Origin of the sequence: Burkholderia sp. DN3021 (assembly GCF_049805555.1) — a bacterium.
GTDB lineage: Bacteria > Pseudomonadota > Gammaproteobacteria > Burkholderiales > Burkholderiaceae > Burkholderia > Burkholderia pyrrocinia_C.
In genome coordinates, this window is record NZ_JBNCAB010000030.1 from 1 (window position 1) to 57,671 (window position 57,671).

47 protein-coding genes and 2 pseudogenes (1 of these 49 running past the window's edge) are annotated in these 57,671 nt (G+C 68.4%); 28 read left to right on the forward strand and 21 right to left on the reverse strand.

Annotated elements, in window-relative coordinates; translation table 11 throughout:
* The 3 genes from ACPUER_RS16710 to ACPUER_RS16720 form a co-directional block, all read right to left on the reverse strand.
* Window positions 1-636, reverse strand: a 636-nt coding sequence (locus ACPUER_RS16710) for a PhaM family polyhydroxyalkanoate granule multifunctional regulatory protein (protein ID WP_425131615.1), incomplete at its 3' end; no start/stop codon positions are given.
* 79 nt (window positions 637-715) lie between these two features.
* The gene (locus tag ACPUER_RS16715) at window positions 716-1,543 is read right to left on the reverse strand and encodes an enoyl-CoA hydratase/isomerase family protein (protein ID WP_425131616.1); all 828 of its coding nucleotides are present in this window, start codon (window positions 1,541-1,543) and stop codon (window positions 716-718) included.
* 124 nt (window positions 1,544-1,667) lie between these two features.
* Window positions 1,668-2,660: a fumarylacetoacetate hydrolase family protein gene (locus tag ACPUER_RS16720; RefSeq protein ID WP_425131617.1), complete on the reverse strand. Its 993-nt coding sequence runs from the start codon at window positions 2,658-2,660 to the stop codon at window positions 1,668-1,670.
* A 129-nt stretch (window positions 2,661-2,789) separates the two neighbouring features.
* Between ACPUER_RS16720 and ACPUER_RS16725 the strand changes: the two genes are divergently transcribed.
* The 5 genes from ACPUER_RS16725 (at window position 2,790) to metH (ending at window position 9,598) form a co-directional block, all read left to right on the forward strand.
* On the forward strand, window positions 2,790-3,656 hold the full coding sequence (locus ACPUER_RS16725) for an IclR family transcriptional regulator (protein ID WP_175963800.1): 867 nt from the start codon (window positions 2,790-2,792) through the stop codon (window positions 3,654-3,656).
* Between the two features lie 129 nt (window positions 3,657-3,785).
* Window positions 3,786-5,072, forward strand: a complete 1,287-nt coding sequence (locus tag ACPUER_RS16730; RefSeq protein ID WP_425131618.1) for a DUF3108 domain-containing protein — start codon at window positions 3,786-3,788, stop codon at window positions 5,070-5,072.
* A gap of 241 nt (window positions 5,073-5,313) precedes the next feature.
* Entirely contained in the window at window positions 5,314-5,571 is a 258-nt protein-coding gene (locus ACPUER_RS16735; RefSeq protein ID WP_006477667.1) for a BTH_I0359 family protein, read from the forward strand.
* Window positions 5,572-5,770: 199 nt separating this feature from the next.
* The gene (locus tag ACPUER_RS16740; RefSeq protein WP_425131619.1) at window positions 5,771-6,838 is read left to right on the forward strand and encodes a homocysteine S-methyltransferase family protein; all 1,068 of its coding nucleotides are present in this window, start codon (window positions 5,771-5,773) and stop codon (window positions 6,836-6,838) included.
* Between the two features lie 42 nt (window positions 6,839-6,880).
* On the forward strand, window positions 6,881-9,598 hold the full coding sequence (gene metH / locus ACPUER_RS16745) for a methionine synthase (protein ID WP_425131620.1): 2,718 nt from the start codon (window positions 6,881-6,883) through the stop codon (window positions 9,596-9,598).
* 112 nt (window positions 9,599-9,710) lie between these two features.
* On the opposite strand, the gene ACPUER_RS16750 is transcribed toward metH, so the two are convergent.
* Window positions 9,711-10,034 (reverse strand): DUF1840 domain-containing protein, encoded by a 324-nt coding sequence (locus ACPUER_RS16750; protein ID WP_034179168.1) that lies wholly within the window; start codon window positions 10,032-10,034, stop codon window positions 9,711-9,713.
* A 200-nt stretch (window positions 10,035-10,234) separates the two neighbouring features.
* Between ACPUER_RS16750 and argS the strand changes: the two genes are divergently transcribed.
* The 6 genes from argS to ACPUER_RS16780 all read left to right on the forward strand — a co-directional run bounded on the left by argS (window position 10,235) and on the right by ACPUER_RS16780 (window position 18,486).
* Entirely contained in the window at window positions 10,235-12,016 is a 1,782-nt protein-coding gene (argS, locus tag ACPUER_RS16755) for an arginine--tRNA ligase (protein ID WP_425131621.1), read from the forward strand.
* Window positions 12,017-12,150: 134 nt separating this feature from the next.
* Window positions 12,151-13,044: an SPOR domain-containing protein gene (locus ACPUER_RS16760; protein ID WP_347068385.1), complete on the forward strand. Its 894-nt coding sequence runs from the start codon at window positions 12,151-12,153 to the stop codon at window positions 13,042-13,044.
* A gap of 69 nt (window positions 13,045-13,113) precedes the next feature.
* Window positions 13,114-13,752 carry a thiol:disulfide interchange protein DsbA/DsbL gene (locus ACPUER_RS16765; protein WP_175963795.1) on the forward strand — a complete coding sequence of 213 codons (639 nt, stop codon included), beginning with the start codon at window positions 13,114-13,116 and terminating at the stop codon, window positions 13,750-13,752.
* 19 nt (window positions 13,753-13,771) lie between these two features.
* The gene (locus ACPUER_RS16770) at window positions 13,772-14,545 is read left to right on the forward strand and encodes an SDR family oxidoreductase (RefSeq protein WP_072437339.1); all 774 of its coding nucleotides are present in this window, start codon (window positions 13,772-13,774) and stop codon (window positions 14,543-14,545) included.
* Between the two features lie 503 nt (window positions 14,546-15,048).
* Window positions 15,049-16,644: an ABC transporter substrate-binding protein gene (locus ACPUER_RS16775; RefSeq protein ID WP_175963794.1), complete on the forward strand. Its 1,596-nt coding sequence runs from the start codon at window positions 15,049-15,051 to the stop codon at window positions 16,642-16,644.
* Window positions 16,645-16,833: 189 nt separating this feature from the next.
* Window positions 16,834-18,486 carry an ABC-F family ATP-binding cassette domain-containing protein gene (locus ACPUER_RS16780; RefSeq protein WP_310135403.1) on the forward strand — a complete coding sequence of 551 codons (1,653 nt, stop codon included), beginning with the start codon at window positions 16,834-16,836 and terminating at the stop codon, window positions 18,484-18,486.
* 12 nt (window positions 18,487-18,498) lie between these two features.
* Here the strand turns inward: ACPUER_RS16780 and ACPUER_RS16785 are convergent, their stop codons facing one another.
* The 3 genes from ACPUER_RS16785 to ACPUER_RS16795 form a co-directional block, all read right to left on the reverse strand.
* Window positions 18,499-18,744: a DUF6429 family protein gene (locus ACPUER_RS16785; RefSeq protein WP_175963792.1), complete on the reverse strand. Its 246-nt coding sequence runs from the start codon at window positions 18,742-18,744 to the stop codon at window positions 18,499-18,501.
* 32 nt (window positions 18,745-18,776) lie between these two features.
* On the reverse strand, window positions 18,777-20,570 hold the full coding sequence (locus tag ACPUER_RS16790; protein ID WP_425131622.1) for an SWIM zinc finger family protein: 1,794 nt from the start codon (window positions 20,568-20,570) through the stop codon (window positions 18,777-18,779).
* A gap of 75 nt (window positions 20,571-20,645) precedes the next feature.
* Entirely contained in the window at window positions 20,646-21,722 is a 1,077-nt protein-coding gene (locus tag ACPUER_RS16795; RefSeq protein ID WP_425131623.1) for an MBL fold metallo-hydrolase, read from the reverse strand.
* A gap of 303 nt (window positions 21,723-22,025) precedes the next feature.
* Here ACPUER_RS16795 and aceK point away from each other — a divergent pair, with 303 nt between their 5' ends.
* The 9 genes from aceK (at window position 22,026) to bioB (ending at window position 32,233) form a co-directional block, all read left to right on the forward strand.
* The gene (gene aceK / locus ACPUER_RS16800) at window positions 22,026-23,843 is read left to right on the forward strand and encodes a bifunctional isocitrate dehydrogenase kinase/phosphatase (protein WP_425131624.1); all 1,818 of its coding nucleotides are present in this window, start codon (window positions 22,026-22,028) and stop codon (window positions 23,841-23,843) included.
* A gap of 56 nt (window positions 23,844-23,899) precedes the next feature.
* Window positions 23,900-24,667 carry a carbonate dehydratase gene (gene can, locus ACPUER_RS16805; protein WP_175963788.1) on the forward strand — a complete coding sequence of 256 codons (768 nt, stop codon included), beginning with the start codon at window positions 23,900-23,902 and terminating at the stop codon, window positions 24,665-24,667.
* Between the two features lie 90 nt (window positions 24,668-24,757).
* Entirely contained in the window at window positions 24,758-25,435 is a 678-nt protein-coding gene (locus ACPUER_RS16810; protein WP_175963787.1) for an SDR family oxidoreductase, read from the forward strand.
* A 39-nt stretch (window positions 25,436-25,474) separates the two neighbouring features.
* Complete coding sequence (locus tag ACPUER_RS16815; protein ID WP_175963786.1) at window positions 25,475-25,912, forward strand: YchJ family protein; 438 nt, start codon at window positions 25,475-25,477, stop codon at window positions 25,910-25,912.
* 107 nt (window positions 25,913-26,019) lie between these two features.
* Window positions 26,020-27,294 carry a dienelactone hydrolase family protein gene (locus ACPUER_RS16820; RefSeq protein WP_175963785.1) on the forward strand — a complete coding sequence of 425 codons (1,275 nt, stop codon included), beginning with the start codon at window positions 26,020-26,022 and terminating at the stop codon, window positions 27,292-27,294.
* A gap of 475 nt (window positions 27,295-27,769) precedes the next feature.
* The gene (gene bioA, locus ACPUER_RS16825; protein ID WP_425131625.1) at window positions 27,770-29,113 is read left to right on the forward strand and encodes an adenosylmethionine--8-amino-7-oxononanoate transaminase; all 1,344 of its coding nucleotides are present in this window, start codon (window positions 27,770-27,772) and stop codon (window positions 29,111-29,113) included.
* 158 nt (window positions 29,114-29,271) lie between these two features.
* Window positions 29,272-30,456, forward strand: a complete 1,185-nt coding sequence (gene bioF / locus ACPUER_RS16830) for an 8-amino-7-oxononanoate synthase (RefSeq protein ID WP_425131626.1) — start codon at window positions 29,272-29,274, stop codon at window positions 30,454-30,456.
* Window positions 30,453-31,172 carry a dethiobiotin synthase gene (gene bioD / locus ACPUER_RS16835; protein ID WP_310135420.1) on the forward strand — a complete coding sequence of 240 codons (720 nt, stop codon included), beginning with the start codon at window positions 30,453-30,455 and terminating at the stop codon, window positions 31,170-31,172. The genes bioF and bioD overlap by 4 nt, the downstream gene beginning before the upstream one ends.
* Window positions 31,173-31,213: 41 nt before the next feature.
* Window positions 31,214-32,233, forward strand: a complete 1,020-nt coding sequence (gene bioB / locus ACPUER_RS16840) for a biotin synthase BioB (RefSeq protein ID WP_425131627.1) — start codon at window positions 31,214-31,216, stop codon at window positions 32,231-32,233.
* Between the two features lie 210 nt (window positions 32,234-32,443).
* Here bioB and ACPUER_RS16845 read toward each other — a convergent pair whose 3' ends face one another.
* The 4 genes from ACPUER_RS16845 to ACPUER_RS16860 form a co-directional block, all read right to left on the reverse strand.
* Window positions 32,444-33,169 carry a copper homeostasis protein CutC gene (locus tag ACPUER_RS16845; RefSeq protein ID WP_175963781.1) on the reverse strand — a complete coding sequence of 242 codons (726 nt, stop codon included), beginning with the start codon at window positions 33,167-33,169 and terminating at the stop codon, window positions 32,444-32,446.
* Between the two features lie 83 nt (window positions 33,170-33,252).
* Window positions 33,253-33,657, reverse strand: a complete 405-nt coding sequence (locus ACPUER_RS16850; RefSeq protein WP_175963780.1) for a hypothetical protein — start codon at window positions 33,655-33,657, stop codon at window positions 33,253-33,255.
* Window positions 33,654-34,040, reverse strand: coding sequence for a hypothetical protein (locus tag ACPUER_RS16855; protein WP_425131628.1), 387 nt, complete (start codon window positions 34,038-34,040; stop codon window positions 33,654-33,656). The genes ACPUER_RS16850 and ACPUER_RS16855 overlap by 4 nt, the downstream gene beginning before the upstream one ends.
* 167 nt (window positions 34,041-34,207) lie before the next feature.
* Complete coding sequence (locus ACPUER_RS16860) at window positions 34,208-35,494, reverse strand: sensor domain-containing phosphodiesterase (RefSeq protein WP_175963778.1); 1,287 nt, start codon at window positions 35,492-35,494, stop codon at window positions 34,208-34,210.
* 296 nt (window positions 35,495-35,790) lie between these two features.
* On the opposite strand from ACPUER_RS16860, the gene ACPUER_RS16865 reads away from it, so the two are divergent.
* Window positions 35,791-37,458 carry a Na+/H+ antiporter gene (locus ACPUER_RS16865; RefSeq protein ID WP_175963777.1) on the forward strand — a complete coding sequence of 556 codons (1,668 nt, stop codon included), beginning with the start codon at window positions 35,791-35,793 and terminating at the stop codon, window positions 37,456-37,458.
* A gap of 85 nt (window positions 37,459-37,543) precedes the next feature.
* On the opposite strand, the gene ACPUER_RS16870 is transcribed toward ACPUER_RS16865, so the two are convergent.
* Both ACPUER_RS16870 and ACPUER_RS16875 read right to left on the reverse strand, forming a co-directional pair.
* Window positions 37,544-41,116 (reverse strand): indolepyruvate ferredoxin oxidoreductase family protein, encoded by a 3,573-nt coding sequence (locus tag ACPUER_RS16870; protein ID WP_425131629.1) that lies wholly within the window; start codon window positions 41,114-41,116, stop codon window positions 37,544-37,546.
* A gap of 1,832 nt (window positions 41,117-42,948) precedes the next feature.
* The gene (locus ACPUER_RS16875; RefSeq protein WP_425131630.1) at window positions 42,949-43,506 is read right to left on the reverse strand and encodes a sugar O-acetyltransferase; all 558 of its coding nucleotides are present in this window, start codon (window positions 43,504-43,506) and stop codon (window positions 42,949-42,951) included.
* A gap of 401 nt (window positions 43,507-43,907) precedes the next feature.
* On the opposite strand from ACPUER_RS16875, the gene ACPUER_RS16880 reads away from it, so the two are divergent.
* Window positions 43,908-44,522: a glutathione S-transferase family protein gene (locus tag ACPUER_RS16880; protein ID WP_425131631.1), complete on the forward strand. Its 615-nt coding sequence runs from the start codon at window positions 43,908-43,910 to the stop codon at window positions 44,520-44,522.
* Between the two features lie 37 nt (window positions 44,523-44,559).
* Here the strand turns inward: ACPUER_RS16880 and ACPUER_RS16885 are convergent, their stop codons facing one another.
* Both ACPUER_RS16885 and ACPUER_RS16890 read right to left on the reverse strand, forming a co-directional pair.
* Entirely contained in the window at window positions 44,560-45,522 is a 963-nt protein-coding gene (locus ACPUER_RS16885; protein ID WP_425131632.1) for an ion channel, read from the reverse strand.
* Between the two features lie 193 nt (window positions 45,523-45,715).
* Window positions 45,716-46,735, reverse strand: a complete 1,020-nt coding sequence (locus ACPUER_RS16890) for a sulfate ABC transporter substrate-binding protein (RefSeq protein WP_310135433.1) — start codon at window positions 46,733-46,735, stop codon at window positions 45,716-45,718.
* 452 nt (window positions 46,736-47,187) lie between these two features.
* On the opposite strand from ACPUER_RS16890, the gene dapA reads away from it, so the two are divergent.
* Complete coding sequence (gene dapA, locus ACPUER_RS16895) at window positions 47,188-48,081, forward strand: 4-hydroxy-tetrahydrodipicolinate synthase (protein WP_425131633.1); 894 nt, start codon at window positions 47,188-47,190, stop codon at window positions 48,079-48,081.
* Between the two features lie 56 nt (window positions 48,082-48,137).
* On the opposite strand, the pseudogene ACPUER_RS16900 reads toward dapA, so the two are convergent.
* From ACPUER_RS16900 to ACPUER_RS16910, 3 genes and pseudogenes are all read right to left on the reverse strand, one after another.
* A pseudogene (locus ACPUER_RS16900) lies at window positions 48,138-48,519 on the reverse strand (type II toxin-antitoxin system VapC family toxin).
* A complete protein-coding gene (locus tag ACPUER_RS16905; protein WP_425131634.1) occupies window positions 48,519-48,728 on the reverse strand; it encodes a hypothetical protein in 210 nt (69 codons plus the stop codon). Before ACPUER_RS16905 ends, ACPUER_RS16900 begins: the two are co-directional and overlap by 1 nt.
* A 115-nt stretch (window positions 48,729-48,843) precedes the next feature.
* Window positions 48,844-49,920, reverse strand: a complete 1,077-nt coding sequence (locus tag ACPUER_RS16910; RefSeq protein ID WP_425131635.1) for a LysR substrate-binding domain-containing protein — start codon at window positions 49,918-49,920, stop codon at window positions 48,844-48,846.
* A 106-nt stretch (window positions 49,921-50,026) separates the two neighbouring features.
* Between ACPUER_RS16910 and ACPUER_RS16915 the strand changes: the two genes are divergently transcribed.
* A complete protein-coding gene (locus ACPUER_RS16915; protein WP_425131636.1) occupies window positions 50,027-51,295 on the forward strand; it encodes an MFS transporter in 1,269 nt (422 codons plus the stop codon).
* Between the two features lie 17 nt (window positions 51,296-51,312).
* Here ACPUER_RS16915 and ACPUER_RS16920 read toward each other — a convergent pair whose 3' ends face one another.
* Window positions 51,313-53,514: a TonB-dependent receptor gene (locus ACPUER_RS16920; protein ID WP_425131637.1), complete on the reverse strand. Its 2,202-nt coding sequence runs from the start codon at window positions 53,512-53,514 to the stop codon at window positions 51,313-51,315.
* Between the two features lie 141 nt (window positions 53,515-53,655).
* On the reverse strand, window positions 53,656-54,294 hold the full coding sequence (locus ACPUER_RS16925) for a glutathione S-transferase family protein (RefSeq protein WP_425131638.1): 639 nt from the start codon (window positions 54,292-54,294) through the stop codon (window positions 53,656-53,658).
* Window positions 54,295-54,406: 112 nt separating this feature from the next.
* Between ACPUER_RS16925 and ACPUER_RS16930 the strand changes: the two genes are divergently transcribed.
* The 3 genes and pseudogenes from ACPUER_RS16930 to ACPUER_RS16940 form a co-directional block, all read left to right on the forward strand.
* Complete coding sequence (locus tag ACPUER_RS16930; protein ID WP_425131639.1) at window positions 54,407-55,327, forward strand: LysR substrate-binding domain-containing protein; 921 nt, start codon at window positions 54,407-54,409, stop codon at window positions 55,325-55,327.
* Between the two features lie 167 nt (window positions 55,328-55,494).
* Complete coding sequence (locus tag ACPUER_RS16935; RefSeq protein ID WP_175963765.1) at window positions 55,495-55,779, forward strand: hypothetical protein; 285 nt, start codon at window positions 55,495-55,497, stop codon at window positions 55,777-55,779.
* Window positions 55,780-55,801: 22 nt separating this feature from the next.
* Window positions 55,802-56,114 (forward strand): annotated as a pseudogene (locus tag ACPUER_RS16940) (phospholipase domain-containing protein); the annotation flags it as partial.
* Window positions 56,115-56,165: 51 nt separating this feature from the next.
* Here ACPUER_RS16940 and ACPUER_RS16945 read toward each other — a convergent pair.
* A complete protein-coding gene (locus tag ACPUER_RS16945) occupies window positions 56,166-56,789 on the reverse strand; it encodes an RBBP9/YdeN family alpha/beta hydrolase (protein WP_425131640.1) in 624 nt (207 codons plus the stop codon).
* A 294-nt stretch (window positions 56,790-57,083) separates the two neighbouring features.
* On the opposite strand from ACPUER_RS16945, the gene ACPUER_RS16950 reads away from it, so the two are divergent.
* Window positions 57,084-57,671, forward strand: the 5' portion of a protein-coding gene (locus ACPUER_RS16950; protein WP_425131641.1) for a 2-hydroxyacid dehydrogenase. Its footprint extends 354 nt past the window's final position; only the first 588 of its 942 coding nucleotides appear in the window; its start codon is at window positions 57,084-57,086; its stop codon lies off the right edge, out of view.

Consider the following 57,671-nt stretch of genomic DNA (forward strand, 5'->3'; position numbering starts at 1 on the left):
GGCCCGTGCCGGCTTCGCGGCCTGCTCCGGCGGGGCGGCCGCGTCCGGCGGCACGTCGCCTGCCGCCGCGGGCTGCATGCCCGGCTGCGCCATCGCGAGGCTCGCGAGCTGGTTGAACTGCGACTGCAGCAGGTTCCACCAGCCGGCCGGGTCGAATGCCTGCTGTGCGTCGTCGCCTGCCGGCGGCGCATCCTCGGCGTCCGTCGGCGTCGGCGCATCGCCCGGCGACGCCGACGCGGCTTTCGCCGCCTGCGCCGCGGCGATGGCCGCTTCCTCGGCCGCCGACATCGAGCTTTGCGCGAACGCGCCGAACGCACGCAGCGTCGCAAGCGTCGCGCGCTGCACCTCGAGCGCCTGGATCGCGGACTGCAGCATCCCGAGATTGAGCTTCAGCCATTGCTCGACCGCGCGCAGATCGGTGATCCGCTTGTCGAGTTCCTCGACGCTCGTGAGCGGCGCCATCATGTCGGACATGCTCGACAGCGACGGCGGCAGCCCATGCGTGGCGCCCGGAAACGACGTCATCCCGCCGAACGGCGACATCCGCATCATGTCCCACATCCGGTCCATCATGTCGGCGGGCTTGAAGCCGGCAAAGCCGGCGAAAGGGTTGGCGCCGGAGGCATCGGTCGTCATACGGGCATCCTGGTTGACTGGGGGAGCGAGGCGGCCGCCATGCGTCGCGCAGCCGCGCGTGGTTCGATCATAGCGCGCGTCAGAACGGCGCGTCGCCGGGGAAGTCGGGCGGACGCCGCTCGCGCAGCGAGCGGATGCCTTCCTGCACGTCGGGCCCCGAGAAGCCCATGAATTCGAGCGCGAGCGACGTGTCGAAGGTCGGCCCGGCCATGCGCAGCCAGTTGTTCAGCGCGTACTTGGTCCAGCGAATCGCCGACTGCGAACCGTGCGCGAGCCGCTCGGCCACTTCGTATGCCTTCGGCAGCAGGTCGGCCGGCTCGACCGCGAGCGATACCAGCCCGATCCGCTCGGCCTCCGCGCCGCTCACGGGCTCGCACAGCAGCAGGTAGTACTTCGCCTTCGCCATCCCGCACAGCAGCGGCCACACGATCGCCGCGTGGTCGCCGGCCGCGACGCCGAGCCGCGTGTGGCCGTCGATGATGCGCGCATCCTTCGCGGCGATCGAGATGTCGGCGAGCAGCCCGGCGACGAGCCCCGCGCCGACGGCCGGACCGTGCATCGCCGACACGATCGGCTTGCTGCAGTTGATCACGTTGTAGACGAGGTCGCGCGCCTCGCGCCACACGCGGGCGCGCACATCGAAGTCGTTCGCCATCTCCTCGACGAGCGCGAGATCGCCGCCCGCCGAAAAACCCTTGCCTTCGCCGCGGATCACCGCGACGCGCGTGTCGGGATCGCGGTCGACGTCGCGCCAGATGTCGGCGAGCTCGCGATGCATGCGCGCGTTCGCGGTCGCGAGGCCGCTGCGGTTCGCGCCCTCGCCGCTCATCACGATGTCGAGCACGCCATGGTCGCGGCGCGTCACCTTCAGTGCTTCGTAACCGCCGTACGCGGCGAGATCGGCCATGCGCCTGCTCCTTGCTCGAGGCTCTTGAATCGAGTGTAGCCAAGCCCGCGCGGGCAAACATCAGGCGAAACCCGGCGCGCGGGCCGGGGCCGGGTTTCGCGCGGGCGCTGCGTGCCCGCGTGACTTACGCCGCGCCGTCGGGCGGTGCGACCGATTGCTCGATCGCGCCGAAGATCGACTTGCCGGCCGCGTCGAACATCTCGATGCGCACGGTGTCGCCGTAGCGCATGAATTCGGTCTGCGGCGCGCCCTGCTCGATCGTCTCGAGGCAGCGCTTCTCGGCGATGCAGCAGTAGCCGCGCTTCGCATCCTTGTTCGACACCGTGCCCGAACCGACGATCGAGCCGGCGCGCAGGTTGCGCGTCTTCGCCGCGTGCGCGACCAGCTGGCCGAAGTGGAACACCATGTCGGTGCCCGCATCGGGCTGGCCGACCTTCCTGCCGTTCCAGTGGACGATCATCGGCCGGTGCACGCGGCCTTCGCGCCATTCGTCGCCGAGCTCGTCGGGCGTCACGGCGACCGGCGCGAACGCGGTGGCCGGCTTGCTCTGGAAGAAGCCAAAGCCCTTCGCGAGCTCGGCCGGAATCAGGTTGCGCAGCGACACGTCGTTCACGAGCGTGACGAGCCGCACGGCCTTCAGCGCGTCGTCGGGCGATGCGCTCATCGGCACGTCGCCGGTGATCACCGCGACTTCCGCCTCGAAATCGATGCCCCATTCCTCGGACGGGCACACGACGTCGTCGCGGGGCCCCAGGAAATCGTCGCTGCCGCCCTGGTACATCAGCGGATCGGTCCAGAACTCGGGCGGCATCTCCGCGCCGCGCGCGCGGCGCACGAGCTCGACGTGGTTCACGTACGCGGAGCCGTCGGCCCACTGGAATGCGCGCGGCAGCGGCGCCATGCAGTTGGCCGGATCGAACGAGAACGCATTGCGCGCGCGGCCGTGGTTCAGCGCGTCGTACAGATCGCGCAGCTGCGGCGCGTAGAACGCCCAGTCGTCGAGGACGCGCTGCAGCGTCGGCGCGATCGCGTCGGCGATCGCCGCGGTGTGCAGGTCGCGCGACACGACGATCAGCTGGCCGTCGCGCGTGCCGTCCTTCAGCGAAGCAAGTTTCATAAGGGGAATCTGCCGTTGTAGTGACGATGGAGGGAATCTATTTTACGATGGTGAATCCATGCGGCGCGCCACGATCGCGCACGCCGTTTTCGCCCCGATCCTTGCCGCATTTTCGCGCACCCGCTGCCCATGCCCGCCAGCCCGCTTCCCGACGACGATCTCGCCGACTCCGACACCGACGACGCCGCTTCCGGCGAGCACGGCGAGAAGGTCCGTTCCGGCATCCAGTCGATCGAGGTCGGCTTCCGCCTGCTCGACGTGCTGACGAGCGAGCCGCGCGCGATGATGCTGCGCGACCTCGCACAGCGCGCGGGCATGAGTCCTGCGAAGGCGCACCGCTACCTGGTCAGCTTTTCGCGGCTCGGCGTCGTGTCGCAGGACCCCGTGTCGGGCCGCTACGAGCTCGGCGGCTTCGCGCTGCAGATGGGGCTCGCGCGGCTCGCGCGCGTCGACGGCGTGAAGCTCGCGCGGATCGCGCTGACCGAATTCCGCGACCGCCTCGACCAGACGGTCGGCATCGCGGTGTGGGGCAACCAGGGGCCGACGATCGTGCACTGGATGGAATCGAGCCATCCGGCGAAGGCGTCGCTGAAGCTCGGCGACGTGATGCCGCTGCTCGGTTCCGCGACCGGGCTGCTGTTCGCCGCATACCTGCCGCGCAGCAAGACCGCCGCGATGCTCGAGCGCGAACTCGCCGATACGCGCCGCTCGCCGCATCACGGCGGCCCGCGCACGCTCGACGAAGTCGACGCGGTGCTGGCCGACGTGCGCGAGCACGAGGCCGCGCGCGTCGAAGGGATGCTGCTGCCGACGATCCACGCGTTCTGCATGCCCGTGTTCGACGCGGTCGGCGAGCTCGCGCTCGCGATCGTCGCGCTCGGCCAGGAAGGCTCGTTCGATATCGCGTGGGGCGGCGAGATCGACACCGCGCTGCGCGCGTGCGCGCGGAAACTGTCTTACGAACTCGGCTATAGTCCCGACGCGCGCGGCGCCTGACGCGCGCGAGACGCCCCGATACACCCCGGTACACGCCGCGCACCGCGAACGCGCGGCGCCTCCGACGGTCCGATTCCTGTGGCGCGCGCTGCGCGCCCGATGTCACGCGACCACCCCGACCCCGTTCCGATGCCCATGCAGCCTGCCGACATCCGCCCGCGTCACGCCCTGCCCCGCCGCTGGCTGCGCGTGGGCGTCGCGCTCGTCGTCGTGCTGGTGCTGCACGCGCTCGCCGCGATCTGGCTGATGCGCAATCGCGAATCGTTCACGCCGTCCGCGCCCGCCGAGGTTCCCGTGCAGATCGAGCTGCTGAAGCCGCAACCGATCGAGCGCCAGCCCGCGCCGCCCGAGCCGAAGCCGGTCGAGCATCCAGCCGCCCCCGCGGCGGCCGCGCCCAAGGCCGCCGCACCGAAGCCCGCACCGTCGCCCGAGCCGGTCCTCACGTCGACGCAGACGGCCGAGCACGGCGAGCCGCCGCCGGCTGCCGCGTCCGCGGCGAGCGGCATACCGGGTGCATCGGGTGCATCGGGCACGCACGCCGCATCGGCCGCCGGCGCCAGCAGCGCCGCGACGCCGGGCCCCGCGGCCAGCGGCGTGAAGTTCGCCGCGCCGCCGTCCGGCGACCTGCAGTACGACACGTTCTACAACGGGATGCAGAACATGATCGGCACGATCCACTGGCGCACCGACGGGCGCACCTACGACCTGTCGGTATCGATGCCCGTGCCGTTCGTCGGCCCGTTCACTTATCGCAGCGAAGGCCGCATCGACGCGTTCGGCGTCGCGCCCGACCGTTACGTCGAGAAGCGCGGCAAGCGGCCGGAAGACATCGCGATCTTCAACCGCGAGATCCGGCAGGTCGTGTTCACGCGCACGCCGAACAACGCGCCGCTGCCCGACGGCGTGCAGGACCGCTTCAGCATGCTGATGCAGTTGTCGGGGCTTTTGCGCGGCAACCCGTCCGCCTACAAGCCGGGCGTCACGCAGCAGTTCTTCGTGATCGACAACAACAGCGGCGAGACCTGGCCGATCACGGTGATCGGCGACGAGCAGGTGCAGACGCAGGCCGGCATCATCGACGCGCGGCATTTCATGCGCTTGCCGCGCCGCGACGGCGACACGCGCCGCATCGACATGTGGCTCGCGCCGTCGCTCGGCTGGCTGCCCGCGCGGCTCGTGCAGAGCGAACCGAACGGCGCGCAGATCGAGCTGCTGTGGCACGGCCGGCTCGCGGCGCCGGCCACGCCGTCCGATGCCGCACCGGCAGGCGGCGCAACGAACGCGCCCTCCGGCGCAGCAACGCCCGAGGCATCATCCGCACCGTCCGCGGAACCGGCACAACCCGCGCCGCCTGCCACCGTGCAACCGCCCGCGCAACCGGCCGCACCGCCGGCGTCGTCGCCTGTCACACAGTGAACGCGCATGGATCGGCAATTTCGACCGATTACAGATTTCCGCGAAATGGCCGATGACACTCTTTAACAACTATTTCAGTACACCGGCAGACAATAAGAAACGTTTCATAGACATCGGCTTCTAACCGATACACCCCACGCAACGGGAACGGGGTGTGCTGCGCAAGCCCCTTGAAACCGGCAAGGCTCGCCCCACCTAGGGGACAACAAGGCCAGATGCCACTGCGAAGAGGAGTGCCGCCATGCAAATGATCTACAACAGCCCCAACTACTGCGTCGTCGAATTTGCGCCGCAGGCCGGCCATCATCTGATGAATGCCGGCGGATACGAAATCGTCGACAAGAACGCGCAGCGCGAGATCTTCATCGACGGCGAACTTGCCGAACGCTTTCGCGCACACGTGAAGCAACTGATCGAGGATGAACCGTCGCTCGACGAAGTCGACGAATTCCTCGGGCAATTCGACAGCCTGATGATGATGCCCGTCGTGCTGCACTGACGACCCGCGGCCCGGCGCCTCGCGGCCGGGCCATTCGCCGCGCCCCGACGCGGCACCCGCGAGCACTCCGATCATGCCCCCGTCCGGTTCGCCGGCGGGGGCTTTCATTTGGCGGGCGCCCCGGCCGGCGCGAGGCCGGGCGGCGGCCAGGCGCACCGGCTACAATGACGGTTTTCCCGTCTTCGCCGGTCCTCCGCCCATGTCTGCGACTCCTCTCGCCGCTTCCGTCCCGCTCGACGCGCCCTACACGCGCGGCGCCGAACTGCCCGCGCTGCTGAAATCGCGCATCCTGATCCTCGACGGCGCGATGGGCACGATGATCCAGCGCTACAAGCTCGACGAAGCCGCGTATCGCGGCGAGCGCTTCAAGGATTTCCCGCGCGACATCAAGGGCAACAACGAGCTGCTGTCGCTCACGCAGCCGCAGATCATCCGCGAGATCCACGACCAGTACTTCGCGGCCGGCGCCGACATCGTCGAAACCAATACGTTCGGCGCGACGACGGTCGCGCAGGTCGACTACGGGATGGAAGATCTCGTCGTCGAGATGAACGTCGAATCGGCGAAGCTCGCGCGCGAATCGGCCGCGAAATACGCGACGCCCGACAAACCGCGCTTCGTCGCGGGCGCGATCGGGCCGACGCCGAAAACGGCGAGCATCTCGCCGGACGTCAACGATCCGGGCGCCCGCAACGTCACGTTCGACGAGCTGCGCGACGCGTACTACCAGCAGGCGAAGGCGCTGCTCGACGGCGGCGTCGACCTGTTCCTCGTCGAGACGATCTTCGACACGCTGAACGCAAAAGCCGCGCTGTTCGCGCTCGACGAGCTGTTCGAGGACACCGGCGAGCGCCTGCCGATCATGATCTCGGGCACCGTCACCGATGCGTCGGGCCGGATCCTGTCGGGCCAGACGGTCGAGGCGTTCTGGAATTCGCTGCGCCACGCGAAGCCGCTCACGTTCGGCCTGAACTGCGCGCTCGGCGCGGCGCTGATGCGCCCGTACATCGCCGAGCTCGCGAAGCTGTGCGACACCTACGTGTCGTGCTACCCGAACGCGGGCCTGCCGAACCCGATGAGCGACACCGGCTTCGACGAAACGCCGGACGTCACGTCGGGCCTGCTGAAGGAATTCGCGCAGGCCGGGCTCGTGAACCTCGCGGGCGGCTGCTGCGGCACGACGCCCGAGCACATCGCCGAGATCGCGAAGGCGCTCGCCGACGTGAAGCCGCGCCGCTGGCCGAACCAGTACAGCGACAACGCCTGACCCGACCGCCCCACGCCCTTCATTACACGAATTCGCACCGCCATGACCGATCACATGATGCGCCTTGCCGGCCTCGAGCCGTTCAACGTCACGTCCGGAACGCTCTTCATCAACGTCGGTGAACGCACCAACGTCACCGGCTCGAAGGCGTTCGCGCGAATGATCCTCAACGGCCAGTTCGACGAGGCGCTCGCCGTCGCGCGCCAGCAGGTCGAGAACGGCGCGCAGGTGATCGACATCAACATGGACGAGGCGATGCTCGATTCGAAGGCGGCGATGGTGCGCTTCCTGAACCTGATCGCGTCGGAGCCGGACATCGCGCGCGTGCCGATCATGATCGACTCGTCGAAATGGGAAGTGATCGAGGCCGGCCTCAAGTGCGTGCAGGGCAAGGCGATCGTGAACTCGATCTCGCTGAAGGAAGGCGAGGAAGCGTTCCGCCGCCACGCGAACCTGATCCGCCGCTATGGCGCGGCCGCCGTCGTGATGGCGTTCGACGAGAAGGGTCAGGCCGATACGTACGCGCGCAAGACCGAGATCTGCAAGCGCTCGTACGACTTCCTCGTGAACGAAGTCGGCTTCCCGCCGGAAGACATCATCTTCGACCCGAACATCTTCGCGGTCGCGACCGGCATCGAGGAGCACAACAACTACGCGGTCGACTTCATCGAGGCGACCCGCTGGATCAAGCAGAACCTGCCGTACGCGAAGGTGAGCGGCGGCGTGTCGAACGTGTCGTTCTCGTTCCGCGGCAACGATCCGGTGCGCGAGGCGATCCACACCGTGTTCCTGTATCACGCGATCCAGGCCGGGATGGACATGGGCATCGTGAACGCCGGCCAGCTCGGCGTGTACGCCGACCTCGACGCCGAGCTGCGCGAGCGCGTCGAGGACGTGATCCTGAACCGCCGCGCCGATTCCACCGACCGCCTGCTCGAGATCGCCGACAAGTTCAAGGCGGGCGGCGCGAAGAAGGAAGAGAACCTCGAGTGGCGCAACCAGCCGGTCGAGAAACGGCTCTCGCATGCGCTCGTGCACGGCATCACGACGTTCATCGTCGAGGACACCGAAGAAGTGCGCGCGAAGATCGACGCGGCCGGCGGCCGTCCGATCAACGTGATCGAAGGCCCGCTGATGGACGGGATGAACATCGTCGGCGACCTGTTCGGCCAGGGCAAGATGTTCCTGCCGCAGGTCGTGAAGTCGGCGCGCGTGATGAAACAGGCCGTCGCGCACCTGATCCCGTTCATCGAGGAAGAGAAGCGCCTGCTCGCGGAAGCGGGCGGCGACGTGCGTGCAAAGGGCAAGATCGTCATCGCGACCGTGAAGGGCGACGTGCACGACATCGGCAAGAACATCGTGTCGGTCGTGCTCCAGTGCAACAACTTCGAAGTGGTCAACATGGGCGTGATGGTTCCGTGCAACGAGATCCTCGCGAAGGCGAAGGTCGAGGGCGCGGACATCATCGGGCTGTCGGGCCTCATCACGCCGAGCCTCGAGGAAATGGCGTACGTCGCGTCCGAAATGCAGCGCGACGACTACTTCCGCGTGAAGAAGATCCCGCTGCTGATCGGCGGCGCGACCACGTCGCGCGTGCACACGGCCGTGAAGATCGCGCCGCACTACGAGGGCCCGGTCGTCTACGTGCCCGACGCGTCGCGCTCGGTGTCGGTCGCGTCGAGCCTGCTGTCCGACGAAGGCGCGACGAAGTATCTCGACGAGTTGAAGTCCGACTACGAACGCATTCGCGACCAGCACGCGAACCGCAAGGCGCAGCCGATGGTCACGCTCGCCGAGGCGCGCGCGAACAAGACGAAGATCGACTGGGCCGGCTACGCGCCCGTGAAGCCGAAGTTCATCGGCCGCCGCGTGTTCAAGAACTACGACCTGAACGAACTCGCGAACTACATCGACTGGGGGCCGTTCTTCCAGACGTGGGACCTGGCTGGCCCGTACCCGGCGATCCTGAACGACGAGATCGTCGGCGAATCGGCGCGGCGCGTGTTCTCCGACGCGAAATCGATGCTCGCGCGCCTGATCCAGGGCCGCTGGCTGAGCGCGAACGGCGTGATCGCGCTGCTGCCGGCGAACACCGTGAACGACGACGACATCGAGATCTACAGCGACGAATCGCGCTCGGAAGTGCTGCTCACGTGGCGCAACCTGCGCCAGCAGAGCGTGCGCCCGGTGGTCGACGGCGTGATGCGGCCGAACCGCTCGCTCGCCGACTTCATCGCGCCGAAGGACTCGGGCGTTGCCGACTACATCGGCATGTTCGCCGTGACGGCCGGCCTCGGCGTCGACGTGAAGGAAAAACAGTTCGAAGCCGACCACGACGACTACAGCGCGATCATGCTGAAGGCGCTCGCCGACCGTTTCGCGGAAGCGTTCGCCGAGGCGATGCATGCGCGCGTGCGACGCGAGCTGTGGGGCTACGCGAGCGGCGAGACGCTCGACAACGACGCGCTGATCGCGGAAAAGTACGCAGGCATCCGCCCGGCGCCCGGCTACCCGGCCTGCCCCGACCACCTCGTGAAACGCGACATGTTCGACGTGCTGCACGCGGACGAGATCGGCATGAGCGTGACCGACTCGCTGGCGATGCTGCCGGCCGCAAGCGTATCGGGCTTCTACCTCGCGCATCCGGACAGCCGCTATTTCTCGGTCGGCAAAATCGGGCAGGATCAACTCGAGGATTACGCGCGGCGCATGGCGCTGTCGCTCGACGACGCGCGCCGCGCGCTCGCGCCGCAGCTCTGATCGATGCGGACGGGCGGCCGACCGCCCGTTTGGTCAGACAAAAAGAAAAAGCCCGCTCGGAAGCGGGCTTTTTCCTGCCTTACTAACCTTTCGTACTGCCGGGCAACGAAGCTCAGAAGCCCCAGTGCACGTCGGCTTCGCCGGCTTTCGCCTCGCGCAGCATCGTGAGGAACGGCGCGACGCGCTGGGCCAGGCTCGGCGGCACTTCGTGGTGCGCGTGATCGGCTTCGTCCTCGTGGAAGTGGCCGGCGTGCTCGGCACGCGCCTGCTTCGCCTGCGCGACTGCGCCTTCCAGCTTCGCGATCGCGTGGTCCAGCTCGTCGTGCGTAATCACACCGCGCTCGCCCAGCTGCTTGCCGACGAGGCCCAGCACATACACGGCGAAATCCTTCAGCACGTCGAGATCCTGTGCCGCCTTGCTCTTGAACGTAATCATGACAATTCCCTTTTCATCTTGTTGTGCCTGCGCGGCGAGGTTGGGGAACGCCGGCAGACCGGCGTCCGGCCTCGCGGACGCGGGCCGCCTGAGCGGCATATTAGCACCTGTTAAAATTCTGCGATCCCTGAAACGCGCGCTTAAAAAGCGCGCCGGCGGGCCGGCGTTTCCGGTCGCCACCAACGAAGCCTTCTACCAGCATGCTGCCAGCACACAAACAGACCCTCGAAGCCCTGCTCGCGGATAGCGTCAAGCAGGTCGCACACGCGCTGAAAGGCGCCGACGCGGCGTTCGTCGCCCCCGCCATCACGCTGGAGCGCCCGAAGGTCGCCGCGCACGGCGACGTCGCGTGCAACGTCGCGATGCAGCTCGCCAAGCCGCTCGGCGCGAACCCGCGCCAGCTCGCCGAGCAGATCGTCGCCGCGCTCACCGCGCAGCCGGCCGCGCAAGGGCTCGTCGAAGCCGCCGAAATCGCCGGCCCCGGCTTCATCAACCTGCGCCTGTCGGCCGCCGCGAAGCAGGCGGTGATCGCCGCCGTGTTCGACCAGGGCCGCGCGTTCGGCACGTCGGATCGCGAGAAAGGCAAGCAGGTGCTGCTCGAATTCGTGTCGGCGAACCCGACCGGCCCGCTGCACGTCGGCCACGGCCGCCAGGCCGCGCTCGGCGACGTGCTCGCGAACGTGATCGCGAGCCAGGGCTACGCGGTGCACCGCGAGTTCTACTACAACGACGCGGGCGTGCAGATCGGCAACCTCGCGATCTCGACGCAGGCGCGCGCGCGCGGCCTGAAGCCGGGCGACGCGGGCTGGCCGGAAGCCGCGTACAACGGCGAATACATCGCCGACATCGCACGCGACTACCTGAACGGCGAAACGGTCGCCGCGTCGGACGGCGAGCCGGTCAAGGGCGCGGGCGACGTCGAGGATCTCGACGCGATCCGCAAGTTCGCGGTCACGTACCTGCGTCGCGAACAGGACATGGACCTGCAGGCGTTCGGCGTGAAGTTCGACCAGTACTACCTCGAATCGTCGCTGTACAGCGAAGGCCGCGTCGAGAAGACGGTCGACGCGCTGATCAAGGCCGGCATGACCTACGAGCAGGACGGCGCGCTGTGGCTGCGCACGACCGACGAAGGCGACGACAAGGATCGCGTGATGCGCAAGTCGGACGGCACGTACACGTACTTCGTGCCGGACGTCGCGTACCACGTGACGAAGTGGGAGCGCGGCTTCACGAAGGTGATCAACATCCAGGGCTCGGACCACCACGGCACGATCGCGCGCGTGCGCGCGGGCCTGCAGGGGCTGCACGTCGGGATCCCGAAGGGCTATCCCGACTACGTGCTGCACAAGATGGTCACCGTGATGCGCGACGGCCAGGAAGTGAAGATCTCGAAGCGCGCGGGCAGCTACGTGACGGTGCGCGACCTGATCGAATGGTCGGGCGGTGCCGCGGTGGGCCAGGAAGCGGCGCCCGACCTGATCGACGAGGCGACCATCACGCGCGGCCGCGACGCGGTGCGTTTCTTCCTGATCTCGCGCAAGGCCGATACCGAGTTCGTGTTCGACATCGACCTCGCGCTAAAACAGAACGACGAGAACCCGGTCTATTACGTCCAGTACGCGCATGCGCGGATCTGCTCGGTGCTCAACGAATTGAAGTCGCGCTACAACGTCGACGCCGCGCAACTGCCGGGCGCCGACCTGTCGCAACTGACGAGCGCGCAGGCCGCATCGCTGATGCAGAAGCTCGCCGAGTATCCGGACATGCTCACGCACGCGGCGAACGAGCTGGCGCCGCACGCGGTCGCGTTCTACCTGCGCGATCTCGCTGGCGAATTCCACTCGTTCTACAATGCGGAGCGCGTGCTGGTCGACGACGAAGCGCCGCGCAACGCGCGCGCCGCGCTCCTCGCCGCGACCCGGCAGGTGCTCGAGAACGGCCTGGCGGTGCTCGGCGTGTCCGCGCCCGCCAAGATGTAAGGACGCAAGCGGCCCGAACCGGGCAGCGAATGGCCGCGGCAGCGCCCGCCGTCGGATTACCCGCCGTCGGATTACCCGCCGTCGGATAGCCCGCCGTGGCCTTTTCACGATTCTTTTTGCAGGTGACTCAAGCAATGGCACAACCACGCCGCACTTCGAAACAATCGAAACAAGCCGGAGGGACATTTCTTGGAATCGTGCTGGGCCTGATCGTCGGCCTCGCGATCGCCGTGGTGGTGGCGCTCTACATCACGCGTTCGCCGTCGCCGTTCGTGTCGAAGGTCGCGCCGCCGCCGGCCGACAACGGCGCGAGCCAGCCGCAGCAGTTCGACCCGAACCGCGCGCTGCAGGGCAAGACGCCCGGCCAGCCGGTGCCGCAGGCCGCGCAGCCCGCACCGCCCAACACCGCGCCCGGCCAGGCCGCGAACCAGACCCAGGGCGGCCTGTTGCCCGAGCCGCAGATCGTCGAAGTGCCGCCGTCGGCCAACGGGTCGAGCGGCTCGAACAACACCGGCAGCTCGAGCAACACGACCGCGTCGAACAATACGTCGTCGGGTAACGGCGTCGCCGTCGCACCGAAGCCGGCCGACACCACGCCGCCGAAGAAGACGCAGCCGCAGCAGCAACAGCAGGCGGGCGAGGACGACCTCGCGCGCTTCGCCGCGCAGAAGCAGGCGCAGCAGGCCGCCGCGCAAAAGCAGCAGCAACAGCAGGCTGCGAACACGCCGAAGCCGACGTCGTCGGCCACCGCCGCCGCGGCAGCGAAGCCGCCGACCGCGAGCGACGCGAATACCGGCTACTTCCTGCAGGTCGGCGCGTACAAGACGGAAGGCGACGCCGAGCAGCAGCGCGCGCGCCTCGGCTTCCAGGGCTTCGAGTCGAAGGTGTCCAAGCGCGATGTCAGCGGCGTGACCTATTTCCGCGTGCGCGTCGGCCCGTTCTCGAAGTTCGAGGATATGAACTCGGCCCGTCAGCGCTTGTCCGATGCAGGTGTCGACACGGCGGTGATCCGCTTCACGAAGCAGTAGGCAGCCGGTCGAGCCCACGCAGAACCCGTTACGTTTCGTAACCCGAGCAACTGATTCGACGTTCACAACATGAAAAAACTGCTTAGCACGCTCCTTCTGTCCCTGGGCCTCGCGGCCGGCTTCGCCCAGGCAACGCCTGCCGCACCGGTCGCCGGCAAGGACTTCGAGGTGATGAAGTCGCCGCAGCCGGTGTCCGCGCCGGCCGGCAAGGTCGAGGTGATCGAGTTCTTCTGGTACGGCTGCCCGCACTGCTACGAATTCGAGCCGACGATCGAGGCCTGGGTGAAGAAGCAGGGCAACAACATCGACTTCAAGCGCGTGCCGGTCGCATTCCGCGACGATTTCATCCCGCACTCGAAGCTGTTCTATGCGGTGTCCGCGCTCGGCATCTCCGAGAAGGTCACGCCGGCGATCTTCAACGCGATCCACAAGCAGAAGAACTACCTGCTGACGCCGCAGGCGCAGGCCGACTTCCTGGCCACGCAGGGCGTCGACAAGAAGCAGTTCATGGACGCGTACAACTCGTTCAGCGTGCAGGGCCAGGTGAAGCAGTCGGCCGAACTGCTGAAGAACTATGCGATCGACGGCGTGCCGACGGTCGTCGTCCAGGGCAAGTACAAGACGGGCCCCGCTTACACGAACAGCATCCCGGGTACCGCCCAGGCGCTCGACTTCCTCGTGAAGCAGGTTCAGGACAAGAAGCTCTGACCCCCGCCCGCGCGCCGGCATGACTACTCCGCTGAAGGTCTTCATCACCGGCGCGTCGAGCGGCCTCGGCCTCGCGATGGCCGAGGAATACGCCCGCCAGGGCGCCACGCTCGCGCTCGTCGCGCGACGCACCGAGGCGCTCGATGCGTTCGCGCGGCGTTTCCCCAAGCTGTCCATCTCCGTCTATTCCGCCGACGTGCGCGACGCCGACGCGCTCGCGACGGCCGCCGCGTCGTTCATCGCGACGCACGGCTGCCCGGACGTCGTGATCGCGAACGCGGGCATCAGCCAGGGCGCCGTCACGGGCCAGGGCGATCTCGCGACGTTCCGCAACGTGATGGACATCAACTACTACGGGATGGTCGCGACGTTCGAGCCGTTCGTCGGCCCGATGACGGCCGCGCGCCACGGCACGCTGGTCGGCGTCGCGAGCGTCGCCGGCGTGCGCGGCCTGCCCGGCTCCGGCGCGTACAGCGCGTCGAAATCGGCCGCGATCAAGTATCTCGAATCGCTGCGCGTCGAGCTGCGTCCGGCCGGCGTCGGCGTCGTGACGATCGCGCCCGGCTACATCCGCACGCCGATGACCGCGCACAACCCGTACCGGATGCCGTTCCTGATGGACGCCGACCGCTTCGCCGCGCGCGCGGCGAAAGCGATCGCACGGCAGCACGCGTTCCGCGTGATTCCGTGGCAGATGGGCGTCGTCGCGAAGGTGCTGCACGTGCTGCCGCGCTGGCTGTACGACCGCCTGTTCGAGAAGGCGCCGCGCAAGCCGAAGGCCGGCGCGCACTGAGCGCATCGGGCACCCGGTAGGTCGCCCGCCGCGCCGGTATTTCGTCCTCGGCGCAGTGCCGCGCCTGCACCGCGCAGGCCGCTTCCTTCCGGCCGGGCCGCCCGTCGCGCACCGCCTCCGCGATCCTGCCGATCCTGCCGATCCTGCCGATCCTGCCGATCCTGCCGATCCTGCCGATCCTGCCGATCCTGCTGATCCTGCTGATCCTGCTGATCCTGCTGATCCTGCTGGTCCTGCTGATCCGCGCGTACGCCGCCGACTTCACGGTCGCCCGTCGTTCACCGTCTCGCCAGCCTCGCCTCCCGCACCTCCGCGCCGCCCCAACACCCGTTCCGTCGCGAACGCAGCCGTTTTTCGGTCAATTCACCGCGTTCCGGCGCCTTTTTTCACGCGCCGCGCGCTTTGCCGGTATGCTGTTCGCCAGCCGCGCCGGCCCCGCCCGCTTCCGGGCCGCGCCCGCATCCCGTCACCCAGCAAAAAGCACAAGCCACGTGGGAGATCCTATGCACGTCAAGCTGTTCGCCGCGGCCGCGGTCGCCGCCGCACTCGCCGCCCCCTGCCTCGCCGCCGCCAAACCGCTCACCGTCTGCACGGAATCGAGCCCGGACGGCTTCGACGTCGTGCAGTACAACTCGCTCGTCACGATCAACGCATCGGCCGACGTGATCTTCAACACGCTCGTGTCGTACGACGAAGCCGCGAAAAAGGTCGTGCCCGCGCTCGCCGACAAATGGGACGCGAGCGCCGACGGCCTCACCTACACGTTCCACCTGCGCCCGAACGTCGCGTTCCAGACCACCGACTATTTCAAGCCGGGCCGCGCGCTCGACGCGGACGACGTCGTGTTCACGTTCACGCGGATGCTCGACGATTCGAACCCGTGGCACAAGGTGGTCGGCGCGAGCGGCTTCCCGCACGCGCAGTCGATGGGCCTCGTGAAGCTCGTGAAGTCGGTCACGAAGGTCGACGACAGCACCGTGAAATTCGTGCTGAACGAGCCGAACGCGACGTTCGTGCCGATCCTGACGATGGGCTTCGCGTCGATCTATTCCGCCGAATACGCGGACCAGTTGCTGAAGGCCGGCAAGCAGGCCGACCTGAACGCGAAGCCGGTCGGCACGGGCCCGTTCGTGCTGAAGAGCTATACGAAGGACGCGCTGATCCGCTACGACGCGAACCCGACGTACTGGGGCGCGAAGCCGAAGGTCGACCGGCTGATCTACGCGATCACGCCCGACCCGTCGGTGCGCCTGCAGAAGGTGAAGGCCGGCGAATGCCAGATCGCGCTGTCGCCGAAGCCGCAGGACGTGCTCGCCGCGAAGGGCGAAAGCGCGCTGAAGGTCGTGCAGACGCCCGCGTTCATGACCGCGTTCGTCGCGCTGAACACGCAGAAGAAACCGCTCGACAACGACAAGGTGCGCGAGGCGCTGAACCTCGCGTTCGATCGCGCGACCTACCTGAAGGTCGTGTTCGACAACACCGCGACGGCCGCGAGCAACCCGTATCCGCCGAACACGTGGAGCTACGCGAAGGACGTCGCGCCGTATGCGTACGATCCCGCGAAGGCGAAGCAGCTGCTCGCGCAGGCCGGCTTCCCGAACGGCTTCTCGACGACGATCTGGACGCGCCCGACCGGTAGCGTGCTGAACCCGAACCCGAAGGTCGGCGCGGAGCTGCTGCAAGCCGACCTCGCGAAGATCGGCGTGAAGGCCGACGTGAAGGTGATCGAATGGGGCGAGCTGATCAAGCAGGCAAAGCTCGGCCAACATGACATGCTGTTCATGGGCTGGGCCGGCGACAACGGCGATCCGGACAACTACCTGTCGCCGCTGTTCAGTTGCAACGCGGTAAAGTCGGGCATCAACTTCGCGCGCTTCTGCGACGCGCAGCTCGACAAGCTGATCGCCGACGGCAAGTCGACCGCCGACCAGGCCAAGCGCGCGAAGCTGTATGAAACCGCGCAGAAGATCATCCACGACCAGGCGCTGTGGATCCCGCTCGGCTACCCGACCGCCGCGGCGCTCACGCGCACGAACGTGAGCGGCTATCGCGTGAGCCCGTTCGGACGGCAGAACTTCACGACGGTCGCCGTGCAGTGACCGCGCGTGGCGCGCAAGCGACGGCGTTCGCGCCGCTCGCTTGCGGCCCGCGCACCCCGCTTGCTACACTCCGCTCCTATTCCTCATACCGGACGCCAGCCAAAGTGAACAACTAAGCCTTCCCAAAATGTTTTCGCCGCCGTGCCCCGCACGCCGCGCGAAGGTCTTCACGCATTTTCGGAGGTGCTTATGGCTGCAGCCACGCCCACCGGCGCGCTCGTCGCGCTTCATCACGTTTCCTTCCGCTTCGACGACGGCTTCACGCTGTTCGATTCGCTCGACCTTTCCATCGATCGCACGCCGACGGGCATCGTCGGCCGCAACGGCATCGGCAAGAGCCTGCTCGCGCAGCTGATCGCGGGCCGCTGCACGCCGAGTTCGGGGACGATCGACCGGCATGCGCCGGTCGTCTACGTCGCGCAACGGCACGACGACGACGCTGCGGCCGGCCCGCGGACCGTCGCGCAAATCGCCGCGCTCGATGCGCCGCTCGGCGCGCTTGCGCGTCTCGCGAACGGCCGCGCGGAGCCGCACGACTTCGACCTGATCGGCGATCGCTGGGATCTCGCCGAGCGGCTGCACACGGCGCTCGGCGCGGCCGGCCTGCACGACGTGCGTCCCGACATGCCCGCGCACGCGCTGAGCGGCGGCCAGCTCGCACGCGTCGCGCTGATCGGCGCGTTGCTGTCCGGCGCCGGCCTGCTGGTGCTCGACGAACCGACCAATCATCTCGACGCGCCGGGCCGTGCGTGGCTGCGCGCGGCGCTCGACGGCTGGCGCGGCGGGCTCGTGATCGTGAGCCACGATCGCGCGCTGCTCGCCGGCGTGCAGCGCATCGTCGAGCTGACACCGCAACGCGTGCGCTCGTACGGCGGCAACTACGCGTTCTACCGCGCGCAGCGCGACGCGGAACAGGATGCCGCGCAAGCAGCACTCGACCATGCGCGCACCGAACGCGGACGCGTCAGGCGCAGGCTCGAACAGGAACACGACACGATCCAGCGTCACGCGGCCGGCTCGCTGCGCGATGCGAAGACGGCCAATCTGTCGTCGATGGCGAAACAGAGCCGCAAGGGTGCGGCGCGCAGCATCATGGGGCAAGTCCGGCGCCAACAGGACGATTTCAAGGCAACGCTCGACGAACGCGTGCAGCAGGCGGCCGCGCGCGTCGAAGCCGATGCGCCCGTGCTCGTGTCGCTGCCGGGCACCGAGATCAGCGCGCGCCGTCAGCTATTCACGCTCGAACGCGCGCAACTGCCGTGGCGCGCGGCCGGCGATGCGGATTCGGATTCGATCACGTGGTCGGCGAGCGGCGCCGTGCGCATCGCGCTGACGGGCCCGAACGGCTGCGGCAAATCGACGTTGCTGCGGATGCTCGCGGGCGAGCTCGCGCCGCGTTCAGGCACATGCACGACGCACGTGAGCGCCGCGTATCTCGACCAGCGGCTCGCGCTGCTCGATCCCGAGCGCTCGATCGTCGAGCAGTTGGGGCTGCTCGATACGCCGCTCGCCGAAGGCGACCTGCGCAGCCGCCTCGCGCTGTTGCAGCTCGACGCGACGCGCGCGACGCAGCCTGCACGACAGCTGAGCGGCGGCGAACGGCTGAAGGCCGCGCTCGCGTGCGCGTTGTGGCGTGGCTCACCCGCGCAACTGCTGCTGCTCGACGAGCCGACCAATCACCTCGATCTCGAATCGGTGCGCGCGATCGAAGCCGCGCTGGCCGGCTTCCCGGGCGCGATCGTGGTCGCATCGCACGACGCCGCGTTTCTCGCGGCGCTCGAACCGACGCACACGATGCAATGGCATCGCGACGGGTGGCGCTACGAACCCGTCGCGTGGTGAAGCGCAGGGGCGTCACGGTTCGCCGCGACTGCCCGGGTCGACGAAAAGCCGTTCGAACAAGCGTCTGGATTCGCGCAAACCCTCGTCGGTCAGGACCACGGATTTCGCGTTGTTCACGGGGTTGCCGATCAAACCGCGCGCGTGCAGGCGATTCAACACGTCCCAATCGAGCCCCTTCCATGCGCGATTGTGGTCGTGCAGAGTCAACTGGAGCAGCGCAAGGACTGCGTCATCGATTGCTGCCGTATCGATTTCCATACGATTTCCATCCCGATACCCGATCGAGCCGGTCACGCGCGCTGCACGTCGAGCGTCGCGAGCAACTTGATGAAGTTGCGCTTCGCCCGATACGTCTTCCGGACCGCATCGAGTTCCATGTCGAATTCCGCCTTCTGTCGCTGCGCCGCCCGCAGCGCACCGATCGCCTGCACGACGCGAAACGCCTCGTCGTAACGCGCACCACCGGTCCCGCGTTCGACGGCGATCGGCAACAACCGGTGATACAGCGCGATCGCATCGGCAGGATGCGTCTTCGCGCGTGCGGCCGCCATCGCCGGCCATACGCCAGTCTCGACCGGGCCGCCGCCAAACGCGTCCCACGCCGCTGCGTCGTCCTTTTCCGCAAGCAGCAGCTTGACGAGTTCGGTGCGCGCCGAAGGCTGCCAGCCCCGGCGCGCGCGGCCGGCCCGGGTCGGCGCTTCCTGGCTCCGCGCGAGAGACAGCAGATGCGAAACCGCGCGCTCCCGCACGGCATCGCGTCGCTTCGTCACCTTTGCGACCTTCATCAACGCCGAGAATGCTTCCGCCGTTGGATGATCGTCGAAACGCTGCCACGCGAGTTCATCGGCCCGATCGAATTCGCGGCGACGCAAGTATTCGTCGATACAGAAGCCCAGAAGACGAAAATCGCGACGATCGCCCGCTTCGCGCAACCCGCGCTCGGCCCATGCCAGCCCTTCGTCGAAGCGGCCATGCTCCGCGCACAATTCCGCGATCTGCGCGAATCGGTACGACGCCGACAGATCCTTCGACCAGATGCGAATCAGCGCGTCGACGTCGCCGTCGTGCCTCGCCAGCGATTCCATCGCATGCTCGAGATTCAAGCGTACCGAATCGTACGAACGCCGATCGTCCCGCCCCGCCGGCAGCGGGGGCAGCGCGGCCCATTGATGCTCGACCAGTTCCCGATAGCGGCTCAATCCCGCGTCGCCCAGCGGTTCCGCATAGGCCGGCAGCACGCCGCGGAACGTATCCCACTGCCCGTCGACCTGCAGGCGGAACAGGCGTTCGGCCAGTTTCACCGGCTCCGGCCGCGTCCGGATGCACGCATCGAGATGCACACCGGCCAGTTCGCCGATGCCGGGCGCCACACTGCCGTCCGAGTCGTCGATCTGTTCGAGGCTCGCTTCAGCGTCCGCAATCGCCAGTTCCGCCAGCTCGACCACCTGCGCGGCATGGGGGCCCGCCAACTGCCGTCGCAGCATGTCGGCCACTTCGAAGAGGGCTTCTCCGTACGTGTGCGCTTCATCCCAGCCGAGCGGCCGCGACACACGCGTCAATTGCCGGACGGCGGCGCGCAGGCTTGCCACGTCGCCGGCATTCGCGGCACGTGCGTCGAACAACAGCCTGTCGCGCAATGACCGATCGCGCTCGGCCGCGTCGAACAGACAGCTCCGCAACGCATCCGCGTCGAGCGTCTCCAGGTAGTCGCGAATCAGTTCCGCATGGGTCTTGCGTTTGCGTCGCGGACGCGCCGGCCCGGGCGCGTCTTCGCGAAAGACCTCATCGCCGCTGTTTTCGAGCCACGACAATGCGACAGCCACTGCATGCTTGCAGAACGCACCTTCGTCGCCCACCGGGCAATTGCATTCGTAGTCCAGTGTGCCGTCGGCGCCCACCGCGAACTCGACACGATAACGATACGTGCCGCGCACGGTCGCCGACAGTTCACCGTTGCTTTCGGTCAGCCGCGAAACCGCGCCGTCGTGGAAATAGGCCTTGCCGCGTGCGAAGGACTGCGGATCGGCCAGCGTGCGGATTTTCGCGAGCGTGATGACATCGGAGAGGGAAATATTGCCTGCCATGGGCCGTGACATCAACTCGGTTCGATGCCGGAAATTATACAAATGCGCGTGGCGAACCGAGACAGGCGTACCCGCTCAATGCCGCGCGAAACGGATCACGCCATCCGCGTCTTCGCTACGCTTCAATTCCCCCGCGAGCCACAGCAGGTTCAAATGCGCGAGCGCCTCGCCGAGCGCGAACGTCATCTGGTGAATGTCGAGCTCGCGGCGGCGGAACATGATCGGCACGATGTCGGCCGCGCTCATCGGCTGCTCCGCGCACGCGACGCGCACTTCGTCGAGCCGCGCGTCGTGGTGCTCGCGCAGTTGCGCGATGCGCGTACGCACACCGCGGAACGGCTTGCCGTGCGACGGCAGCACGAGCGTGTCGGGCGCCATCGTCTCGTAGCGGCCGAGCGACTGCAGGTACAGCGCGAGCGGGTTCGCTTCCGGCTCGAGGTCGAACACGGACACGTTCGTCGAGATGCGCGGCAGCACCATGTCGCCGGAGATCAGCACGCCGTCCGCTTCGCTGTGCAGCGCGCAATGTTCAGGCGAATGGCCGTAGCCGGTGACGACGCGCCACGTGCGCGCGCCGATCGTCACCGCATCGCCTTCGCGCAGGCGCCGATAGCGCGGCGGCACGGCCGGCACGAGATCCGAGTAGTAGCTGCGGCGGTTGCGCAGCTTGTCGAGCGCGGCCGGATCGGTCAGCCCGTGGCGCGCGAAATGATCGGCGGCGGCCGCGCCGCCCGCGTTCGAGCCGTTGCCGGCCGCCATCAGGCAGCCGAACAGGTATTCACCGAGCGTCATCCACAGCCGCACGTTCCAGCGGCCCTTGTCGCCGCCGTCGCACAGCCAGTTCGCGAGGCCGAAGTGATCGGGGTGGCAGTGCGTGACGAGCACGCGCAGCACGGGCAGGCCGTCGAGATGCGTGTCGAAGATCTGCTCCCAGTGCGTGCGGATCGCGTCCGACGAGATCCCGCAATCGACGATCGTCCAGCCGGCCTGCCCGTCGATCTCGTCGCGCAGCAGCCACAGGTTGATGTGGTCGAGCGAGAACGGCAGCGGCATGCGCAGCCAGCGCACGCCGGGCGCGACCTCGAACGTGTCGCCCGCGGCGGGCAGCGTGTCGGCGAAGGGATAGTCGAGTTGGTGTTCCAGTGCGTTCATCGGTGGGGCGTCTCGTCGTTATCGGTGCGAATGCGCGCCGGCGGCAGGCCGCGGCGGGCGGTGCGTCGATTCTATCGCCGTCGCGCGAAACGCGTGCCCGGCGGCCGCCGGCCCGTCAAAAAAGTTCGTGTCAGAATCGGTTCCGTACCCGTATCTTTACGCGAAGATGCACCGAACGGCACCCAACGACGGATAACCCGCCGCTTGCCGGCCGGCCACGCGTCGCCGCAAAGTCTTTGATCCGCCCGCTTGGGCGCTAAAATGGCGAGTGCTTACAGTCCCTCCCGAACGAGCCTGCACGCAATGAATCACTTCCCCAAACTGCTGTCGTCGCAGATCGGTTTCGACGTCGCGCAGACGATGCTCGAAAACTTCGACCGCCACTACCGGATCTTCCGCGAAGCGGCCGTCGACGCGAAGACGCTGTTCGAGCGCGCCGACTGGCACGGGCTGCAGCGGCTCGCGCGCGAGCGGATCACGTCGTACGACGATCGCGTGCAGGAGTGCGTCGAGGTGCTGGAAGACGAATACGACGCGGAGAACATCGACGACGAGGTCTGGCAGCAGATCAAGCTGCACTATATCGGCCTGCTCACGTCGCACCGCCAGCCCGAGTGCGCGGAGACGTTCTTCAATTCGGTGTGCTGCAAGATCCTGCACCGCTCGTATTTCAACAACGATTTCATCTTCGTGCGCCCGGCGATCTCGACCGAGTATCTCGAGAACGACGAGCCGGCCGCGAAACCGACCTACCGCGCGTACTACCCGGGCACCGACGGGCTCGCGGTCACGCTCGAGCGCATCGTCACGAATTTTCAGCTGGAGCCGCCGTTCGAGGATCTCGAGCGCGACATCGCGTGCGTGATGCAGGCGATCCACGACGAATTCGGCCACTTCGATGCAGCACCGAATTTCCAGATCCACGTGCTGTCGTCGCTGTTCTTCCGCAACAAGAGCGCGTACATCGTCGGCCGCATCATCAATGCCGATCGCGTGCTGCCGTTCGCGGTGCCGATCCGCCACGTGCGCCCGGGCCTGCTCGCGCTCGACACCGTGCTGCTGCGCCGCGACCTGCTGCAGATCATCTTCAGCTTCTCGCACTCGTATTTCCTCGTCGACATGGGCGTGCCGTCCGCGTATGTCGACTTCCTGTGCACGATCATGCCAGGCAAGCCGAAGGCGGAAATCTACACGTCGGTCGGCCTGCAGAAGCAGGGCAAGAACCTGTTCTACCGCGACCTGCTGCACCACCTGTCGCACTCGAGCGACCGCTTCATCGTCGCGCCCGGGATCAAGGGCCTCGTGATGCTCGTGTTCACGCTGCCGTCGTTCCCGTACGTGTTCAAGATCATCAAGGATCAGTTCCCGCCGCCGAAGGAAACGACGCGCGCGCAGATCATGGAGAAGTACCAGCTCGTGAAGCGCCACGACCGCCTCGGGCGGATGGCCGACACGCTCGAGTATTCGAGCGTCGCGCTGCCGCTCGCGCGGCTCGACCATGCGCTCGTGCGCGAACTCGAGAAGGAAGTGCCGTCGCTGCTCGAATACGAGGACGACAATCTCGTGATCAAGCACCTGTACATCGAGCGCCGGATGACGCCGCTGAACCTGTACCTGCAGAACGGCACCGACGCGGACATCGAGCACGGCGTGAAGGAGTACGGCAACGCGGTGAAGGAGCTGATGAAGGCGAACATCTTCCCCGGCGACATGCTGTACAAGAACTTCGGCGTCACGCGCCACGGCCGCGTCGTGTTCTACGACTACGACGAGATCGAGTACCTGACCGACTGCAACGTGCGCCGCGTGCCGGCGCCGCGCAACGAGGAAGACGAGATGTCCGGCGAACCGTGGTATACCGTCGGCCCGCACGACATCTTTCCGGAAACCTACGGACCGTTCCTGCTCGGCGACCCGCGCGTGCGGGACGTATTCATGAAGCATCACGCGGACTTTTTCGATCCCGTGCTGTGGCAGACGAGCAAGGACAAGCTGCTGCAGGGCGAATTGCCCGATTTTTATCCATACGACGCGGCGCTGCGTTTTTGCGTGCGCTATCCCGCGCGCTTCGGCGCGACGGACCAGAACGACGGTGAAGGCGACGCGCAGCGCGCCGCCTGACGCCGGTTTCACCAAACCCGATATCGACCCGAGTTCCGAAAACGGAATCCACACCGATGAACACCCCAGTCAACCCGCTCTCGCACCTGTTCGACAACAACGACGCCTGGGTCAGGCGCAAGCTCGCCGACGATCCCGAGTTCTTCACGCGCCTCGCCGACCAGCAGGCGCCGGAATACCTGTGGATCGGCTGCTCGGATTCGCGCGTGCCCGCGAACCAGATCATCGGCCTGCCGCCGGGCGAAGTGTTCGTCCACCGCAACATCGCGAACGTCGTCGTGCACAGCGACCTGAACTGCCTGTCGGTGATCCAGTTCGCGGTCGACATCCTGCGCGTGAAGCACATCATGGTCGTCGGCCACTACGGCTGCTCGGGCGTGAACGCGGCGCTGCACAACCGCCGCGTCGGCCTCGCGGACAACTGGCTGCATCACGTGCAGGACGTGCGCGAGCGCCATGCGGCGCTGCTCGACGAATGGCCGGTGGGCGAGGCGCGCTATCGCCGCCTGATCGAGCTGAACGCGATCGAACAGGTCGTCAACGTGTGCCGCACGACGATCGTCAACGACGCATGGGCACGCGGCCAGTCGCTCACCGTGCACGGGCTCGTGTACGGCGTGCACGACGGCCGGATGCGCAACCTCGGGATGGCCGTGTCGAACTTCGAAGCGCTCGACGAAACCTACAAGCGCTGCGTCGCCGCGCTGACCGCTGGCGGCCAGCATGCGCCCGACAACGACATGGTCGCCGCCGATGCCGCGCAAATGAACGGAGTCGCGCAGGCGGTGGTCGATACCCTGAAGCCTTGCACGGACGCGGAGTAAGCGCGCGTTCCGCGTCGGCGGAAACGCAATGGCAACCTGCATCGAACTGACCTGACGCCGTCACCACGGCACTGCAAAGGAGCGGCGAACATGAAAACCGTACTGATCGTCGGCGCATCGCGCGGCCTCGGCCGCGAATTCGTCCGGCAATACCGGCGCGACGGCTGGAACGTGATCGCCACCGCGCGCGACGAAGCGTCGCTCGCCGCGCTGCGCGCGCTCGGCGCGCAAGCGCATGCGCTCGACATCGCGCAGCCCGAGCAGATCGCGGCGCTCGGCTGGAAGCTCGACGGCGAACGGCTCGATGCGGCCGTGCTCGTGTCGGGCGTCTACGGGCCGCGCACCGAAGGCGTCGAGACGATCGCCGCCGAGGATTTCGACGCGGTGATGCACACGAACGTGCGCGGGCCGATGCAGTTGCTGCCGATCCTGCTGCCGCTCGTCGAGGATGCGCGCGGCGTGCTGGCCGTCGTGTCGAGCCGGATGGGCAGCATCGCCGAGGCGACCGGCACGACCGGCTGGCTGTACCGCGCGAGCAAGGCGGCGCTGAACGACGTGCTGCGCATCGCGTCGCTGCAGACGCGCCACGCCGCGTGCATCTCGCTGCATCCCGGCTGGGTGCGCACCGACATGGGCGGCGCGCAGGCCGCGATCGATCCGGAAACCAGCGTGACCGGCATGCGCCGCGTGATCGCCGAAGCCGGCGCCGACGTGTCGCAGGCGAACGGCCGTTTCTTCCAGTACGACGGCATCGAGCTGAGCTGGTGAGCCGCGGTCACAACCGAGCGTCGTTAATTCCCGTTTCGCATGAATTTGAACCGACCTGACGCGTGCCCGTGCGGCGGCGCGTCCCCTGCTCCCGCCGGCAAAGCGCCGGCCCCGCGCTATGCGGCCTGCTGCGGCCGCTTCATCGACGGCGGCGAAGCCGCGCCGACGGCGCTCGAGTTGATGCGTTCGCGGTACAGCGCGTACGTGCTCGGCGCGACCGGCTACCTGCGCGCGACGTGGGCCGCGCGCACCTGCCCGCCCGATCTCGACACCGATCCCGAAGCGCCCGACGCGCCGCGCTGGCTCGGCCTCGCGGTAAAACGCCATGTGCCGCTCGACGAACGGCACGCGGAGGTCGAATTCGTGGCCCGCTACAAGGTTGGCGGACGTGCTTACCGGCTCCACGAGACGAGCCGTTTCGAGCGCGACGAGCACGGTTTCTGGCGCTATGTCGACGGCGAAGTAAGCGAACGCTGACAAATAGTTGCTGTGTCAGACGCCGGGTAATTCCCGCATTGCACAACCTGATTTTGTCAGGCTAGGATGGCCGTCAGATTGGTCATGTTGCATGGCAGGGCTTACGAATGGCGTTCAGCAAGGTATTGGTGGGATGGATGGCGGCCGGTGCGCTGTCGGCCGCTCAGGCCGGTACGCTGCCGAACGCAAATACGGGTGCCGGCACCGCAAGCGGGTCGCTCGCCCACGCCGAACGCTTCGATTACGGCGGCTCGAACCTGCCGCAGGTCGCGGCCGGCCTCAACGAACAGATCCTCCGCATTCCGGCCGATGCTTCGGGCGCCGTCACGCTCGAGGCGACGCTCTTCAAGCCGGACGGCCCCGGCCCATTCCCGCTCGTCGTCTTCAACCACGGCAAGAACACCGGCGATCTCCATCTGCAGCCGCGCAGCCGGCCGCTCGCGTTCGCACGCGAATTCGTGCGCCGCGGCTATGCGGTGATCGCGCCGAACCGCCAGGGCTTCGCCGGCTCGGGCGGCACCTATCAGCAGGAAGGCTGCAACGTCGGCAAGAACGGCCTCGCGCAGGCCGCCGACGTCGACGCGACGGTGCGCTACATGTCGCGCCAGTCGTATGTCGATGCGTCGCGCATCGTCGTCGCCGGCACGTCGCACGGCGGCCTCGTATCGGTTGCGTACGGCACCGAAGCCGCACCGGGCGTGCGCGGCATCATCAACTTCTCCGGCGGGCTGCGCCAGGACCTCTGCGACGGCTGGCAGCGCAACCTGGTCGACGCATTCGACCAGTACGGCGCACGCACGGCCGTGCGGTCGCTGTGGCTGTACGGCGACAACGATTCGGTGTGGACGCCCGGGCTCGTCGCGCAAATGCACGACGCGTACGTGTCGCACGGCACGCAAGCCCAGTTCATCGATTTCGGCCGCTACAAGGACGACGCGCACCGGCTGATCGTCGATCGCGACGGCGTGCCGGTCTGGTGGCCGGCCGTCAACGCGTTCCTCGAGAAGCTGAACCTGCCGACCTCGGTGCGCTACGCGGTCGCGAACCCGCACGAACCGAAGGCCACCGGCTATGCGGCCATCGACGCGGTCAACGCGGTGCCGTATGTCGACGAAGCCGGCCGCGAAGGCTATCGCCGCTTCCTGAACCAGCATCCTAGCCGCGCGTTCGCGGTGTCGTCGGAAGGTGCGTGGTCGTGGGCCGAAGGCGGCGACGACCCGATGGCGCTCGCGCTCGACAACTGCGCGAAACAGGGCGCGGGCGCGTGCCGGCTGTATGCGGTCAACGACCGCGTCGTGTGGAACGCAAACACGACGCAGACGGCCGACAACGGCGACGGCAGCACGCACGACGCCGATACGCACGCGCTGGCTTCGCGCTGACGCACGGCGGGCCGTACGCCGCGCCTTTTTCGCCTCCCTTCCCGCTTCCCGCCTCGTTCTTCCGTGCGCGATCGCATCGCGCCGTATTCGCGCGTTCGCGCCATCGCCTGCCGTTCCGGCAGCCTGCCCCCGGATTCCGCAGACCATTCCGCCGCCGCGGTTCGCGCGTGGCATCGCCCAGCTTTGCCGGCCCCTTCGATCCCCGATTTTTCGCGATCGCACCGTGCCCGTCCCGCGATTTTTTTCTGTCGGGGGGTGTCACTCTAACGTCGTTATCTGCGCTCATTTCAGGGCATCTGAACCGTACCGTTCCGAGCAGCCCCGAACTGCGCCGAACTCCCGCCCAGCAAGGCTTTGCGGCGTTTGTAACCGCTAGTGCAACGTGTCGCGGAACACGCTAATCTCAGCGCGTTTTCGAATCTGCCGCGCGGCATCCCGTCGATGCCGCGCGGCCGTTTTACCCTCCGGAGTAGCCTTGAGTACGCCAGCCACCGACGACTGGGTCGCGCGCAGCCTGCGCGCGGTCTGGCATCCCTGCACCCAGATGAAGCACCACGAGCGCCTGCCGCTGATCCCGGTCGCGCGCGGCGCGGGCGTGTGGCTGTACGACCGCGACGGCCGTCGTTACTTCGACGCAATCAGTTCGTGGTGGGTCAACCTGTTCGGCCATGCGAACCCTGACATCAACGCGGCGCTGAAGGACCAGCTCGACACGCTCGAGCACGCGATGCTCGCCGGCTGCACGCACGAGCCCGCGATCGAGCTCGCCGAGCGGCTGCATGCGCTCACCGCGCGCACGCTCGGCCATGCGTTCTTCGCGTCGGACGGTGCGGCGGCCGTCGAGATCGCGCTGAAGATGAGCTTCCACGCGTGGCGCAACCGCGGCCGCGCGAACAAGCAGGAATTCGTCTGCGTCGCGAACAGCTATCACGGCGAGACGATCGGCGCGCTCGGCGTGACCGACGTCGCGCTGTTCAAGGATGCGTACGACCCGCTGATCCGCCATGCGCACGTCGTCGCGTCGCCCGATGCGCGCGGCGCGCTGCCGGGCGAGACGGCCGCCGACGTCGCGGGCCGCGCGCTCGCGGACGTACGGCGCCTGTTCGTCGAACGCGGCGACCGGATCGCCGCGCTGATCGTCGAGCCGCTCGTGCAGTGCGCGGCCGGCATGGCGATGCACGATCCGTCGTACGTGCGCGGGCTGCGCGCGCTGTGCGACGAATTCGGCGTGCACCTGATCGCCGACGAGATCGCGGTCGGCTGCGGCCGCACCGGCACCTTCTTCGCGTGCGAGCAGGCCGGCGTGTGGCCCGATTTCCTGTGCCTGTCGAAAGGCATCAGCGGCGGCTACCTGCCGCTGTCGCTCGTGCTCACGCGCGACGACGTGTTCGCGGCGTTCTACGACGACGATACGACGCGCGGCTTCCTGCACTCGCATTCGTACACGGGCAACCCGCTCGCGTGCCGCGCGGCGGTCGCGACGCTCGACCTGTTCGCACGCGACGACGTGCTCGCGCAAAACGCGCGCAAATCGGCCGCGATGCGCGCCGCGCTCGCACCGCTCGATGCGCACCCGCAGGTGCGCCACCTGCGCGAACGCGGCACGCTGTTCGCATTCGACGTCGCGCTCGACGGCGACGCGGCGCGCGGCTTCTCGCGGCGCTTCTTCGAACGCGCGCTCGAGCGCGAGCTGCTGCTGCGCCCGATCGGCACGACCGTGTACCTGATGCCGCCGTACGTGATGAGCGACGACGACATCGCGTGGCTCGCGCAGCGCACGCGCGACACGCTCGACGCCACGCTCGCGGAGATCAGGTGATGAAACAGCCCCCACGCTCACTGCGTTCGCTGCCCCCCGAGGGGGCGGCAGCCGTCCACGGTCGGCTTTGCAAAGCCGACCGGCTGCACGGGCGCGGAGCGATGCTCCGCGAATTCCCCGCTACGCCCCTTGGGGCGGCCCGGCGGGAGGCAGCGACGATGCCCCTGCTCGACACGCTGCAGCGCGGCCTCGCCGATCTCGACGCGCAAGGGCTGCGCCGCGTGCGCCGCATCGCCGACACCGCGTGCGACGCGCGCATGACCGTCGACGGCCGCGAGATCGTCGGTTTCGCGAGCAACGACTACCTCGGCCTCGCCGCGCACCCGGTGCTCGTCGCCGCGTTCGCCGAAGGCGCGCAGCGCTACGGTTCCGGCAGCGGCGGCTCGCATCTGCTCGGCGGCCATTCGCGCGCGCATGCAAAGCTCGAGGACGAGCTCGCGGGCTTCGCGGGCGGCTTCTGCGACGCGCCGCGCGCGCTGTACTTCAGCACCGGCTACATGGCGAACCTCGCCGCGATGACGGCGCTCACCGGCAAAGGCGCGACGATCTTCTCCGACGCGCTGAACCATGCATCGCTGATCGACGGCATGCGGCTGTCGCGCGCGAACGTGCAGGTCTACCCGCATGCGGACACCGCCGCGCTCGCCGCGCTGCTCGAAGCATCGGATGCCGAAACGAAACTGATCGTCAGCGACACCGTGTTCAGCATGGACGGCGACGTCGCGCCGCTCGCCGAACTCGTCGCGCTGGCCGAACGCCACCGCGCATGGCTCGTCGTCGACGACGCGCACGGCTTCGGCGTGCTCGGCCCACAGGGCCGCGGCGCGCTCGCGGCCGCTGCGCTGCGTTCGCCGAACCTCGTCTACGTCGGCACGCTCGGCAAGGCGGCCGGCGTCGCGGGCGCGTTCGTCATCGCGCACGAGACCGTGATCGAATGGCTGATCCAGCGCGCGCGCAGCTACATCTTCACGACGGCCGCGCCGCCGGCCGTCGCGCATGCGGTATCGGCCAGCCTGAAGGTGATCGCGGGCGACGAAGGCGACGCACGCCGCGCGCACCTCGCCGCGCTGATCGAGCGCACGCGCGCGCTGCTGCGCAACACGCGCTGGCAGCCGGTCGATTCGCACACGGCCGTGCAGCCGCTCGTGATCGGCAGCAACGACGCGACGCTTGCGGCGATGCGCGCGCTCGACGCGCACGGCCTGTGGGTGCCGGCGATCCGGCCGCCGACGGTGCCCGCCGGCACGTCGCGGCTGCGCGTGTCGCTGTCGGCCGCGCATTCGTTCGACGATCTCGCGCGGCTCGAAACCGCGTTGATCGAGGCCAGCGAGGCAGCAGCATGACGGCCCCGCTCTCCCTTTTCGTCACCGGCACCGACACCGAAATCGGCAAGACCTTCGTGTCGGCCGCGATGCTGCACGGCTTCGCGCGGCACGGATTGCGCGCGGCCGCGCTGAAGCCGGTCGCGGCCGGCGCGTACGAACGGGACGGCGTCTGGCACAACGAGGACGCCGACCAGCTCGACGCGGCCGCGAACGTCGTGCTGCCGCCCGAACTGCGCACACCGTTCCTGCTGAAGGCGCCTGCCGCGCCGCACATCGTCGCCGCGCAGGAAGGCGTGACGCTCGACATCGACACGATCGTCGCGTGCCATCGTGAAGCGCTGACGCGCGCGGATATCGTCGTCGTCGAAGGCGCCGGCGGGTTTCGCGTGCCGCTGAACGACACGCAGGACATGGCCGACCTCGCGGTCGCGCTCGGCGTGCCGGTCGTGCTGGTGGTCGGCGTACGGCTCGGCTGCATCAGCCACGCGCTGCTGACCGCCGACGCGATTCGCCAACGCGGCCTCACGCTCGCGGGCTGGGTCGCGAACCACGTCGACCCCACGATGTCGTATCCGGACGAAAACGTCGCAACGATCCGCGACTGGCTCGCGCGCGAGCACCGCGCACCGCTCATCGGCCGCATCCCGCACATGGCGCCGGCCGCTCCCGAATCCGCCGCGGCGATGCTCGACATCGCCGCGCTCGTCGAGTCGCTGCGCGCCGCGCAGCATTGACCCAACCGATCCCCCAATCCCGCCCAGGACAGGAAAACGAAATGACCCAAGCCCAGACCGCCGCCGTGCAACCCGACGCGATTCCCGTGGCTGCACCGGCCCCGCAGCGCTGGCGCGTCGCCGACGTCGTCGCGCTGTTCGCGCTGCCGTTCAACGACCTGATCTTCCGCGCGCAGCAGGTGCATCGCGAGCACTTCGACGCGAACGCGGTGCAGTTGTCGACGCTGCTGTCGATCAAGACGGGCGGCTGCGAGGAAGATTGCGGCTACTGCTCGCAGTCGTCGCATCACGACACGGGCCTGAAGGCCGAGAAGCTGATGGACGTCGACACGGTGCTCGACGCCGCGCGCGCGGCAAAGGCGAACGGCGCGAGCCGCTTCTGCATGGGCGCCGCGTGGCGCAACCCGAAGGAGCGCCACATGCCGGCGCTGACCGAGATGGTGCGCGGCGTGAAGGAGCTCGGCCTCGAAACCTGCATGACGCTCGGCATGCTCGAGGACGAACAGGCGCAGCAGCTCGCCGACGCGGGCCTCGACTACTACAACCACAACCTCGACACGTCGCCGGAGTTCTACGGCCAGGTGATCTCGACGCGCACGTACCAGGACCGCCTCGACACGCTCGACCGCGTGCGCGACGCGGGCATCAACGTGTGCTGCGGCGGCATCATCGGGATGGGCGAATCGCGCCGCGAGCGCGCGGGCCTGATCTCGCAGCTCGCGAACCTGAACCCGTATCCGGAATCGGTGCCGATCAACAACCTCGTCGCGATCGAAGGCACGCCGCTCGAAGGCACCGCGCCGCTCGACCCGTTCGAGTTCGTGCGCACGATCGCGGTCGCGCGCATCACGATGCCGAAGGCCGTCGTGCGCCTGTCGGCCGGCCGCGAGCAGCTCGATGACGCGATGCAGGCGATGTGCTTCCTCGCCGGCGCGAACTCGATGTTCTACGGCGACCAGTTGCTGACGACCAGCAACCCGCAGACGCAGCGCGACCGCGCACTGTTCGAGCGCCTCGGCATCCGCGCGAGCCAGGCCGACGCGCTGTCGGGCAACGCGTAAGCGAAACGGCCGGCGGGCCGCGCCTGCGAGCGAAAAAAGCCGGGGCGTGCCCCGGCTTTTCTTCGCCCGATCGTCTGCGCCGCGTGGCCCTGCGCCTCGCGGATCGCGGTCTCCCCGACGCGCCAGCGTGCCGCCTTCGACGGCCGCGCCGCGTATGCGCGGCGGCCGCCGTGCACGTTACACGCGCGCTACACGCGCGCTACACGCGTGTCATACGTGCGACGCCGCGCCGTCGAGCGCCGCGCGCACCCGCTCGACGAGCTGTGCGTCGACGGGCGCCAGCACCTCGCCGCGCGGCCGCACGCCCGAGCCGAAATGCACCGCGCGCACGCCGGTGGCCCGGACGAAATCGCCGACCGCATCGACGGTGAGCCCCGAGCCGGCCAGCACCGTGCACGTCGCCCCTTCGGCCTGCCGCACCATCCGCGTGATCGTCGCGGCCGCGTCGAGCACCGACGGATGGCCGCCCGACGTCAGCACCGACGTGACGGCCGGCACGCGCAGCAGCGCGTCGAACGCGGCGTTCAGGTCGCGCGACACGTCGAATGCGCGGTGGAACGTCAGCGCGCGGCCATCCGCGGCCGCCGCGATGCGGGTCAGCGCGCCGAGATCGACGTCGCCGCGCGCATCGAGCGCGCCGAACACGACGCCGTTCGCGCCGGCCGCGACGGCCGCGCGCACGTCGCGTTCGATCACGCGCAGGTCGTCGGCGTCGTAGACGAACGACCGGCTGTGCGGACGCACGATCACGTTGACGGGAATCGGCACGGCGGCCACGACGGCCTCGATCAGGCCGACGCTCGGCGTCAGCCCGCCTTCGGTGATTGCGGTCACGAGTTCGAGGCGGTCGGCGCCCGCGCGGGCGGCGGCCTTCGCATCGCCGACGGTCGTGGCGATCACTTCGAGGAGGACGGAGGAAGCGGCGTTTCGGTTCATCGGCAGCTCGCGATTCGTCAGGACAATTCGCGCATCCTAGCCGAGCGGCGCGACGGGCGCCAGCGTGCCGGCCGCCGCGCGTATCAGCCGCGCCGCACGAGCCAGACGCCGGCCAGCGCGGACAACGCCGTCGCCACGGCACCGGGCGCGAACCGGAACATCCGCGCGTTCACGTCCACGCCCTGCTGCTGCATCACGTCGACGATCCCGGGCGACAGCAGCAGTGACGCCCAGCCCATCATCCCGAACGCGGTGGCCGCAGTCGCGACGAGCAGCGCGATGCCCGCGCCCCGCGCACGCGGCCGGAACGCGCCGGCGAACGCGCCCGCGGCGAGGAGCGCGGCCGAAAACGCGAACAGCACGGCGACGAAAACGAGCATCGCCGCCGTATGCCCGATCTTCATGAACGCGACCATCTGCGCGGCGATCACGCACATGCCCGCGATCGTGAACAGCACGACCGCCAGCGCGTTGCGCACGAAGCTCACGCGAGTGCCTGGCGGAAATACGCGGTCGCGGGGCGCCGGAACAGCAGGTAGACGAACAGCGCGAACAGCAGGAAGCCGGGAATCAGCACCGCGAACATCGACGGCGGCATGTTGACGAACGAGAACGCGAAGCCGAGCACGGATGTCGCGACGTACGCCTTGCGCGACCACTCGCGGCCCTTGAGGATCGCGATGCCGATCACGACGTTCGCGGCTTCGATGATCACGCTGATGCCGAGCGTCGCCCAGACGGGCAGCAGGTAGTGCGACAGCAGCGCCTGGGTGGTCGGCATGCCGATCGAGAACGGCGTATAGACGCACGTGATCGCGTTGGTCACGATGATGATCCACGCGAGGATGGTCAGCGAAATCGGTCTTTTCATTGTGTTGTCCTTTTATTCGCCGCCATGGTGGCCCCCGGGGCGGCGCGATCGCGGTCACGACGGCCGCGATCGCGCCATTTTCGGGGAAGCACGCGGGGAACGCAACGGCCGGCCCGGGCCGATGCGTGCCGATCGTCCGGATCGCCGCATGCGGTGCGCACGCGATGCTAGCCGGCGTCCGCCTCGCCGTCGACCCAGTCGATATCGCCGCACAGCACGCGCTGCGCATCGCCGACGCGCACGGCCACCGACAGCGTCACGCACGGCTGCGCCTCGTTGATCGACAGGTACGGCCGCGTGACCTGCACGCGCCCCGGCTCGGCGATCGCCGAGCGGAAATACGGCCGGCGCAGCCAGTTCGCGCCCTGCGCGTCCGCCAGCGGCGAGAAGCGCGCCTCGCTCAGCGCGCGATCGGCGCGCAGCACGACGTTGCGGCCCGACTGCCGGCCGTGCGCGTCGAGCAGGAAGCAGCGCGCGGCCGCGTCGAGCGCGAGGAAGTTCCAGCACACCTCGTCGAGCGGTTCGCCGGCCGCGAGGCGCTCGGCCGCACGCTCGAACGCGCGCAGGTACGGCGCGATTCGCTGCGCGTCGCGCCGCTCGCGCGCTTCGGTTTGCTGACGAAAGCGCTCGGTCAACTCGCCGATGCAGCTCGTCGCGGCCGCGCTGTCGGGCAGCCCCGGCGCGGGGCGGCCGAAGTAGTAGCCCTGCACGAAATCGGCCTCGCACGACAGCGCGATCTGCGCCTCGTGCTCGGTCTCGATCCCCTCGACGAGCACGAGCTTGCCGGCCTCGTGCAGCAGCGTCACCAGCCCGTGCAGGATCGCGGTGAGCCCCGTGCGGTGCGCCGCGTGCGACAGCATGATGCGGTCGAGCTTCACGATGTCCGGGTTCAGTTGCCAGATCCGCTCGAGGTTCGAGTGGCCGGCGCCGAAATCGTCGAGCGCGATCAGGAAGCCGTGCGTGCGGAATTCGCGCACGGCCTCGGCGAGCCGCTCGACGTCGTCCGCGCGCTGTTCGAGCACTTCGAGCACGACGCGGCGCGGCGGCATGCCGAGCCGCTTCAGGTTCGCCAGCAGCGCGGCCGCCTGGAACGGGTCGGTGAGCACGCCCGGATGGACGTTGAGAAACAGCCACTCGCGCTCGGCGCCGAACAGCGCGAAGTTCTCGAGATGCAGCGCCTGCGCGAGCCGGTCGAGCTGCAGCAGTTCGCCCTGGCGCGCGGCTTCGCCGAACACGTCGAGCGGCGACACGGGGCGGTCGAGCGCATCGTGCGCGCGCAACAGCGCCTCGTAGCCGATCGCACGCTGGTGCGACAGGCTGAATATCGGCTGGAACACGGTCGTGAGCGTCAGGTCGCGATGCTGCGTCGCCAGACGTTCGAGGCCGGAGCTCATCTCCCGCTCGAACCGGTACGGCGACGCGGCGGCCGGACGCTCCTGTTGCACGATCGTCATACCTTCCTCCTGGTGAAGCACTCGAACGCGCCGACCGACGAAACGGACGGCGCGTGCAATGTCTTGGTTGGACCCTCGGTTGTCCGGTCGGTGCCGGACGGCTGACCAGCATCAAGCAAGCTCCGTGCAAGGAGCGAACAACCCATGCGCCGCGCGGGTGCGCGGGGCTGCCGCACCAGCGTGGCGCGCGTCCGACGCACCATTTTCGTGCGCACGCACCGGCCGCTTGAGCGCAGCCGTCACTGCGGCACGCTACACTCCGTACGATCGTTTCATTCCCCGCATTCGCCGTATCGATGGAAATCGTCTTCACAGTCCTGATCCTGCTGCTGACCGTCGCACTGTCCGGCGCCGTCACGCGCAACCTGCCATTGCAACTGCCGCTGCCGCTGATGCAGATCGCATTCGGCGCGATCCTCGCGTGGCCGAAGTTCAACCTGCACGTCACGTTCGATCCCGAAATCTTCATGCTGCTGTTCATTCCGCCGCTGCTGTTCGCGGACGGCTGGCGGATTCCGAAACGCGAGCTTTACCTGCAGCGCCGCGCGATCCTGATGCTCGCATTCGGGCTCGTGTTCATGACGGTACTCGCAGTGGGCTACTTCGCGCATTGGCTGATTCCCGAGTTGCCGCTGCCGATCGCGTTCGCGCTCGCGGCCGTGCTGTCGCCGACCGACGCGGTCGCGCTGTCGGGCATCGCCGGCCGTGGCAGGATCCCGCCGCAACTGATGCACATCCTCGAAGGCGAGGCGCTGATGAACGACGCGTCGGGCCTCGTCGCGCTGAAGTTCGCGATCGCGGCCGCGCTGACCGGCGTGTTCTCGCTGCGCGCCGCGTCGGTCACGTTCGTGATCGTCGCCGCCGGCGGCCTCGCGACGGGCGCGATCGTGTCGTGGGTGTTCAGCGCGCTGTCGACGCGCTTCCTGAACGCCGAGCAGGAAGGCGACCCGGCGCCCGGCATCGTGATGACGCTGCTCGTGCCGTTCGCGGCCTACCTGTTCGCCGAGCATCTCGACCTGTCGGGCGTGCTCGCGGCCGTGTCGGCCGGGATGATGATGAATTACACGAGCTTCTCGCGCAAAAGCACCGTCGCATCGCGCGTGCGCGCCGAAAGCACGTGGGCGATGATCGAGTTCGTGTTCAACGGCATGGTGTTCATCATGCTCGGGCTGCAGTTGCCGCACATCATCGGCCGCGCGCTCGTCGACGCGCACCATACGAGCGACGCGCTGGTCGGCCGGATGATCTTCAACGTGTGCGCGATGATGATCGCGCTGTATGCGATCCGCTTCCTGTGGGTCTGGCTGCTGCGCTGGTTCGCGAGCCGCCGCGCGGCGCGCCAGGGCCTCGCGGGCACGATGGCCGGCGTGCGCACGATCGCGGTGATGACGGTCGGCGGCGTGCGCGGCGCGGTCACGCTCGCCGGCGTGCTGTCGATCCCGGTCGCACTCGCCGACGGCGCGCCGCTGCCGGGGCGCGACACCGCGATCTTCGTCGCGTCGGCCGTGATCCTCGGCTCGCTCGTCGTCGCGGTGATCGGCCTGCCGCTGCTGCTGCGCGGCGTGCGCTCGTCGCGCAACCCGCTCGCCGACGAGGAGCGCTCCGCGCGTGCCGCCGCCGCGCAGGCCGCGATCCGCGCGATCGACTCGTCGCACGACGCGATCTCGGCCGATCTCGACGAATCGGGCGCCGCGCGCTGCGCGGACATCTCGGCGCGCGTGATGGACCAGTATCGCCGCCGGCTCACCGCGCTCGCCGAGGACGGCCCCACGCCGCGCGCGGAAGCCAAGCAGTCCGAGACGATGGAGCTGCAGATGCGGATCGCGGCCGTGCGCGCGGAACGCTCGGTGCTGTACCGGCTGCGCAGCGAGAGCAGGATTTCCGACGAGACGCTGACGAAGCTGATCCGCGAGATCGACCTGTCGGAAACCGCGCTGTCGACGCGCAAGAAAGGCATTCTCTGACGGGCCGTTCGATGCCCGGAAGCAACCGCCCCTAAAAAACGGCGACGCCGAAGCGTCGCCGTTTTCGCATCCGCCCGCGTTCGCGTTACTTCGCGACGACGACCGGAATCCCCTTCAGCATCCCCGCGCCCTTCATTTCGTCGAGCGCGTGCTGCACGGCCGCGCTCGTCGCCGCGTCGATGCCGAGCTGCAGCGCGAGTTCGCGCTCCGCGCGCTTCACGCCCGCCAGGTTGCGCACCTTCACGTGACCGAAGCCGCGCACGCGTGCGTGCAGGTCGGCCAGCTGCACGACCTGCGCCGCATTGCCGGCCGTCGTCGCGGCGAGCGCTCGGGCGAGCGTCGTCTCGTAGTCGTCGGCCAGCGCGCGCTCCATCCTGCGCTCGACGGTGCGGCCGAACGGATCGAGCCACGTGCCGCGCAGGCTGCGCACGCGCGCCAGCATGCCGAACACCGGCCACATCCACTGGCCGAACACGCGTTTCTTCGGCACGCTGCCGTCGCTGCCGGCCTTCGAGACCGTCGGCGGCGCAAGGTTGAACTTCACGCGATAGGCCTGACCCGGCACGCCTTCGAACTGCGCTTCGAGCGCGGTGCGGAATGCCTCGTCCGCGTAGAGCCGCGCGACCTCGTATTCGTCCTTCACCGCGAGCAGCCGGTAGAACGTCGTCGCGACCGCGCGCGTCAGCGCGTCGTCGCCCTTCGCGGCCGCCGCGTTCACGAGCGCCCGGTAGCGCTCGACGTAGCGCGCGCCGCCGTACGCATCGAGACGCGCTTCGCGATCGGCGATCAGTTCGGCAAGCGTTTCCGGCGCGGCGTGCGCGGCCACCGCGTGACGCGCGTTCCACAACGCATCGAGCCCCGCCGCATCGCCGGCCGCCATCCGCCCGATCGAGAACGCGAGCTTGTTCATCGGCACCGCGACGTTGTTCAGCTCGATCGCGCGCATCATCGCCGCGAGCGACACCGGCACGAGGCCGAGCTGCCACGCGTAGCCGAGCATCAGGATGTTCGCGCCGATCGAGTCTCCGAGGAATTTCGCGGCGAGCGCCTGCGCGTCGCAGCTCGACAGGTAGCCGTCGCCGGCCGCGTGACGCATCTTTTCGAGCAGCGCGTCCGCATGCAGGTTCGCGTCGGGGTTCTGCACGAACGACGCGTTCGGGATCCGGTGCGTGTTGACGACGATCCGCGAACGCTCGTGACGCACCGTCTGCAGCGCTTCGGCGCTCGCGCCGACGACCATGTCGCACGCGAGCAGCACGTCGGCCTGCTGCGTGTCGATGCGCACCTGGTTCAGCCATCGGTCGCTCGCGGCGATCCGCACGAACGACAGCACCGAGCCGCCCTTCTGCGCGAAGCCCATGAAGTCGAGCACCGATGCACTCTTGCCTTCGAGGTGAGCGGCCATGCTGATCAGCGCGCCGACCGTCACGACGCCCGTGCCGCCGACGCCCGTCACGAGCATGTCGAACGGCGCCGCGTCGAGGTGCGTCGCGGGCACCGGCAGCGCGTCGACGCGCACGGCGAGCGCCGCTTCGTCGAACGCGGCACCCGCGGCCTTCTTCAGCGCCGCGCCTTCGACCGTCACGAAGCTCGGGCAGAAGCCGTTCACGCACGAATAGTCCTTGTTGCACGACGACTGGTCGATGCGGCGCTTGCGGCCGAGCGGCGTCTCGAGCGGCTCGACCGACAGGCAGTTCGACTGCACGCCGCAGTCGCCGCAGCCTTCGCACACCGCTTCGTTGATGAACAGGCGCTTGTCCGGGTCGGGGAATTCGCCCTTCTTGCGGCGGCGGCGCTTCTCGGCCGCGCAGGTCTGGTCGTAGATCAGCACGGTGACGCCCGGCGTCTCGCGCAACTCGCGCTGCACCGTGTCGAGTTCGCTGCGGTGGTGGAACGTCGTGCCCTTCGGGAACAACCCGTGATGGCCGTCGTACTTCTCCGGTTCGTCCGACACGACGACGAAGCGCGACACGCCTTCCGCCTCGACCTGCCGCGCGATCTGCGGCACCGAGATGCTGCCGTCGACCGGCTGGCCGCCCGTCATCGCGACCGCGTCGTTGTAGAGGATCTTGTACGTGATGTTCGTTTTCGCGGCGACCGCCTGGCGGATCGCGAGGATGCCCGAGTGGAAGTAGGTGCCGTCGCCGAGGTTCTGGAACACGTGCTTCGTGTTGGTGAACATCGCGTGCGCGGCCCAGTCGACGCCCTCGCCGCCCATCTGGATCAGCCCCGTCGTGTCGCGCTCCATCCACGACGCCATGAAGTGGCAGCCGATGCCGGCCTGCGCGATCGAGCCTTCCGGCACCTTCGTCGACGTGTTGTGCGGGCAGCCCGAGCAGAAGTACGGCGTGCGCTTCACCGCGTCGGCCTCGTTCGACAGGATCTGCGGCGCGACGAGATCGACGACGCGTTCGCGGCGGTCGAGCGCCGGCTTGTGCCGCGCGAGCCATTCGGCGAACACCGGCAGGATGCGCGACGGGCGCAGCTCGCCGAGCTCGGACAGCAGGCAGGCGCCGGCAGCATCGTGCTTGCCGAGTACGCGCGGACGCGCGCCTTCCGTGCGGTTGTACAGGTAATCCTTGATCTGCTGCTCGATGACCGGGCCTTTCTCCTCGATCACGAGCACTTCGGCGAGCCCGTCGACGAAGGTCTCGATGCGCGTCATCTCGAGCGGATACGACAGGCCGACCTTGTAGATCCGCACGCCGGCCGCGTCGAGGTCGGCCACCGTCAGGTCGAGACGGCGCAGCGCTTCCATCAGGTCGAGGTGCGCCTTGCCGCACGTGACGATGCCGACGTTCGCCTGCGCGCTCGGCGCGATCCACTTGTCGATGCTGTTGGTGCGCGCGAAATGGCGCACCGCGTCGAGCTTCGCGGCGAGGCGCGCCTCGATCGTGAGGCTCGGCAGGTCGGGCCAGCGGTTGTGCAGGCCGCCCGCCGGCGGCGTGAAGCCCGCCGGCGCCGGCCACTGCGTCTGCAGCCCGTCGAGGTCGACGGTCGAGCCCGACTCGACCGTTTCCGAAATCGCCTTGAAGCCGACCCAGGCGCCCGAATAGCGCGACAGTGCCCAGCCGTACAGGCCGAATTCGAGCATGTCGGCGATGTTCGCCGGGTTCACGACCGGCATGTGCCACGCGATCATCGCGAAGTCGCTCTGGTGCGGCATCGACGACGATACGCAGCCGTGGTCGTCGCCCGCGACGACGAGCACGCCGCCGTGCGGCGACGAACCGTACGCATTGCCGTGCTTCAGCGCGTCGCCGGCGCGATCGACGCCCGGGCCCTTGCCGTACCACATCGCATACACGCCCTCGACGGTGCGCTCCGGGTCGGCTTCGACGCGCTGCGTGCCGAGCACGGCCGTGCCGCCGAGTTCCTCGTTGATCGCGGGCAGGAAGCGCACGCCGCCGGCGTCGAGCAGTTTCTGCGCTTTCCACAACTGCTGATCGACCATGCCGAGCGGCGAGCCGCGATAGCCGCTGACGAAGCCGGCCGTGTTGAGCCCCTGTTCGGTGTCGACCGTGCGCTGCATCAGCAGCAGGCGGACCAGCGCCTGCGTGCCGGTCAGGAAGATCCGGCCGCGCGTCGCGGTCAGGTTGTCGGTCAGGCGGTAGTCGGACAGGGCGGGCGGGCCGTCGATGGGCAAGCGGGCGGTCATGGGGGAAGTCTCCTGATTGTGCTGTGCTGTGCTGTTCTGGGCTGCGCGGCGGGGCGTCGGACGACGCGTGATCGGCGGCAGCGAATGGCTCTATTTTTTCGCGCGCAGACGAGAATGTTTTTTCTCTTCTTGCTCGGGCGGGCCCGCAGCGAGAAAAACTGCACAGCTTTTTATCGGGATTTGAGAGAGTTTTCGCGCGCGGCGGCGGAGCGGGATGGGCGGGGTGTCGGGACGGCCGGGTGGTTTGGTGGAACAACCGGTGCGGGCCCGAACGCAACCGGCCGGCGCGGCGGCGGGCGCTCACGCCTCGTGTGATAAGGGTTTCAGCTGTCGGAGGCGGTCAGCCTCACCATTGAAATGCACAGCATTCCGATTGGCCGGGGGCGCGGGATGTCCACAATGCTGCGCCCTTCAGCCGATCGGGCTCGCGCGCTCACCGTTCGAACGCACAGCGTTTCGAGTGGCGTTGGGGGAGGGATGTCCACATCCGAAATCGGTATCCGGTTCGCTCGGGCGCCGATGCTCACCGTTGAAATTCACAGCGCGGCGAGTGGATTTCGGCGGTGGATATCCACATCGGGATCGGCTCGTTTCGTCGATCCGAGGTTCACTCTCACCGATCGAATACACAGGATCGTGAGTGGGTTTGTTGGCCGGATATTCACATCGGAACACGTACGCTGCGCAATCGCAGAGGCGCTCTCACCGTTGAAATACACAGCGCTTCGAGTGGCTGCGGTGGTGGTTATCCACCGCCCGAACCAACCCTGTCGTCCGGTCTCGCGCGCATCCTCACCGTTGAAAACCACAGCGCTTCGAGTGGCTGCGGTGGCAGTTATCCACGCTCGAACCGACCCTGTCGTCCGGTCTCGCGCGCACCCTCACCGTTGGAAACCACAGCGCTTCGAGTGACTTTGAGAGGCGGATATCCACATGGACGAGAATCCGTGAGTCGGCCGGCGAAGTGCGTTTCCGAGGGCCACGACGACCGGAGGTCCACGCCGGCATCGGCACGCTGTCCAATCGGGCGTCGACACTCACCTTCGAAATACACAGTGCCGCGAGTCGTTTGGCTGGCCGGATATCCACACGAGAATCCGCGTTGCCCTCGATAGCAGGCACGCTCCCGAGCCCGAAATGCACGGCGCTTCAGACGACGTTGTCGGCAGAACGGCCGCGTCTTGACCGGCTGTCCGCCGATAGCGCACTCACGCTCACCATTGAATTACACAGCGCTTCGAGTCGCTTGAGAAGGTTGATACGCGCAATGAAATCCGCTCGCTGCGGACCACTTACCCGCGCTCACCGTTAAAATGCACAGCCCTTCGATTGGCTTCCCGAGCCGGATATCCACGTCGCCACGCACTCGACGTTCGGTCACGCATGCGCGCGTTCGGCTAGAATGCGCGGCGCCCAGAACCACGCCGGAGATCGGGAAGCCGCGCCGGAGCAGGCGCGTCGCGCGATCCGGCGCCGACACTCACCGCTGAATTTCACAGCATTTCGCGTCGTTCCGTGGATTGGTTATCCACAACCCTCTTCATGCATTACGTGGCATCCGGTCACCCTCACCGGTAAAATGCACAGGGCTGCGAGTCGTTTCGGTGCGCTGATATCCACAACGGATCGCGCGAAGGAACGTGCATCGGCACATCGGCGGAAGCGGTCCGCGCATCGACGCGCGGCAATCGGGCATAGCCGGAAAGCCTTGTCCAGACAGCCTTGGCGGCACCTCACCATTCAAATGCACAGCGTTTCGAGTCGCCTTGAGGGTGGGTTGTCCACATCCGGCCCATTGCGCCGACTCAAGCCGACACGCACTCCGGGCAACCTCACTCGGCAATCGAACGGATGACCGTTGCCGGATTGCCGCCGACCAGCGTATTCGGCGGAACGTCCCTGGTAACGACGGCCCCGGCCGCGACGACCGAATGCTCGCCCACCGTCACGCCGCCGATGATCGTCGCACCCGCGCCGACCCACACGTTCCGTTCGATCGCGATCGGCTTCGCGACGACGAAGTCGCGCCGCCGGGAAGGTTCGACCGGATGGCTGGACGTGATGAGGCTGACGTTCGGCCCGATCATCACGTCGTCGCCAATCTCGAGCCCGCCCAGGTCGTAGAACGTGCAGTTCTGGTTGACGAACACGTTGCGCCCGATCTTCATGCCGGCGCCGCCCGTCGCATGGAACGGCGGGATCAGCACGAAGCCGTCGTCCACCTGCGTGCCGATCAGTTCGCTGAACAACGCGCGAACTTCTGCCGCATCGTCGAACGTCAGGCAGTTGAGCCGCGCGGTAATCGCCATCGCTCGCTTGACCTCGGCCACCATGGCCGCCGATTCCGGCGTTCTTCGCGGAATGATCGTGGTGCGATCGTCGTTTGCCATTCGTTGCTTGTCTCCATGCGCGGTCGAACCGGCGGTGGGTGCGCGGCAGCGGTGCCGGGTTGAAGATTCCCGCGCTGCGCGAAGCGTCGCGATCGCGGATGAATGCCTGCACTGCCATGTGCACGAGTGCAGCGGGAGAGGCGGTGCATTGTAGTGACGCAGGCTTACACCGGGATTTTTCGACGTTATTCATAACTAGTTTCAATATAACTAGTTATTCGAAGAATCCTTGTAACAGCGGGCTTCGCCCGGCCCTCCACCCGATTCATGTCCGACACAACACACCGGACGAGACGCGCGCAGCAGGCCGCCCCTGGCCGGGCGCCCCTGTCCGAACCTCCTGCGCTCGGGTACGCTTGAGCATCCACCGGACCCTGCCTGCACCCAAACGCGGAGGCGCGATGAAGCTCTACTACTGGCCGAAGACCCGGGCATTCCGGGCGTTGTGGATGCTCGAGGAAATCGGCGTGGTGTACGAACTCGTGCCGATCGACCTGCGCTCGCACGAACAGGGCAGCGACGCGTTCGTGCAGGTCAACCCGATGGCCAAGCTGCCCGCACTCGACGACGGCAGCGTGCCGTTCGCCGAATCGGGCGCCGTGCTGCTCTATCTCGCCGACCGTTGCCCCGGCGCCGGGCTCGGCGTTGCACCCGACCATCCGTTGCGCGGCCGCTTCCTCCAATGGATGTTCTTCACCCCGACCTGCCTCGAACCGGCGATGGCCGAGAAGTTCACGGGCGCATCGGGCAATCCGGTCGCGTTCGGCTGGGGCAACATCACGCGCGTGCAGCGCGCGCTCGCGCAGACGCTCGCCCACAGCCCCTGGCTCGTCGGCGACCGCTTCACCGCAGCCGACCTGCTGCTCGCCAGCACGCTGAAGATCGCGTTCGACGCGCATCTGCTGCCGCACGAAGGCGTGCTCGGCGACTACGTCGCGCGAGCCGAGGACCGCGACGCGTTCCGCCGCGCGGTCGCGATCGAACAACGCGAAGCGGCGCGTCTGCTGCACGCGTGACGCATGCGGGGCGGCGCCAGCCGCCCCGCGAGCACACCTACGCAGCCGGCCCCTGCGCCGCCGCGCCCGCGTCGACCACCACGCCCGGCGAACCGCGCTCGTCGGTGTCGGCGTCGACCGGCACTATGTCGTGAAAATGCGTGTAGTCGATGTGCGTGATGCCGTCTTCGTCGTGCATCAGGTCGACATAGCGGTGACGCCAGCGGATCTCCCCATGCGCCCACGAGTGACGCGCCTGCATGACCTGCGCGGTCGTCTCGTCCGAGCCCTCGATCGTGATCAGCAGCGACGCGTCGCGCGCGGCGAGCGATTCGGGCGTCTCGCCGAACAGCGCGCTCGATTCGTCGATCACATGCATCAGGTTCCAGCCGAGCAGGAAGATCGGATGCTCGCTGCGCACGAGCGGCAGGTCGTGGATCTTGCGCAGCGAGTAGCCCTCGTGCGTGCCTTCGACACGCATCAGCCGCAATTTCGCCTGCGCCTCGGCAATCACGTTCTGGCGCGCATTCGCGGCGCGCACCATCAGCGTCATTCGGCCGTTCAGCGGCCGCACGATCGCATAGCGCGCGAACAGGATCTTCGCCTGCGGCCTGGAAAACCGCGCGAACACGAGCCCCGTGGCCAGCGCGATGCTCGACATCCCGACGAAGATCTCGAACGTCGCGACCAGGTGCGCATAGAGGGTCTGCGGATGCATGTCGCCGTAGCCGACGGTCGCGAGCGTCTCGACGCTGAAGAAGAACGCGCCGCCGAACCCGGCCGGCGACTGGTTCGCGATCGGCGCGTGGCCGAGCATGTAGAGCATCGCGAAACCGCCGTTGAGCAGCAGGAACAGCACCGCGAGCGACAGGAAGAACACGGGCCAGCTCACCGTCAGCGCTCGGTGATAGAAGTCGCGCCAGCCGAGCGGCGGCATCCCGTACGCGATCACCGGGCGGGTGCCCGACCAGATCTTGCGGCCACGGCCGCGGGAGGCGGGGGAGGACGAATCGACGTTCATCGCGCGGTGCCGGTTGCAGAAAGGCGATGAGCGTAGCACGCGCGGCGGCGGCCGGGAATGCGTGCCGATTCGGAATGGAAATTTGCCGCGCCGCCGGACGCGTGCGGACGCGCAGCGTCGAAAAAAAACCGGCCGCATGAAAGCGGCCGGCTGCATCGTCATCGTGCGGACAAGCGCGCGGTGCGCGCCGTTATCACTTCCGGTCGACGATCACCTGGTCGAACGTGCCGCCGTCGGCGAAATGGGTCTTCTGCGCGTTCGCCCAGCTACCGAAGACCTGCTCGACGCTGAACGTCTTCAGCGACTTGAACTCGGCCGCATGCTTCTTCAGCACGTTCGCGTCGCGCGGGCGCAGATGATGCTGCGCGATGATCTCCTGCGCTTGCGGCGTGTACAGGTAGTCGAGATACGCCTGCGCGACCTTGCGCGTGCCCTTCTTGTCGACGACCTTGTCGACGACGGCGACGGGCGGCTCCGCGAGGATGCTCGCCGACGGATACACGGCGTCGAACTGCGCGCCCGACGCGCCGGTATCCATCAGCGCGACTTCGTTCTCGAACGTGACCAGCACGTCGCCGATGCCGCGCTGCGTGAACGTCGTCGTGGCGCCTCGGCCGCCCGAGTCGAGCACCGGCACGTTGCGGAAGATCGCCTTCTCGAAGTCGAGCGCCTGCTGGTCGGTCGCGCCCTTCTGCTTCTGGAAGCCCCACGCGGCGAGATACGCGTAGCGGCCGTTGCCCGACGTCTTCGGGTTCGCGATGATCACCTGGACGCCCGGCTTCGCGAGATCGCTCCAGTCCTTGATCGCCTTCGGGTTGCCCTTGCGCACGAGGAACACCATCGTCGTCGAGTACGGCGAGCTGTTGTCCGGGAAGCGCGCGCGCCAGTCCTTCGGCAGCAGCTGGCCGCGCTCGGCGAGCAGGTCGATGTCGTTCGGCTGGTTCATCGTCACGACGTCGGCCTGCAGCCCCTGCAGTACCGACAGCGCCTGCGCGCTCGACGCGCCGTGCGACTGCTTGAGCGCGACCGTCTCGCCGGTCTTCTGCTTGTACGCGGCGGCAAAGCTCGCATTGATGTCCTTGTACAGCTCGCGCGTCACGTCGTACGACACGTTCAGGATCGACGTGTCCGCGTGCGCAACCGTCGCCGCCACGACCAGCGCCGCCGCCGCGCCCGTGTGCAGCCAGCGGCCGATTCCCTTGATGCTTGCCATCGTGATATGCCCCGTTTCCAGTGGTGGTGAATGTGCGTGACGGCACGCGTACGCGCTGTCATCGAAACGTAAGCGGGCATTCTAGCGGCCGGCCGCGGCGCGCTTTCCAATCAGTCGTGGAAAGCAAATCTCGAATCCTGCTAAACGGCGGCGGACGCTCGCGCGCGCGCCAGATCCGGTGTTAAGATCGCCGTTCAGCCCACTTCACGGTTCATCCATGTCCGCTGCCCTGCGCTCGCTCCCGATCCTCGCCGCCGTCGCGGCAGGTGCGCGCGCGGCCGGGCTGAAACTGAAAAAACGACTCCTCGACTGACGGGGACGTCGCGTCCCGTCAGGCGAATGCCGGACGGGATGCCCGCAGGTCGTTTCTTTCTCCTTGCCCGCATGCCTCGTTCCGGCACTCCGCCGGCGGAACGGTTCCTTCCCACTCCGTTTCCACCATGAGGCTTTGCATGCACACACGTTTCGAAGGTATCTGGCTGCCGATCGTCACGCCGTTCCACCACGGCGAAGTCGATCATGCGCCGCTCGCGCGGCTCGCGCGCCACTATGCGGCCGCGGGCATCGCGGGTTTCGTCGCGGGCGCGACGACCGGTGAAGGCGTGCTGCTCGACGCGCGCGAACAGGACGCCGTGTTCGCGACGCTGCGCGACGCGGCGCCTGGCCTGCCGATCGTCGTCGGGCTGACCGCGAGCGCGACGCATGTCGCGGCGGCTCGCGCGCGCGAACTCGCCGCGCTGCGGCCCGACGGGCTGCTCGTCACGCCGCCCGTCTACGTGCGGCCGACGCAGGACGGCATCCGCCGCCATGTCGAGGCGATCGTCGACGCGGCCGACCTGGCCGTGCTCGTCTACAACATCCCGTACCGCACCGGCGTGAACGTCGAACTGGAAACGCTGCAGGCGCTCGCGCGCGACCCGCGCGTCGCGGGCATCAAGGAATGCGGCGGCACGCTCGACCGGATGAGCCGGCTCGTGCACGACACGCCGCTTGCGATCCTGTCCGGCGACGACAACCAGAACTTCGCGGCACTGTGCGCCGGTGCGCACGGCGCGATTGCCAGCAGCGCGCACGTGCTGCCCGAATGGCATGTGCGCATCCATGCGCTGCTGCGCGACGGGCGGCTCGCCGATGCGCGGCGCCTGTCGGTCGCGCTGCAGCCGCTCGTCGCGGCGCTGTTCGCGGAGCCGAACCCGGCGCCGGTGAAGGCCGTGCTGGCCGCGCAAGGATGGTGCGAGGACGGGTTGCGGCTGCCGTTCGTGCCGGCGAGCGACGGGTTGCGGGAGCGGCTGGCAGCCATCTGCGCGGCACTCGAAGAAATCGAGCCGGACGTCGCGGCAGCATAGGCCTCTACGCCGCGTGAGGCGCTGGCGACAGATGAATTTCAACCCAACGGATTATTTCAAACTGTCAGAACCAGAGACAGGCCATACCGTGCAAGAAGGGCGTCGGCAGTCACGAGCTGAAGCGGTTCGTGCCGTGCCTGCGCGACCAGCAGGCGATCGAACGGATCGCGATGGTGGTGAGGCAAATCACGGACTGCGGCCCCATGCACGGCCCAAACCGGTAGCTCGCGAATCCCGCGTGGCGCCGATCGAGCGGACCAGCTTGCCCACCTCAATATCGAGCTTCCCCAAGCCAGCCTTGATGGCGGCCTCCCAGATACTCGCGCTGCTGACGAAACGTTCGTCGGCGGCCGAGATCAGTCTGCGCGCCCGTGCGCTGAGCTTGGGGTCATTGGTCACGATCCACAAAAAGATGTGCGTATCGAGCAACAGCCGCATCAGCGCCCTTCGAAAGCATCCAGCAGGTAATCGGGCAGCGGAGCGTCGAAGTCGTCCGCGATCCAGGCCTGGCCTTGCAGGACGCCGAACCGAATGGGTTGCCTGGCAGGCGCGAATCGATCGGCTGACGCCCCGTCGCCGCGGATCGGAGCATCAGTCCGTTGCGATGAATCGATAGCGCCGGCGTCGGGAATGTTCGCGTTTTGCATGATGACCTCCGTTACAGGTGACCATCACTGTAGTCACGTTCGACCGATCGATCCATTCGGCCGATCGGCCGAGGGGCTGCCGAGTCGCAGCCCGCCGCGACAATCGAACGTCTCGTCAGGCCGCCAGCGCCGCCACCGCCCCCTCCGTCGCATCCCGCACCGCCTGCGTCACGATCCGCGCGAGCCGGTCGACGGTCGGCGTCGCCGACGACGTGCGCCGCAGCAGGATCAGCGGCAGGCTCGGCAGTTCCGGCAGCCCGGACGACGCCGCGTCGAGCACGCGCACCGACGCGGGCAGCCCGTAGTGCGAGCGCACCGTCAGCCCGAGGCCGGCCGCCGCCGCCGCCCATAGCCCGGCGAGGCTCGGCGTCGTGAATGCAACGCGCCACGGCACGCCCGCGCGGTCGAGCGCATCGGTCGCCGCGCCGAAGAACCGGCACGGCCGGTCGAACACGACGAGCGGCAGCGGCTCGCCAGGCGCGCGCACGGCACGGCCGCCCGCTTCGCCGGCCGTTTCGCCGCGCGCAACCGGTGCCGCACCGTCTTCCGCCCCCTCCCCGCCGCCGTCCGGCATCCCGAAACCGCCCGCGCCCACCGCGCCGATCCATTGCATCGGCACCTGCGCGATCGCTTCGCTGTCGATCCCTGCCCGCGACACGAGCGCCGCCGACGCCGGATCGCCCCATACGAGCGCGAGATCGAGCTGGTTCGCATCGAGCCGGTCGAGCAGATCGGCATTGCGCGCCACGCGCGCCTCGATCCTCACCTTCGGATGCGCGCGCGCAAACCGCCCGAGCACGTCGGGCAGGATCGCCTCGCCGAAATCCTCCTGCAGCCCGACGCGCACCCAGCCGTCGAGGTTCACGCCGCGCACGGCCGCGACCGCCTCGTCGTTCAGCTCGATCATCCGCCGCGCATAGCGCAGCATCGCGTCGCCGGCGTCGGTCAGCGCCAGCCCGCGCCCGGCTTTCACGAACAGCGGCGTGCCGGCCTGCTCCTCGAGCTTGCGGATCTGCGCACTCACCGCCGACGACGAGCGCGCGACGCGGTCGGCCGCCTTCGCGAAACTGCCGAGATCCACGCCCGCGACGAGGCTGCGCAACGCCGCCACGTCGAAATTGGGCCGGGCCTGCGCGGCATCGGCCATTGCGGGCGGCTCGCCGCCGCCACGGGGAAGGTCTTGTCCGGGCACGTCAATCATCCTGTTTTATCGAACGATTCATCAAAAACTTTCCGATTTTCAGGATGAATGTAGGCCGCCAGACTGTCGATGTCAATTTCCAATTGGGCCTGCCACCATGGATACCACCTGCATCGCTTCCCCCTCCTCGCCCGCCCGCGACGCGCGCGGCCCCGCCCATCGCTGGCGCGTGCTGGCGGCCGGCGTCGCAGCGAACATGAGCTTTTCGGCCGCCGCGGCCGGCATTCCGACCACCGCCGTGTGGATGCGCACGGCCTATCACCTCGACAACGGCGCGCTCGGCCTCGTGCTCGGCGCGCTCGGCTTCGGCGTCGCGCTGTCCGAGCTGCCTTGGGGGATCGCCGCCGACCGCTTCGGCGATCGCCGCGTGCTGCTGACCGGGCTCGTCGCGACGGCCGCGATGCTCGCGCTGATGGTGTGCACGATCGTCCCGACCGCGCACGCGGTGCCGCCGCTGATGCGCGTCGTCGCGATGATGAGCTGCGTCGGGCTGCTTGGCGGCAGCGTGAACGGGTCGAGCGGGCGCGCGGTGATGCGCTGGTTCGGCGAGCGCGAACGCGGCCTCGCGATGAGCATCCGCCAGACGGCCGTACCACTCGGCGGCGGCATCGGCGCGGCACTGCTGCCGTCGCTCGCGTCGCACCTGGGTTTCGCCGCGGTGTTCGGTGCGTTGATGCTGTTGTGCGCGGGATCGGCCGCGCTGACCTGGCGCTGGCTGCACGAACCGCCCGCCGCGCCGGCCGCCGTGCACGGCACCGTGCACCGTCCCGTCGAACAGCAGCAGCCCGCCCGGCATGCGCGCGGCCCGCTCGCGAGCGGCCGCGTGTGGCGCATCGTGCTCGGCATGGGCCTGCTGTGCACGCCGCAGTTCGCGGTGCTCACGTTCGCGACGGTGTTCCTGCACGACTTCGGCCGGCTCGGCCTCGCCGGCATCAGCGCGGCGATGGTCGCGCTGCAGCTCGGCGCGATGGTGATGCGCGTCTGGAGCGGCCGTCATACCGACCGGCACGGCAACCGCCGCGCGTACCTGCGCGGTTCGGTGCTCGTCGCCGCCGGGTCGTTCGCGCTGCTTGCAGCCGCGACGGCCGGCAGCCCGCACGTGCCGCTCGCAGCGATCGTCGCGATTCTCGTGTTCGCGGGCGTCTGCGTATCGGCATGGCACGGCGTCGCGTATACGGAGCTCGCGACGCTCGCGGGCGCGAACCACGCGGGCACCGCGCTCGGGATGGCGAACACGATCGTCTACCTCGGGCTGTTCGCGACGCCGCTCGCGATTCCGCCGTTGCTCGCCGTCAGTTCGTGGAGCATGGTCTGGCTCGCGGCCGCGCTGGTCGCCGGCGCGACCTATCCGCTGTTCTCGCGGTAGCGGGCACGCGCAAACCGTCAGAACTTGTACACGGCCGACAGCATCGCCGAGCGACCGTCGCCGAACTCGACCGCGGACGATCGCGATTCGCTTCCCGACACCTGCCGCACGCGCTCGACATATGCGCGGTCGAACAGGTTGTCAACGTTCAGCTGGAAACGCAGCCGGCGGCTCACGTCGTAGCCGGCCATCAGGTTGTGCACCCAGTACGCGCCAAGCTTGCCGTCGCCTTGCGACGTCACGTTGCGCCGGCCGACGAAATGCGAACCATAGCCCACCGTCCAGCCGGCCGGCAGCCGATAGGTCGTCCACAGATTGAACGCGTGCCGCGGCGTGTTGCCGAGCGCCTGCCCGTCGCGGCGCGGCGAAGACGGCGAACTCAGCGTGACGCTCGCCAAATACGTGTAGTTCGCGAACACGTCCCAACGCGGCGTCACCTTGCCGGCGGCACCGAGCTCGATGCCGCGCACGCGCTGCCGGCCAACGAGCGCGTAGCTGCCGTCGGCCATCCGTTCGCGCGCGTTCTTCTTTTCGGTCTGGAACAGCGCGCCGTTCAGCGCGACGCCGGCAAGTCCCTCCCATTTCGCGCCGAGTTCGAAGCTCTCGTTCTTCTCGGGCGCGAGCGCGCCCGTCGCCGCGCTCACGCCCGAGCCCGTCGTGACGAGAAACTCGGCGGACGGATTGAACGACGTGCCGTACGCGAAATACGCACGGCCGTTGTCGGTCGGCTTGAACACGAGCCCGGCGCGCGTGCTCAGGTGACGGTCGGCGCTGTCCGCGCGCTCGGTCGGCTTGCCGGCCGGCGTGCCTTCCGAGCGGCCGTCGATCCAGTCGTGCCGCAGCCCGACGTCGACGTCCCAGTACCGGCCGAGCGCGATCGTGTCGAACGCGTAGAGCGCCTTCACGACCAGCGCCGTGTCGTTGTGCGCGCTGTCCTGGCGCTGCGCGGGGCCGCGCCAGTCGCCGGGCGGCGCGGCGAGCGGAAAACCGCCGGCCGGGTAGAACCGGTTGAGCCCGTACGAATAGGTCGTGCGGTCGTACGTTTCCCGCGAGATCTCGAAGCCGGCAACGAGCGTGTGCCCGAGCCCGAACGTGCCGAACGTGCTCGTGACGTTCGTCTGGTTCGCCCACATCGCCGTCGACGCATCGCGGCCGTAACCCTGCGGCCCGGCCGGTTTGTAGCGCCCGGGCGGCAACCCCTGCAGGTTCACGTGCGACGCGGAGATCACCGTATCGCGATGCAGGTGCGCATAGCGGCTCAGGTTCTGCAGCTTCAGGTTCGACGACACGTCGTGCTCGGCCTTCACGGTGAACGCGTCGGACGTGATGCGTTCGCGGTCGAGGTTGCGCCAGCCGAAATAGCTGTCGCGCGACACGCCGCCCAGCACCTGCCCGCCGTGCGCTGGCAATCCGTAGTCGGGCAGGTTGTTGTCGTCCTGGTGGAAATAGCCGAGCGTGACGCGCGTCGGCGTGCCGAGGCCGAACGCGAGCGATGGCGCGACGCCCCAGCGCCGCTTGCGGATGTCGTCGCGGCCCGGCACGTCGTTGACGTGCGCCATCGCGTTCAGGCGGAACGCGGCCCTGCCGTCGGTACCCGGCAGCGGCCGGTTCGCATCGAGCGTCACGCGCCGGTAGTCGGACGTGCCGAGCATCGCACCGGCTTCCGTGAATGCACCGGCCTTCGGCGCCTTGCTGACCAGATTCACCGAACCGCCCGTGGTGCCCGCGCCGCCGAACACCGAGTTCGGCCCCTTGATCACCTCGACCGCCTCGACGTTGAACAGGTCGCTGCGATTGTTCTGCGCGCTGTCGCGCAGGCCGTCGAGCTGCAGGTTCGCGTTCGCGCCGAAGCCGCGGATGTTGAACATGTCGCCCGATCCGCCACCACCCTCGCCCGCGTTGAACGTGATGCCCGCGACGTTCGAAAGCGCTTCGCGCAGGCTCAGCGCCTGCTGCTCGTCGAGCACCGCGCGCGGCACGACGGTGATCGTCTGCGGCACGTCGAGCAGCGGCGTCGCGTATTTCGCGGAGCCGGAGCGGTCGACGCGCGAACCGGTGTCGCGGTCGCCCTGCACGAAGATCGGGCTCAGGTGCGGCGCCTGCCGCGAGTCCACCTCTTCCGCGCACGCCGGTGCGGCCGCACAGGCCATCATCGCGAACGCAACGGAAGCAGTCGCGCGACGCGGCGGCGTCGCGCTCGACACAATGCAACGACTCATGTTCACTCCACCTCATTGATGAGAATGATTCTCATTCAATATGAATGAACACGGCATGGCAATTGGACATGTTCGAATTTCGTTATGCGAATGAACCCGGAGACGAAACCGGCGCGCGATCGATCGGGCGGGCTCGCGCGGTCAGCCCGCCTCGCGCGCCAGCGCACGCCGCGCGGCCGGCCGTTCGGCCTCGCGCCGCGCATGGGCGGTCCACGCGGGATGCCGCGTCATGTCGAGCCCGATCGCGACACCCCAGCGATACAGCACGAACAGGAACGGATCGACGATCGAATGGCCGCCCGGTTCGGCCCATGTGCGGCCGTCGGCAAGCGCGGTTTCGATGGTCTCGTTCGCGGCATCGATCGTGGCGCGCCCATGCGTGCTGACCGCACCGTGCAGGGCCGGGTCGCCGATGAAGCGGCCTGGCCGCCACAGCGCGCCGTAGCCGACGCCATGCACCCAGCCGACCAGCCAGGCGAGCCATTCGTGGCAGCGCGCCTCGCGCAGCGGATCGTCGAGCGGCAGCAATCGCGCATCCGGATAACGGCGCGCGAGATACGTGAGGATCGCGGGCGTTTCGGTGAGCACGCGCGGCTCGCCCGGAATCGCGAGCACGGGTACGCGCGCCTTCGCGTTGATCGCGAGATAGCGCGCTTCGAGGTTCTGCCGTTTCTGCAGGGAGACGATCTCGACGTCGAACGGCGCGCCGGTTTCCTCCAGCGCGATGTGAGCGGCAAGCGAGCAGGCGCCCGGCGAAAGATAGAGACGGTATGCGTTCATGATGGTGTGGCCCGACCGGGGGGTGGAAGACGGAACCGAGTGTAGGAACGCGTGGCCGGGCACCGCAAACGATGAATTGTCGTGCTCGGACATTAGTGTTACTAATACCCGCATGCGACGCATCCACCTCCCTCCGCTGCAGACGCTGCGCGCGTTCGAAACCGCCGTGCGGCTGCAGAGCTTCACGCGCGCGGCCGACGCCCTCGCACTCACGCAAGGCGCGGTCAGCCAGCACATCCGCACGCTCGAGGCGCAGCTCGGCTATCCGCTCTTCACGCGCGAGCGCAACGGCGCGACACCGACGCACGCCGCGCACGCGCTCGCGCTGCAGGTGCGCCAGGGCCTGCGCGTGCTCGAACGTGCCTTCGAGCCGACGCTCGCCGTGCGCAGCCGCCCGCGCACCTGCGACGTCACGCTGAACGTCAGCGTGCTGCCGAGCGTCGCCGAGCGCTGGCTCGCACCGCGCCTGCCGCGCTTCTCGGCCGCGCATCCGCACATCGCGATCGCGCTGCACCCGGACGCGGCGCTCGCGCCGCTGCGCAAGCGCGACCGCATCGACGTCGCGCTGCGCTACGGGCCCGGCACGTGGCCGGGCGTCGTCGCCGAGAAACTGATGAACGAGACGATCTTTCCGGTCGCAAGCCCCGTGTACCGCAATCGCGACGGCGTCGCGCCGCGCGCGCCGGCCGATCTCGTGCGCGCGACGCTGCTGCGCCATCCCGCGCAGCCGTGGGAGCCGTGGTTCCAGGCCGCGCGGCTCGACCTCACCGAATCCGCGCGCGCGCCGCGCTTCACCGATGCGAACGCGCTGATCGACGCGACGCTGAGAGGGCGCGGCGTCGCACTCGCACGCCGCTCGCTGATCGAGCCCGAACTCGCGGCCGGCACGCTCGTGCGCGTGTCGACGGTGCGCGTGACCGACGTGTATGCGCACTACGTCGTGTGGCGCCCCGGCCATCCGCACGAAGCGGCGATCCGCACCTGGCTCGACTGGCTGCGCAGCGAAGTGCGCCGCAGGACACCGCGGCGCTGACAGACGACGGTCGGCGGTCGGCGATGGCCGCACGCACGCGAAAGTAATCCGTTAATTTGACGAAAGCGTTTCGCGATCACACACCGATCGCAAACGATTCACCGAAACGTCGCATCGTATCGGCATACTCGAAAACGTTTCCCGATCAGCCTGCCAGGAGAGAAGTCATGCGTCGCGTTTCCGCCGTCGTCGTTCTTTGTGCCGCCGCTTTGGTCGCCGCCTGCAGCGACGACGCGCCGCACGACGCGCACGCGGCCGACGCCTCGCAGCAGGCCGGCGCATCGAGCGGTTCCGCCAGCGCGTTCAACAGCAATGCGACCGCGAATGCCGCCGCGTCCGATGCCGCGCCGCTCGCACCGCCCGTCGTGCACTACCCGCCCGATGACGACGACGATGCGAAGCCCGCGTCGAACGCGGCCGCGTCGGCCACCGCCGCTTCGTCGCCAGGCTGATCGCGCTCGTCACCGCAACCCGGCGCAGCCGGAGGTGAAGTCCGGCTACGATGTCGCGAGCGGGAACCTGTACCTGAAGCTGCGAACACGGCGCAGCCCACGTCACGCTGACGCTGACCGACAACGCGTACGGCGCGCCGTCGCGGCAGGTGGCGCTGCACGGCGGCGACGAGCAGGTCGAGCAGTGGGTGCTCGCATCGAGCCACCAATGGTATGACGTGACGGTGAGCGACGGCGCGAACGGCACGTTCTCGCGCCGTTTCGCGGGTTACGTCGAGAACGGCCGTCCGAGCTATTCGGACCCGGCAGCGGTGCGGCCCGTCTCCGCGTCGTAACCGCAACGGCGCTGCGTCGCGCGGCAACCGCCGCGCAGCGCATGCCGCCCGTCAGACCGCATGCGCGAGCGCGCGGTCGACAAGCGCGGCGTCGAAGCCGTCGTCCGCTTCGCGAAAGCGCAGCGGCGCCGCGCAATGGACGAGCGTGTCGACGAAGTACTTCGCGCGCGGCCACGGCCCGAAGCCGGCCGCCGTATTGATGTGCCCGGCGTCGCCGAGGTTCACGAACGCGCTGCCCAGGCGCTGCGCGAGCGTGCGCGCATCGGCGAGCGGCATCCACGGATCGGTCTCGCTGCCGATCACGATCGACGGCGCCGCGAGCCGGCGCGCGTCGAACGGCCCGGCAAACGTGAATTTCTTCGGACTGGCGGGCGCGACGAGCAGCACGCCCGCGACATCGCCCGTATGCGGCCACTGCGCAAGCGCATGCGCGGCCGCAAGGCAGCCGAAGCTGTGCGCGGCGAGCACGAACGGGCCGCGCTCGCGGTCGAGCAGCGCGCGCACGGACTGCGCCCAGCGCGCGAGATCGGGCGCATCCCAGTCGTCCTGCTCGACGCGCAGCGAGCGCGGGAACTGCCGCTCGAGCCAGGTCTGCCAGTGAGCGCCCTCGCTGCCGTGCAGGCCCGGTACGGTGACGAGCCGCGGCGGCCACGCCGATTTGCTGCATGCGCGCATGATTGCCCTCGCTTGCTTGAAGACGAGTTTCGATTGTGGCGCGCGGCGCCCGGCGGCCGAACCAATATTTTGTGCTTTGCTTTTGCGCGCGCCGGCCCGCGCGACGGCGCAATTCGCGTCGAAACCGTAGAATGTGGGCTTCCCGTCAGCTTCACACGGAACCGGGCCCGGCGTCGACGCGCCGGGCCCGGTCGTCAGGAGACGCCCGATGTCCGCTACGCCCGCCGGCACGCTGCGCCCGGCCCCTCTCGCCGTTCCCGTGACGAGCCTCGCCGGCACGCGCGAAGTCACGCAATGAAGATCCTGTTCTACTCCCCGCACCAGGAAGCCGCCGCATGGCGCGACGAGATCGCGCACGCGCTGCCGGAAGCCGAACTGCGCGCATGGCAGCCGGGCGACACGGCCGCCGCCGACTACGCGCTCGTATGGCGCCCGCCGCGCGAATTCTTCGCGCCGCGCGACGGCCTGCGCGCGATCTTCAACCTCGGCGCGGGCGTCGACGCGCTGCTCGCGCTCGACCGCGCGCATCCGGGCACGCTGCCCGCGCACGTGCCGCTCGTGCGGCTCGAGGATTCGGGCATGGCACGGCAGATGGTCGAATACGTGACGCACGCGGTACTGCGCTACCTGCGCCGTTTCGACGAATACGACGCGCAGCAGCGCGAGCGCCGCTGGCACCCGCTCGAACCGCATCCGCGCGCAACGTTCACCGTCGCCGTGCTCGGCCTCGGCGTGCTCGGCGCGCAGGTCGCGCTCGCGCTCGCCGCGCTCGGCCTGCCGGTGCGCGGCTACAGCCGCGGCGCGAAGCAGCTCAACGGCATCGCGACCTTCGCCGGCGACGGTGCGTTCGACGCGTGCATCGACGGTGCGAAGGTGCTCGTC

Bases quoted from the DNA above. Each gene is read 5' to 3' on its own strand.
- ACPUER_RS16715 (WP_425131616.1), bottom strand. From the start codon at position 1,543: ATGGCCGATCTCGCCGCGTACGGCGGTTACGAAGCACTGAAGGTGACG.
- ACPUER_RS16720 (WP_425131617.1), bottom strand. From the start codon at position 2,660: ATGAAACTTGCTTCGCTGAAGGACGGCACGCGCGACGGCCAGCTGATC.
- ACPUER_RS16725 (WP_175963800.1), top strand. From the start codon at position 2,790: ATGCCCGCCAGCCCGCTTCCCGACGACGATCTCGCCGACTCCGACACC.
- ACPUER_RS16730 (WP_425131618.1), top strand. From the start codon at position 3,786: ATGCCCATGCAGCCTGCCGACATCCGCCCGCGTCACGCCCTGCCCCGC.
- ACPUER_RS16735 (WP_006477667.1), top strand. From the start codon at position 5,314: ATGCAAATGATCTACAACAGCCCCAACTACTGCGTCGTCGAATTTGCG.
- ACPUER_RS16740 (WP_425131619.1), top strand. From the start codon at position 5,771: ATGTCTGCGACTCCTCTCGCCGCTTCCGTCCCGCTCGACGCGCCCTAC.
- metH (WP_425131620.1), top strand. From the start codon at position 6,881: ATGACCGATCACATGATGCGCCTTGCCGGCCTCGAGCCGTTCAACGTC.
- ACPUER_RS16750 (WP_034179168.1), bottom strand. From the start codon at position 10,034: ATGATTACGTTCAAGAGCAAGGCGGCACAGGATCTCGACGTGCTGAAG.
- argS (WP_425131621.1), top strand. From the start codon at position 10,235: ATGCTGCCAGCACACAAACAGACCCTCGAAGCCCTGCTCGCGGATAGC.
- ACPUER_RS16760 (WP_347068385.1), top strand. From the start codon at position 12,151: ATGGCACAACCACGCCGCACTTCGAAACAATCGAAACAAGCCGGAGGG.
- ACPUER_RS16765 (WP_175963795.1), top strand. From the start codon at position 13,114: ATGAAAAAACTGCTTAGCACGCTCCTTCTGTCCCTGGGCCTCGCGGCC.
- ACPUER_RS16770 (WP_072437339.1), top strand. From the start codon at position 13,772: ATGACTACTCCGCTGAAGGTCTTCATCACCGGCGCGTCGAGCGGCCTC.
- ACPUER_RS16775 (WP_175963794.1), top strand. From the start codon at position 15,049: ATGCACGTCAAGCTGTTCGCCGCGGCCGCGGTCGCCGCCGCACTCGCC.
- ACPUER_RS16780 (WP_310135403.1), top strand. From the start codon at position 16,834: ATGGCTGCAGCCACGCCCACCGGCGCGCTCGTCGCGCTTCATCACGTT.
- ACPUER_RS16785 (WP_175963792.1), bottom strand. From the start codon at position 18,744: ATGGAAATCGATACGGCAGCAATCGATGACGCAGTCCTTGCGCTGCTC.
- ACPUER_RS16790 (WP_425131622.1), bottom strand. From the start codon at position 20,570: ATGGCAGGCAATATTTCCCTCTCCGATGTCATCACGCTCGCGAAAATC.
- ACPUER_RS16795 (WP_425131623.1), bottom strand. From the start codon at position 21,722: ATGAACGCACTGGAACACCAACTCGACTATCCCTTCGCCGACACGCTG.
- aceK (WP_425131624.1), top strand. From the start codon at position 22,026: ATGAATCACTTCCCCAAACTGCTGTCGTCGCAGATCGGTTTCGACGTC.
- can (WP_175963788.1), top strand. From the start codon at position 23,900: ATGAACACCCCAGTCAACCCGCTCTCGCACCTGTTCGACAACAACGAC.
- ACPUER_RS16810 (WP_175963787.1), top strand. From the start codon at position 24,758: ATGAAAACCGTACTGATCGTCGGCGCATCGCGCGGCCTCGGCCGCGAA.
- ACPUER_RS16815 (WP_175963786.1), top strand. From the start codon at position 25,475: ATGAATTTGAACCGACCTGACGCGTGCCCGTGCGGCGGCGCGTCCCCT.
- ACPUER_RS16820 (WP_175963785.1), top strand. From the start codon at position 26,020: ATGGCGTTCAGCAAGGTATTGGTGGGATGGATGGCGGCCGGTGCGCTG.
- bioF (WP_425131626.1), top strand. From the start codon at position 29,272: ATGCCCCTGCTCGACACGCTGCAGCGCGGCCTCGCCGATCTCGACGCG.
- bioD (WP_310135420.1), top strand. From the start codon at position 30,453: ATGACGGCCCCGCTCTCCCTTTTCGTCACCGGCACCGACACCGAAATC.
- bioB (WP_425131627.1), top strand. From the start codon at position 31,214: ATGACCCAAGCCCAGACCGCCGCCGTGCAACCCGACGCGATTCCCGTG.
- ACPUER_RS16845 (WP_175963781.1), bottom strand. From the start codon at position 33,169: ATGAACCGAAACGCCGCTTCCTCCGTCCTCCTCGAAGTGATCGCCACG.
- ACPUER_RS16855 (WP_425131628.1), bottom strand. From the start codon at position 34,040: ATGAAAAGACCGATTTCGCTGACCATCCTCGCGTGGATCATCATCGTG.
- ACPUER_RS16860 (WP_175963778.1), bottom strand. From the start codon at position 35,494: ATGACGATCGTGCAACAGGAGCGTCCGGCCGCCGCGTCGCCGTACCGG.
- ACPUER_RS16865 (WP_175963777.1), top strand. From the start codon at position 35,791: ATGGAAATCGTCTTCACAGTCCTGATCCTGCTGCTGACCGTCGCACTG.
- ACPUER_RS16870 (WP_425131629.1), bottom strand. From the start codon at position 41,116: ATGACCGCCCGCTTGCCCATCGACGGCCCGCCCGCCCTGTCCGACTAC.
- ACPUER_RS16875 (WP_425131630.1), bottom strand. From the start codon at position 43,506: ATGGCAAACGACGATCGCACCACGATCATTCCGCGAAGAACGCCGGAA.
- ACPUER_RS16880 (WP_425131631.1), top strand. From the start codon at position 43,908: ATGAAGCTCTACTACTGGCCGAAGACCCGGGCATTCCGGGCGTTGTGG.
- ACPUER_RS16885 (WP_425131632.1), bottom strand. From the start codon at position 45,522: ATGAACGTCGATTCGTCCTCCCCCGCCTCCCGCGGCCGTGGCCGCAAG.
- ACPUER_RS16890 (WP_310135433.1), bottom strand. From the start codon at position 46,735: ATGGCAAGCATCAAGGGAATCGGCCGCTGGCTGCACACGGGCGCGGCG.
- dapA (WP_425131633.1), top strand. From the start codon at position 47,188: ATGCACACACGTTTCGAAGGTATCTGGCTGCCGATCGTCACGCCGTTC.
- ACPUER_RS16905 (WP_425131634.1), bottom strand. From the start codon at position 48,728: ATGCAAAACGCGAACATTCCCGACGCCGGCGCTATCGATTCATCGCAA.
- ACPUER_RS16915 (WP_425131636.1), top strand. From the start codon at position 50,027: ATGGATACCACCTGCATCGCTTCCCCCTCCTCGCCCGCCCGCGACGCG.
- ACPUER_RS16920 (WP_425131637.1), bottom strand. From the start codon at position 53,514: ATGAGTCGTTGCATTGTGTCGAGCGCGACGCCGCCGCGTCGCGCGACT.
- ACPUER_RS16925 (WP_425131638.1), bottom strand. From the start codon at position 54,294: ATGAACGCATACCGTCTCTATCTTTCGCCGGGCGCCTGCTCGCTTGCC.
- ACPUER_RS16930 (WP_425131639.1), top strand. From the start codon at position 54,407: ATGCGACGCATCCACCTCCCTCCGCTGCAGACGCTGCGCGCGTTCGAA.
- ACPUER_RS16935 (WP_175963765.1), top strand. From the start codon at position 55,495: ATGCGTCGCGTTTCCGCCGTCGTCGTTCTTTGTGCCGCCGCTTTGGTC.
- ACPUER_RS16945 (WP_425131640.1), bottom strand. From the start codon at position 56,789: ATGCGCGCATGCAGCAAATCGGCGTGGCCGCCGCGGCTCGTCACCGTA.